Genomic DNA, 57,671 nt, shown 5'->3' with positions numbered 1-57,671 from the left:
CGGCGCAGAGGCCTGCACGGCGTTGGCACTGGCGCTGGGCGCCTCGTTGCGGGCCAGGGTTTCCAGCTCTTCCTGCACCCGCAGCGGGTTGCGGTTGTAGAAGCCCACCTTGTTCTTCACCGTCACCACGATCTCGCCCTTGGACTGGCAGCCGGCCGGCACGGCCCCGGCAGCCAGCACCCGCACGGTCTTGCCCGCAGGCTCGATCGGCACCCAGGTGCAGGCGGTGGTGGCGAGCAGCAGGGTGGAAAGCATCAACAGGCGCATGGACAGGTACCGGAAGGGTTTGCAGGGATTGTGCCTGAACAGGCTGAACCGCAGATAGTGGCGCACGCCATGGTAGCGCCGAGCCATGCTCGGCGAGCGCAGTGGCATGCCGCCGAGCATGGTTCAGGGCGACCAGAGCATTCCGCCGAGCATGGCTCGGCGCTACCAGAGCGGGCGACAGCCGGCCCGCGCAAAAACGGAAGGGCCGCGGATTTCGCCGCGGCCCTCCGCCCTGCGCGATGCCGGTCACCCTTACTTGGTGATGTCCACGCCGCGGGTTTCCTTCAGGAACAGGCCACCCACCACCACCGTCATCAACGCGATGATGATCGGGTACCACAGCCCGTAGTAGAGGTTGCCGGTACCGGCCACCAAGGCGAACGAGATCGCCGGCAGGAAGCCACCGAACCAGCCGTTGCCGATGTGGTACGGCAGCGACATCGAGGTGTAGCGGATGCGGGTCGGGAACAGCTCGACCAGGTAGGCCGCGATCGGGCCGTACACCATGGTCACGTACAGCACCAGGATCCACAGCATGAAGATCGTGCCGGGGATGTTGATGCGTGCATTGTCCGCCTTGGCCGGGTAACCCGCCGTGGTCAGCGCGCCCTTCAGATCGGCACCAAAGGCGTCGCCCTTGGCCTTCAGGTCTTCGTTGGTCAACCCGGCAGCTTCATACGAGGCCACCTGGACATCGCCCACGCTCACCAGCGCCACGGAACCGGCGGCGGCAGGCTGCACGTCATACGGAACACCAGCCTTGGTCAGTGCCGCGGTAGCCACGTCGCAGGAACTGGTGAACTTGCGCAGGCCTACCGGATCGAACTGGAACGAACAGGTGCTCGGATCGGCGATGACCAGTGCCGGCGAATTGCTGCGCGCCTCTTCGATGGCCGGGTTGGCGAAGTGGGTCAGGCCCTTGAACACTGGGATGTAGGTCACCGCGGCCAGCAGGCAGCCGGCCAGGATGATCCCCTTGCGGCCGATACGGTCGGACAGCCAGCCGAAGAAGATGAAGAACGGCGTGCCCAAGGCCAGCGCAGCGGCAATCAGCAGGTAGGAGGTAGTGGCATCGACCTTCAACATGCTGCTCAGGAAGAACAGCGCGTAGAACTGGCCGCCGTACCACACCACGGCCTGGCCGGCCGCCGCACCCAGCAGCACCAGCAGCATCAGCTTCAGGTTGCCGTCCTTGAGGCTGTCGCGGAACGGCGTCTTGGAGCCCTTGCCTTCGGCCTTCATCTGCTGGAACAGTGGCGACTCGCTCAGCTGCAGGCGGATCCACACCGAAATGCCCAGCAGAACGATCGAGACCAGGAATGGAATACGCCAGCCCCAGGCTTCAAAGGCTTCGTTGCCCAGGAAGTAGCGGCAGGCGAGGATGATCAGCAGCGACATGAACAAGCCCAGCGTCGCGGTGCACTGGATGAAGCTGGTGTACAGGCCACGCTTGTTGACCGGCGCATGCTCGGCCACGTACGTTGCCGCGCCGCCATACTCGCCTCCCATCGCCAGGCCCTGTGCCAGGCGCAGGATGATCAGGATCACCGGAGCGGCGAAACCGATCGATGCATAGTTGGGCAACACGCCGACCAGGAAGGTCGAGATGCCCATGATCAGGATCGTGACCAGGAAGGTGTACTTGCGGCCGATGCGGTCGCCAAGGCTGCCGAAGAACGCCGCGCCGAACGGGCGCACGAAGAAGCCGGCGGCAAAGGCCAGCAGGGCGAAGATCATGCCCGTGGTTTCATTGACCCCGCTGAAGAACTGCTTGGCGATGATGGCGGCGAGCGAGCCATACAGGAAAAAGTCGTACCACTCGAAGACAGTACCCAGGCTGGACGCGAAGATGACCTTCTTGTGTCCCTGGGTAAGTTCGGCTTTTGCAGGTGCGGGTATTGTGGACATGGGACGCTTCCCCTCCGAAGCATGTATTTGGTTGCCGGGGCATGCCCGGCGATCGAAACCGCAAAGGCGACGACGGCCGCAGTGGCCGTCGCCGTCAAATCATCAGAAGCTGTACTTGGTGGTGAACTGCAGGCGGCTGATGTCGCCCTTGCGGCCATCCTCGATCTCGCGCACGCCGTACATCAGCTCGGCGCCGACATCGACCTTCGGCATCGGGGTGTAGAACACGTTGCCACGGATGCTCTGCACGCTCTTGGTGACCAGCGGGCCCAGGCTGCCGTCGTTGTCATAGTCACTGCGTGCGTAGATCAGGTTGGTACGCAGTTTCGGGGTGAAGGCGTGGCGCCAGCCCACGTATCCGGCCAGCACGCCGGTGGTCGACAGTTCGTCGCGGGCCGCATCGTAGGCAGTATCGGCAGTGATGCCCAGACCGATATAGCGGGCGATGCCCTCACCTCCGGTCAGCTGGTAATGCAGGCTGTCGTTTTCGGCCATCACCCATTTGCCGCCCAAGGTCAGGCCGCCGGCGATCTTGTCGGCGTCGGCACCGGTGGCCTGGTTGTCCACCTTCAGCTGGCGCAGCAGGCCACCGACCCCGAAGGTACCCCAGTCGCCTTTCCAGCCGTAACGCAGGGTCAGGTCAGGCAGGCTGCCGCGGTCGGAGTTGGCACTGGCATTGGTCCAGGCACCGGTGACCGGATCGCGTACGCCGCTCAGCGTGGTGGTCTCTGGATTTTCCAGCGCGACGCTGAAGCCGCCGTTGGTGTAGCGGATCTGCGCCTGGCGTACGAAGATCACGCCGTCGGTCGGGCCGACGAAGTCCACGGCCTCCGGCAGCGAGCCGGCGTCCATGAAGTTCGACCAGGTCTGACCGGCCATCCAGTTGTTCCAGTACATGTACGCATGGCGCAGGGTCACGCCGTAGGTATTGGTCGCGGTCTGGTTGCCGAGTGAATTACCGAAGAAATCCATCTCGAAGAACGCGCCGGCCTTGTCGCCGGATTCGCTCACGTTGTCGATGCCCAGGTTGAAGCGCGAGAACTTGGCATGGGCGTTGTAATCCACGTCCGAGCGCTCGCCGCTGCCGCCGGCACCGGCTACCGGAGTCTGGCCCGGCAGGTACAGCGCGCGACCGGTGGCGTCGTCGGCCAACTGGCCATCGCCGGTCTGGGTGGCCAGGAAGTCGGCCTTGATGAAGCCACCGATCTTCACCGTGGTGCCCGGCGTAGCGCCCGGGGTAAGGGTGGTGACCTGGATCGGCTGCTTGCCTGCCGGCACCGCCGGCTTCTGCTCGGCCTGCACCGTCCTCACCTCGGTGACGGCCTGCTCGGTCTGGCTGAGCTGGACCTGTTGCTGTTGCTGTGACGACAGCAACAGCTGGACCTGTCGTTCAAGCTCGACGACCCGTGCTTCCAGGGCCTTTTCTTTCGCGGTCTGCGCGAACGCCATGCCTGGCGCGACCAGCGCGATCAACATGCAGGCCGCCAAGGGCTTGCGCAGCGTCTTCAACGTACGTTGGCTCATGTTGCCCTCTCTCCCAAGTGGCAAATCGAAAGCCGCGCGTGGGGCACGGTCGAGGCCGAGCGTGCGTCGGACTGTCCGGTCCCGCTATTGGCCATTAGTCGATAGCCACCCCGGTTTCGACCATGGTCTAACTGCCGTGGTGTCGCGGCCGGGGGCGGATGGGGCAAACTGGGTGGCAACGGTCGGTCTGCATGCTGCGACCGCACATACAAGTCAACGTGCAAGTGAGGGTGCCATGGCTGATCTTTATCCCGTCGATCCGCAGTTCGCCGACAAGGCGCTGATCAACAAGACCACGTACCAGCAGCAGTACCAGGCGTCGATAGACGATCCGGATGCGTTCTGGGCCAACGCCGCGCAACGCCTGGACTGGTTCAGGCCGCCGACGAAAATCAAGAACGTCAACTTCGACCTGGCCGACTTCCATATCAAATGGTTCGAAGATGGCGAGCTCAATGCCAGCGTGAACTGCCTGGATCGGCAGTTGGCCACGCGGGGTGGAAAGACCGCGCTGCTGTTCGAGGCAGACAGCCCGGACGCGCCGGCCCAGCACGTGACCTATCGCGAGCTGTACGAACGCACCTGCCGCCTGGGCAATGCGCTGCGCAACCTGGGCGTCAAGAAGGGCGACCGGGTCACCATCTACCTGCCGATGATCGTCGACGCAGCCGTGGCCATGCTGGCCTGCGCGCGCATCGGCGCCATCCACTCGGTGGTGTTCGGTGGTTTCGCCCCGAACTCGATCGCCGACCGGGTCAGCGACTGCGCCAGCAAGCTGATCATCACCGCCGACGAAGGCCTGCGCGGTGGCAAGAAGATCCCGCTCAAGGCCAATGTCGATGCGGCGCTGAAGCTGCCCGGCACGAACACCGTGGAAACCGTGCTGGTGGTGCGCCATACCGGTGGCGCGGTGGACATGCAGGCTCCGCGTGACCGCTGGTTCCACGATGTGGTGGACAGCCAGCCGACGCAGTGCGAGCCCGAGCGCATGAATGCCGAGGACCCGTTGTTCATCCTCTATACCTCCGGTTCCACCGGCAAGCCGAAGGGCGTGCTGCATACCACCGGCGGCTACCTGCTGTACGCGGCCTATACCCATGAGGCCGTGTTCGACCTGCGCGAGGACGACATCTACTGGTGCACCGCCGACGTGGGCTGGGTCACCGGCCACAGCTACATCGTCTACGGCCCGCTGGCCAACGGCGCCACCTCGCTGATGTTCGAAGGCGTACCGAATTTCCCCAGCACCTCGCGTTTCTGGGAAGTCATCGACAAGCACAAGGTCAGCATCTTCTACACCGCACCGACCGCCATCCGCGCGCTGATGCGCGAAGGCGAGGAGCCGGTAAAGAAGACCTCGCGTGCCTCGCTGCGCCTGCTTGGCAGCGTCGGCGAGCCGATCAATCCCGAGGCCTGGCGCTGGTATTACGAAGTGGTCGGCGACAGCCGCTGCCCGATCGTGGATACCTGGTGGCAGACCGAGACCGGCGGCATCCTTATTTCACCCCTGCCTGGTGCGGTCGACCTGAAACCAGGGTCGGCCACCCTGCCCTTCTTCGGCGTGCAGCCGGCGCTGGTCAACCCGGATGGCGAAATCAAGGACGGCGCCACCGAAGGCAACCTGATCATCCGCGACTCGTGGCCGGGCCAGATGCGCACCGTCTACGGCGACCACCAACGCTTCATCGATACCTACTTCCGCACCTATCCGGGCAGCTATTTCACCGGGGACGGCTGCCGCCGTGACGAGGATGGCTATTACTGGATCACTGGCCGCGTCGACGACGTGATCAATGTGTCCGGGCATCGCATCGGCACCGCAGAAGTGGAAAGCGCGCTGGTATCCCATCCCAAGGTGGCCGAAGCCGCCGTGGTCGGATTCCCGCACGACGTGAAGGGCCAAGGCATCTATGCCTATGTCACGCTGATCGCCGGCGAAGTGTCCAGCGACGAACTGCACAAGGAGCTGGTGGCATGGGTGCGCAAGGAGATCGGGCCGATCGCCACGCCCGACCACCTGCAGTGGGCACCGGGACTGCCGAAGACCCGCTCGGGCAAGATCATGCGCCGTATCCTGCGCAAGATCGCCGAGAACGCTCCAGACCAGCTGGGCGATACGTCCACCCTGGCCGATCCTTCCGTGGTGGCTTCGCTGGTCGACGAGCGAAAGGTCAAGTGATCGGATGATGCCGACCGGGAGGAGGGCCCGGTCGGCGCACATTGACGTCATGCGGTCGGATCCTTTTCATCAGAATGGGTCCCTGGCCCCATCTTCTCCAACATCGATTCCGTAAGCTGACCCCATGCCCACCCTCCTGATTGCCGATGACCATCCTCTGTTCCGCGAAGCCCTCCGCGGTGCAGTGCAGCGGGTCATTCCCGGCGTGCAGCTGTTCGAGGCCGACAGCGTGGAAGCGCTGTACCAGCTGGCCGACCAGCACACCGACGCCGACCTGGTCCTGATGGATCTCAACATGCCCGGTGCGCAGGGTTTCAACGCGCTGGTGCACATGCGTGCGCTGCACCCGCAGCTGCCCGTGGTGGTGGTGTCCGCGCGCGAGGAACCCACGGTGATGCGCCGCGCGCTCGACCATGGCGCGTTCGGTTTCATCCCCAAGTCAGCCGATTCGGACACCATCGGCCACGCCCTGGAAACCATCCTGGACGGCGAGACCTGGGCACCACCGGAGGCACACAACGTGCCGCCGACCGGACGCGAGGAACGCGAGGTTGGACAGCGCCTGCGTGAACTCACTCCGCAGCAGTTCCGGGTATTGCAGATGCTCGGCGCCGGCCGTCTCAACAAGCAGATCGCCTACGATCTCAACGTCTCCGAAGCGACGATCAAGGCACATGTGACAGCGATCCTGCGCAAGCTGGGTGTCACCAACCGCACGCAGGCCGTGCTGATGGCCGGCAAGCTGGCCATCGACGACGAACAGATCGTGTTGCCGCCGGAAGAAGACTGACCACGGCGAGCGGGCGACCGTGGGTCCTGATGGGTGACGACCATCGGACGTCACGCTCCTCGCAGATCCGCCGGGCCTGGTCCGGCGCTACCCGCGAAGGCTATATCGCTGTTGGCGATATAGCCTTCGCTATACAAACCAGCCTTGCCTGCGCAATTGCCTGCTGACGCCCCCCACGGCGAACGCGGTGCTAAGCTTCGCGTCCCCTTGGGGAGTAGCCTGTTTCCTGCTGAAAGGAAACGCCCGTATCAACATGCTCGGCCAGTGCGCCGTGGTGCGGGCAACCATGATGGTTGGCGAGACCAGCGGTCCGCGTGCGCAACGACAGGTTGGGCGCGAACGTGGGCCGTGTGTCCGTCCTCGCCCGACCTGCACTGCCTGCAATGTCCCCTGTTTCCATACTCCTGATCGGCTTTGCCATGTCCACCGATGCCTTCGCCGCAGCGATCGGCAAAGGCGCTGCGATGCGCAAGCCCCTGTTCCGCGATGCGCTTCGCGCAGGCCTGATCTTCGGTGCCATCGAGGCGATCACGCCGATCATCGGCTGGCTGCTGGGTCGTGCCGCCCTGCAATACGTGGAAGCCTACGATCACTGGATCGCCTTCGGCCTGCTGCTTGCGCTCGGCATCCACATGATGGTCAACGGCCTGCGCACCGATGACCCGCAGGAGGACGAAGATCCCTCGCGCCACCATGGTTTCTGGCGGCTGGCCATCACCGGATTCGCCACCAGCATCGATGCGATGGCCGTTGGCATCGGCCTGGCGTTCCTGGACGTGCACATCGGCGTAGTCGCCGTGGTGATCGGCCTGTGCACGCTGACCATGGTGACGGCGGGCATCATGCTCGGTCGCGCACTGGGCAACCTGGTCGGCAAGCGCGCGGAGATCATCGGTGGCGTGATCCTGATGGCCATCGGCGCGACGATCCTGTACGAGCACCTCAGCGGCGCGGCCTGAAGAAACACTCAGCCCTTCCACCAGCGGATGGTGCCGTTGCCGGTATGGTAATTGCCGATTCCTGCCAGCCTGATGCCGGCGGCCCGGGGACGGTACAGCAGGCGCCACACGTTGCGTCCCCTGCGGCCCGCGATGCGGATGTCGATGGCACGGTAATCCAGCCACTGCAGGTCATGGCCCTTGTCGCGTCCCTGCTGCAGGTCGCTTTCGATCCGCGCTACATCCCTGGACGTCGGGCTGTCCGCACCCAGCAGCTCCAGTTGTTGGCGCAGCAGCAGGCTGCGCTCCACTTGCCGCGACGTGGCGGGCCTGGTGCGCCGCTGCGCCACCACCATGGGGACGCCATCGGCAGCCGGCGCTGCGGACGGGCGACGGCGCGTGACCGGGACCAATGGTTCGGCGGATGTCATGTAATCCGGCTGGATCTCCGGGCCGGCCGCCGGGGGAAAGGATCGCCTGCGTACCGCGGGCGCGCGGAGTGCCTTCAGCCGTCCCCACATGAAGGGTCGGCCTTGCCTGCGTATCGCGGTTCCCGGTGTCTGGCCGTCCTCCAGGTCTGCCGCGATCTCCATGCGTTGCCCCGGCGTTGCCGCTGTCAGGTAGTAGCATCCGCCAACTACGGGTCGACCGCCATCACAGGACGAGCTGCCATCGTGCGTCTCACTGGTGTCCAGGTCATCGACACGGAAGTCCCGACGCAGGATCAGCAACGGGTCGCCCTCAAGGCAGTGCTGCTGCATGAACGCCCGGATACGGTCTACTGCATTGTCCGTGCAGCGCAGGCCATGGCGGGCGCAGAAATCACGGAAATCATCTCCGACCTGGTCCATGGCCTGCAGGATGTCCAGGTACAACGACTCCACCATGTCGCAATCCTCATACGCCACCTGCATACGGCGAAGCGTGCCGATATTGTCCGGATACCGCGCAAAAAAGGCCCAGCGTTGTTCGTGGAGGATAGCCTCGCGGCGCAGTTCGGCCACCATGCGCGATGCCAACAGGCCGGCCGTGGCTCCCCATAGCGCGCCGACGTCGAGGTGCTCGTCCCATCCCATGAGGTGCATGGCCCCTGCACCGGTGAGTGCGCCTGACAGCAGCGAAGCCGGAACCGTGGATGCCTCGCAGGACGCGTTGGCGACTTGGCGCAATGCGCGACCGGCGGCACGGGAGAGCGTGCGCGCGGCCCACGCGCATGCCCCTGCAGGCACCCGCATGTCGGGGCAGCGCGTCCACCAGGCCATCGGAGAATGCGTGGCTGGAAAATTCTGCATGCGACGATATCCATGAGGTCAGGGACGCACTGGATAACCGGCGCATGTAGTTCCCGCTACCAGGAACCCTGCGTTTCACCCTGGCCCACCGGACTCATCACCCCTTCAACGTCGAATATGCCGCAAGGAACGCACGCAGCGATGCCGGCTTGATCGGCTTGGTCAGCAACCGGTAGCCACGATCGCGTGCCATCTGCTTCAGCTCGTCACGACCATCGGCAGTCAGCAATGCCCCCGGCAGGTCCTGGCCGGCGGCCTCGCGCAGGGCTACCAGCGTATCCAGCCCATCCAGGCGATCATGCAGGTGGTAATCCACCAGCATCACATGCGGACGCTCGGCCAGCTTCTCCAGCGCCTGGTCCACCGTGCTGGCGGTTATCACCTGTACCTGCCAGCGCCCCAGCAACGCGCGCATGCCATCCAGGATCTCTTCGTCATTGTCCACGCACAGCACGCGCAGCCCGTCCAGGGAATCAGTGCGCGCCGGCGTGCCCTGGGCGGCCTCCGCATAGCCGGGTGTCGCCGGGACCCGCGGCAGGATGATCGAGAACATCGAACCGCTTCCCACCCGGCTGCGTGCGCTGAGGCGATGATCAAGCAGCCGGGAGATGCGCTGGCAGATCGACAAGCCCAGGCCCAGGCCCTGCTCGCCCCAGTCGAACGGCTGCTGGTAGCGGTGGAACTCGTCGAAGATCTGCTGCATATGGTGTTCGGGGATGCCCGGGCCGGTATCCCATACCTGCAGTTCCACTTCCCCCCCGCGCAGCCGCACCGCCAGCACGATGCGTCCCTGGCGGGTGTAGCGCAGCGCATTGGCAAGGAAGTTCTGCAGCACGCGGCGCAACAGGCGGCGATCACTGCGCACCCAGGCCGGCCGCGCGAACAGGTCCAGGCGCAGGCCGCGACCGGCGGCGACCGGTGAGTACTGTGCAGCCAGTTCGCGCATCAGCGCGCTGGCATCGAATTCACCGATGACCGGGTGCAGGCCACCCGCCTCCAGCCGCGACACATCCAGCAGGCCGTCCAGCAGTTCTTCGGCCGCACGCAACGACGCATCCACGCGTTCGGCCAGGTAGCGCTGCTCTTCGTTGTTGTGCTGGCTGTCACGCAGCGCCGAGGCGAACAGGCGCGCGGCGTTCAGCGGTTGCAGCACGTCGTGGCTGATCGCCGCCAGGAACCGGGTCTTGGACTGCTGCGCCGCCTCGGCCACGTTGGAGCGCTCGGCCACCCGCTGTTCCAGCGTTTCGTTGGCCTCCAGCAGTGCATTTTCGGCGCGCTTGTAGTCGGTGATGTCGTTGTAGCTGGTCACGTAGCCGCCGCCGGGCAATGCCTGGCCGCGCATCTCGATCACCTTGCCATCACTGCGGGTACGTTCGAATACATGCGGCGAGCCAGCGCGCATGTAGCCGATGCGCCGGTTGATCTGCAGCTCGATGTCGCCCTCGCCGAGCTCCCCGCGTTCGGCGTTGTAGCGGATCAGGTCGGCCACCGGCCGACCCACGTACAGCATGCCATCGGGATAGCCGAACATGTCCTGGTAGCGTCGGTTCCACGCGGTCAACCGCATCTCGGGGTCGACCACGCTGACACCGGCGCTGATGTTCTCCAGCGTCGTGGACAGTATCTCGCGGTTGAAGCGCAGCTCCTGCCCTGCCTCGTCCAGTACCGCCACCACTTCGCCCAGGTCCATGCCCGAACCGCGCAGCAGGCTGGTCAGCAGCAGGCGGGCCGATGCCGCGCCGATCGATGCAGCCAGCAGGCGTTCGGTGAACTGCACCCATGGCCGGTCGGCCGCAGCCGAGGGCTGCAGTTCGCGGCCCAACGACTGCGCCTGTTCGAAGAACGACCGACGGGCATGCCGCTCGCCAACAACGCGCGAGGCCAGCGCCAGCAGGTCGCCCACGTGCACGTGGCCTGGCCAACCGCCGGCTACCGAAGGCCGCTGCGCATACGGATCCAGGAACGGAGCGGCGCGCAGGCGCTCGTCCACGCTGGGACGCCAGCGCGCGGAAACCAGCATCATCGCCGCCGTATTGACCAGCAACGACCAGAACGTGCCATGGGTCAGCGGGTCCCAGCCACTCATGCCGAACAGCTGCTGTGGCCGCAGCCATGCAACGCCGAAGGGACCATCGACCACCCACCCGGCGTCCAGCCATCCGGCCATGGTCAGCGCCGGCAGCAGCAGGGTATAGATCCACGTGGCGAAGCCGAGCACGATGCCGGCCTCCACGCCGCGCCGGCTGGCACCCCGCCAGTACAGGCCTCCGATCAGGCCGGGGGCGAACTGCGCCACCGCGGCGAAAGCCATCAGGCCATAGGATGCCAGCGTGCTGTCGTCGCCACTGCTGCGGTAATAACTGTAGGCCATCAAGGCCAGCAGCAGGATCGCCAGGCGGCGGATCCACAGCACCCGCGAGGCCACGTCGGCCGCTTCCTGGTGGTCGCCGCTGCGCCTCAGCAGCACTGGCATCACCAGGTCGTTGCTGACCATGGTGGCCAACGCGATGGACGACACGATGACCATGCCGGTGGCTGCCGAGAACCCACCGACATAGGCGATCAGGGCCAATGCGTTGCGGCCCTCGTGCAGCGGCAGTGCCAGCACCATGGCATCGTCGGCCACCGCACCGCCGGTGCCGAACAGGGTGACCCCGGCAGTGGCGATGGGAATCACCATCGCCGATATCACCACCAGATAACCACCGAACATCCAGCGCGCGCGGCGCACATCACGCACGTCGCCGCACTCCACCACCGCCACATGGAACTGGCGAGGCAGGCAGACGATCGCCAGGAAGCTCAGCAGCGTCTGCGAAATGAAGCCCACCGGTGGCAGCGTGGTGAACAGGGTGTGCGCCGACTGCACCACCGCATCGGTGCGGTCGCTCAACCAGGCGTAGGCGAAAACGCCCACCGCCACCATGGCGACCAGCTTGATCACCGACTCCAACGCGATGGCCAGCATCATGCCGTGGTGATGCTCGGTGGCGTCCACCTGGCGCGTACCGAACAGCGTGGCGAACAAAGCCATCAGCAAGGCGACGTACAACGCCGGATCGCTGAAATAGCCGGTTGGTCCATTGTTGCCGGTCAGCACCTGCAGGCTCATCGCCACGGCTTTGTACTGCAATGCCAGGTAGGGCACGATGCCGACCAGGGCGATGAAGGCGACCAGGGCAGCCAGTCGCCGCGAGCGACCGAAGCGCGAAGAGATGAAGTCGGCGATGGACACCACGTTCTGGCTTCGCGCGATCAGCGCCAGGCGCTCGATGATGCGCCAGCCGAACACCATCATCAGCAGCGGGCCGATATAGATCGGCAGGTAGCCCACGCCACTGCGCACGGCCGTGCCCACCGCACCGTAGAACGTCCATGACGAGCAGTACACCGCCAGCGCCAGGCTGTAGACCACCGGCCGCAGCCAGGGACGATCCGGATACATCGGCCGGCGGTCGCCCCACCAGGCCACGCCGAACAGCAGCGCGGCGTAGGCAACCGATACCAGCAGCAGGATCCAGCTTGAGACCACGAGGCCGTTTTCCTAGGGCAGGAGTGCCGACAGTGTAGAGGGTTCCATCGCCATCGATCCGCTTCCGCCGTGGCGGGCGACCACCCTCGGTCGCCACCGGCCAGGGCGGCATGGCGCCCAGGCTACTCGGCCGGAACGCCCATTTCCTCCAGCAGCGCCGGCGCCGGATACACCTTCGCCAGCAGCCAGCGCAGGTAGCGCATGTCCACGTGCACGGCACGCTTGTAGCGCGGGTCGAACCACCAGCTGGCACTGACGGACTCCCAGTTGCTGTCGAAGTTCAGGCCGATCAGTTCGCCCTTGGCGTTGAGCACTGGCGAGCCCGAGTTGCCGCCGGTGGTGTCCAGGTTGGTCAGGAAGTTGACGGTCTGGGTCTTCAACACGGGGTCGGCGGTGGTGCCGAAGTCGCCCTTGGCAATCGCTTCCAGCAGCGGCTTGGGCGCATCGAACGGATAGGCATTGGTGTTCTTCTCGACGATGCCCGCCACCGTGGTCACCGGGTCGAAGTTCACTGCATCACGCGGATGCAGTGCTTCGACCTTGCCGTAGCTGATGCGCAGGGTGCGGTTGGCATCCGGGTACACGGCACGGCCCTGCTTGGCGCGCCATGCAAACAGTGCCTGCATGTAGGCCGGGCGCAGGCGCAGCTGTTCGCCTTCACGGGCCTTGCTTTCACCTTCCATGCGCAACTGGGCGGCAACCAGCGGTCCGGCCAGTGCGATCAGCGGGTCGGCAGCCAGCGCCTTTCCAGTGCGTGCGGCGTTGAAACGGGACAGGCGTTCACTCTCATCGCCCAGCCGGGTGCCGGCGTAGAGCGTGTCCAGCGCGTTGGCCAGGGCCTGGCCGGTGCGCCCGAAGGCGGCGTCGAACTCGGGCACGCGCTGCGCATCCGGCAGCTGCTGGTATCGGGTCAGCAGCCGGGTCAGCAGTGCCTTCTCCACTTGCGGCGCGTAACGGCGCTGGACCTGCTTCAGCACGCCTTCGATCAGCTGCTGGTCGCGCTGCTGGTAGCCGGTTTCGCGCTGCGCATCCGGCTTGGCCGATTCGATGCGCAGGCGCTCCAGCAGCAGCGCCGAGCGCAGCAGCTGGCTCTGGCCGGCCAACTGGTCCAGCAGCAGGGTACGTTCGCCGACCGCTGCGCCCTGCGACAGGTTGCCCAGCAGCGCTTCGATATCAGCCTGGTACTTCGCATCGGCCTGGGCCAGCATCGCCTGTTCGTCGGCGGCACGCTGGACCTTGGCATCGCTGCGCAGCAGGCCTTCCAGTTCACCGGCGGCGCGCTTGCGGTTGTTCTTCAGCGACTGCAGCTGCGAGGCATAGCGGGTATGCGCCTGGGCATCGTTGGCCGTCGCCGCTTCGATGGTGTCGATCATCTGCTGGAACAGCTCGACACGTCGCGGCAGTACGCTGTCGATCTGGCTGGCGAACTCCGCCGCCGTACGGTGGCGGTAGGTGATGCCCGGGTAGCCGGCCAGCATGGCGTAGTCACCGGCCTTCGGTCCGTCGATCGACATGTTCAGATGGGCCGGCGGCTGGTACGGCACGTTGTCGGTGCTGTAGGGGGCCGGCTTGCCGTCCTTGCCGACGTAGGCGCGCAGCAGGGTGAAATCGCCGGTATGACGCGGCCACATGAAGTTGTCGATCTCGTCGCCGTAGTTGCCGATCGCACGCGGCGGCGCATACACCAGGCGCACGTCACTGAGTTCCAACTGTGAAATCCGGTAGAAATCGGTGCCGTAGTACATGTCGGCCACCGAGCAGCGCACGCTGCCGTCGCGCTCGCAGTCCGCGACGATCTGCTTGCTGGCCGCATCCACCGCATCGAAGTACGCGCGGCCGGTCTTGCCCTTGGCCTGCGCCAGCACCTGGTCGGTGACCTTGTCGAATCCCACGGTGACCAGCACGCGGAAATCCGGATTGGATGGACGCTCGTCGGTGCGTCCGTTGGCGATGAAGCCTTCGTTGATCAGGTTGTGCTCGGCCGTGGTGTTGTACTGGATCACACCCATCGCCACGTGGTGGTTGGTCAGCAGCAGGCCGTCGCCGGACACGAACGATGCGGTGCCACCACCGGCACGCACCACCGCACTCAGCGGCGGCGCGGTGACGTTGGCCAGGTCCGTGGGATCGCCCTTGAAGCCAGCCGCCTTGAGCGGCTTGGCCAGCTCCGGCAGCTGGGTCGGCATCCACATGCCTTCATCGGCATGCGCGCCGGCGGCCAGGGTCAGGCCAAGGGCCAGCGCGGTGGGAAGGGATTTACGGACAGGCATGGGCGGTTCCGGTGATACAGGACAGCCCGGGACCATAGCCGCTGCAGCCTGGGTGGGCAACGGCCGATGGTTGGGGTGACCGCACCGGTAGAGCCGGGCATGGCCCGGTGGCTCTACGTTGGGTTGTTCCGCCTGCTGGGGGAGGCCGCGCTTCGCGCTCGCCGGGCATGGCCCGGCCTACCGATCCCCTATTTTTCCCGGCGCCAATTCAACGAGCCGCGGTTTTCCACCGTGCTCGATTCCACTTCCACGTCGAAACCACGGCTGAGCAGGTATTTCAGCGTCAGCACCGAGCCGCTGCCGATCAGCGAAACGCCATAGCCAACGTACAGCTTGGGCGAAATGTACTTGCCCACGCCGATCACCGAACCGCCCAGCGCGCGCGATTGGCTGACCCCGGCATCATCCAGGCCCAGCTTGGCGCCCAACTGCGAAGCGATCAGGCCACTGCCAGCCGACAATGCCGCCGAGGCCGCCGTGACCTGCTGGGTCTGGTCGCTGGTAGCGCCGGTCAGGCTGCGGCCCAGCACCAGGTAGCCCAGTGCCTCGGACTGCGACATCGAAGGATCCGACCATACATCGGCGCGTGGCTGCTGCGCGCGGCCTGTCACGTCGATGCCGGCGGTGACATCGCCAATCTTGCGCTCGGCGCGGATGTTGATGCGCGGGTCGGATACCGGATTGTAGTTCCAGGTCAGCTGGCCACGGCTGATGGTCAGGTCCTGGCCGTACGCCTTGTAGCGGCCACTCACTTCCAGCCCGCCATTGGCGGTCATCTCGCGGCCAGGCTTCGCCCAGATCTGCATCTTGCCCGTGAGCGCGCCCTTCAGGCCGAAGCCGGCCATCTTGACCTTGTCGCCCAGGCTGACGGTCAGGTCCATGTCCAGTGGCGAGGTGGGTTCCTCCTCCGGATCCACCGGGTCCAGCACCACCACGTCCTCGGACACCGAGGTGCCGCGATCCAGCCGCTCCAGGTCGATATCCGCTTCCGGTACATGCACGCTGCCGCGCAGCTGCATCGCCGTGCCGGCGAGGGTGAAATCCAGGTTCGGGTTGGCAACCACGCGCAGTTCGCTGGTATTGGCCAGCAGCACGTTTTCACCGTGGATGTTCAACTGCAACGGCTGCGCGTCACCGAACCACGACAACCCCCCATCCACATACAGCGTGCCCTGCCCCGAATTCGCCTGTGCGGCGATCTTCGCCGAGCCATCGGGCTGGGCCACGAAGCTGCCCTTGCCCTGTTCGAAGTTGAGGCCAAGCGCGGGGAATTCACCCGTGAAATCGCTCAGCCTCGCCTCGCCACCCAGCGACGGCTGTCCACGTGTCCCGCGCAGGCTGACATGGCCCTCGATCAGGCCGGTGGGGCGCACGATATCCGGGGAAAACAGCTCCAGCCAATACAACCGCGCCATGTTGAGGTACAGCTCGCCGTTCAACGGTGCGTTGGCATCCCAGCCGGTCTGCACCCGGGCGTTGACGAATCCGTTGCCCTGGAAGCCCATGCCGAGGAATCCATCGATCTGGGCAGGCGTCATGTCCAGCTTGGCCGAGAACTGGTCGTAACGGAGCAGCTCTCCGCGCGCGTTGTCGCCCAGGCGGATGCCGCCCTCCGCCGAACGTACCTCGGCATGCCCTTCCCAGGCGTTGCCGCGAGGACGGACCTGCGCATCCAGCGTCAACTCTCCGCGCAGGTACATGCGCCGCCCGGAGTTTGGCGGCAGCCACGGCTGCACCAGTGCCAGCGGCAGCGCATCGCCACGCAGCGTCACCCCTTCGCGTGGCCAGTCCGCGCTGGCGCACAGGCCACCGCCGGTGGCGGCGCCCAGGCAGGTGTCGGTCAGGCTGAAGTTGGCGCCATTGATGTTGAAGGTAGACGGTGCGCGCAGGCTCCAGGGATCGCCCTTGACCGGCGCTATGCGCAAGGCTGACAGCTCGCCGCGCCACTGCTCCCCCTGTTGGCGCACGCTGCCCTGCAGGTCGACGGCACCCATCTCGTTATGCGTCTGTGCCGCCAGCCGCAGGTCGCTGATGCTGCCTTGGGCATCCACGTTCAAACGCTCCAGCAGCATGCCGACATTGACCTGGCTGCCCTGCAGCGCCAGCGTGCCATTGTCGCCGCGCCACGGCAGGCGGCCCTTGAGGCTGATCGACCCGGCACTCCAGTCATCCCAGTGCAGGGTGCTGCCGCTGAGGTCGGCGCTGATGTCCGGCGCATCGCGCGTGCCCTTCACCTGTACCTGTCCGCGCAGGCCGCCTTCGGCTCCCGGCAACAGGTCACTCAGTTGCAGCGGCTCAAACCGTGCATCGATGTCCAGGCGGTCGCCGACCTTGCCAGAGGCCGTGACCCGGCTGGCACCCAGGGCCAGTTCCAGCTGCCCTTCGCCCTGCTCGCCCTGCAACGCGAACCGGCCCTGCGCGGAAAGCACGCGCTGGCGCAGCGTGCCCTTCAGCGACGGCAGGTCCAGGGTGGCTTCGAGGGGACCGCTGCTTCCTGCCGGCGCACTGGCCGGCGCGTCCAGTTGGCGGCCGGCCGAAGCGAAATTGCCGGTCAGCTTGCCATCCCAGCCCGGCACGAAGTAACCCGGATCGAAGCCAGCCAATGTCGCCTTCGCGTCCCATTGCAACTGCGGCGCCCAGGCAACCTGCCCTTCGACGCCCAGCGTGCCGCCCGGCGTACGTGCCTGCAGCTGGCGGATCTGCGCGGCGTTTTCATTGCCGCGGACGTCGAACTGCAGCGCGGCCTGCTGGCCTTCGCGCTCGATGTCCGCACGGCCGATCGCGGCCCACGCCTGCAGCGTACCGGCCAGGCCCATCCGCGCTTCCTTCAGGGTAACCGGCACCGGCGCGCTGCCGGCCGTGCCCGGGTCTTCGGCCGGCGTCCAGGCCAGGTCTTGGGCGAAGATGGAGAAATTGAGCTTCTGGTTGTCCTGTTCGCGGAAATCGGCAGTGCCGGTCAACCGCGCTTCACCGCCGAAGGCCTTGACCACCAGCGGGGAAACCGTGAGCACCTGGTCTTCCAGCTTCACCTTGGAAGGCGCCAGTTCCACCACCTGTTCGCCCGTCTGCAGGTGGCCCTGCAGGTCGGCGCTGCCGCCCTTGCCGCGCGCGGTGAAGTCCAGGGTCAGGGGCTCGATCGTGGAATCGGCAAGCGCCGGGCCCAGCAGCGCCAGTTCCAGCGCATCGCTGCGCACGCTGGCATTCCAGGTGGGATCAGTGCGGCCATCGAACACCAGCGTGGCGCGCAATGGCTTGGGCGCGCGGCCCGCTACCGCCACTTCCATATGGCCCAGGTCGCCACGAGCCACCAGTCCCAGGCTGGCAGGGGTGCGCCCGCGCGGGGCCGGCAGGATCGCGGTGAGCGTCACATCGGTCGTGTAATCATTGGCCGGCACGTACTGGCCATCGACATGGAAATTACCCATGTCGCTGTTCACCGCCAGTTGATGGGCCTTGAACTCGCCATTGGCGATCTCGACGCCACCACGGATGCGTGCGATGTCGATCATCGGTTCGCCGCCGCTGGTGATGCGCAGGCCATCGACCGTGATGGTATCGGCCTGGATGGCCAGCGGCATTTCAATCTGTGGCAGCGAGTCGGGCCATGACGGCAACTCGAACGGTTCATCGCTCTTGGCCAGGTTCAGGCTGGCATTGCTCAGCTCCAGCGCATCCAGCCGCAGCTTGCGTCCCAGCAGCGGACGCAGGTCCGGGTCCAGGTAGGCGCGTTCGGCGGTGAAGTGAATATCGTCGTATCGGAAATCGACGTTGCGCAGGGTCAGCGGGCCGGCCAGCGGGCCGTCAACTTCGCTCCAGGTCAGGCTGGCACCCACCGGCAGCCGGGCCACCACCTGGGCCAGCAATACGTCGCGTCCGGCCACCGTCTGCAGCAGCCAGTACACCAGCAACAGGCCCAGCAACACCAGGCCCAGCATGCCCGCGCCGGACCAGGCCCAGAAGCGGCGCCGGCGATAGAAGCGCACGCGCGGTGGCGGATTGTTCGGCGGCGGCGTCGGCGTACTCACAGGTCGGCTCCGATGTTCAGGTAGATCTCGAACTGCGAGTCGGGATCATTGAGGCCATGCGCGATGTCGATCCGCACCGGGCCGACCGGCGACTTCCAGCGCACGCCAAAGCCGACGCCGGTATGCAGGTCGATGGTGTTGTCGAACGCACTGCCGGTGTCGACGAATACCGCAGCGCCCCACGGACCGCCGCCAAAATAATGCTCGTACTCGGCCGAGCCGACCACGAGATTCTTCGCGCCAAGCGCGAACTTGTCCGGCGCCGGCGTGCGCGGTCCCACTTCGCGATAGGCATAACCACGGATGCTGCGATCACCACCAGCGAAATAGCGCAGGCTGGGCGGCATCGCCACCAGGTCGCTGGTCCACGTCGTGCCCCCTTCGCCACGCAGGATCAGGCGGTTGCTTTCGCCGACGGGCACATACCAGCGCAGCGCCAGATTGGCCTGCACGAAGCTGGTATCCGAGCCGGCGCCCTCGATGCCGCCGCGCAGCGTCGCGCTGCCACTGACACCGCTGCGCGGGAACAGCCGATCATCCACGTTCACGTAGTCGCCGACGATCTGCGGATAGACCAGCGTGGAATACTGGTACACCGCATTGGTGAACTCGTTTCCGGACGCATAGCCCCAGCGCTCGCGCAAGGCGTTGATCGAGGCGATGGCGGTCCAGTGCTCGTTGATCTGGCCACTGCGGCTGGCGATCAGCTTCAGGTTGCGCAGATCGATGTAGTCGGTCTGCTCGTCATAGGCGCTTGCCGCGAACGTATACCAGCCATCAAGCCAACGGAAGGCGGGAATACGGTAACTGGTGATAAGGCTTTTTCGCTTCTGGGCGTAGTCCAGCTGCGTGTTCATCTTGTGGCCGCGGTTGTTGAGCCAGCGCCGCTCCAGGCCACCGCGTACACCGGCACCGCTCTCACTGCCGTAACTCAAGCCGTAGGTATAGATGCTGCGCTTGGACCGCGTCAGGTTCACCTCGACCGGCACGTCACCGTTGTCGTCAGCCTGGTCGGGCCGGGGCTGGATGTCGATGACGCTGAAATAGTCCAGCTTGGTCAACGATTCCCGCAACCGGTCCAACTTGCCTTCGTGGTAGTAGCTGCCTTCGTCCCAATACACCAAGGGATCGAACAGCTTGTCGACGAAGTAGTCCTGGTTGAAGGTGATCGGCCCCATGTTGTAGCGGCGGCCGCTATCCCAGGTGAGGTCGATGTCGGCGGCATTCTCCGCGCGGGTCACCTGCACCTGGTGCTGGGTGTAGTCGGCATCGAAGTAGCCGCGCTCGGACAGGCGCCGGGTCACCCTGATCTTGCTGGCTTCGTAGGTGGTGTGGTCGAACGGCTGGCCCGTGCCCGGCCTGAACGCTTTCAGGTCTTCCTGCAGGTAGCGGTCATATATCGCCGGACCGGTGATGTCGACGTGCTCCTTGCGGACACGAACCGGCTCTCCTTTCACGACATTGATGACCACGCGCAGGGTTTCGCCTTCGCGTGGGGCCTCCACGTCGATGGTGGGGTTGTAGAACCCGAATGGTTCCAGTGCCTCGCGGGCCTGCCGTTCCGCCTGCGACAGCAGGTACTCCAGGCGCGACTCGCCCTGGACCTTCCCGATCGCGTCATACAAGGTCAGCGAGGACTCGATGTTCTCGATGATTTCGGCGTCATCGTCCTTGTCGAGCCCTTTGATATCAACCTTTTCGATGGTGCCACGCGCATGTGCGGCGAAGCTCGCGAGCAGGGTCAGGCCCAGCAGGGCGATGGCGGAAGTCTTTGGCAGCATGCGCGCAGCATAGCCGGACTGGTTCTGATGCGGAATGAAGAAGCGCGCCGTGCATGCCATCGAACATGCACAAACCATCGCCGGATACACCGCTGGAGGCCATGCCAACCTTCCGGTCAGGGATCCATCGTCAGCGGCGGGATGCCATTGGTTTCCTCGTCACCGAAGAAGATCATCTCCTTGAACAACTGCTGCGCCCAGGCCGACGCGGGAGTGAGGACGACGTCCTCCTCCTCGCCGTCCCCGGTTTCCGGCACCCATCCGGCGGACTGCATCCGCTCCTGCAGGCTGACCCGCCCATCCGGGCGCTCAGGTATGGGGGCTGGCTTCAGGGCCATGGCGCCAGTGATGCTGTTCATGGGTTCTCCTTGGTTCGCTGGAGACCGGCCACCTGTGCGGCACGGTCGAAGTCACGCTGGAATTGCTCGCGGTAGGTGTCGGCCAGCCTGCTGATGGTCCGTTGCAGGCGGTTCATTTCTTCCGTCAATGTGGCCTGCAGGCCATCACCCAGCGCGCTGGAAACGTCCAGCTCGAAGGCCAGGTCGCCCACTTCCAGCAACAGGTGCTGGCGGTCGGCTTGTCGGATGTCCAGCCCTTGAAGGCCAGCCTGCGCCTGCAGCGCCTGCAGCAACGCGTGCCCGGTGCGCGGCACGTGCAGCACGACCGACTCGCCCCCCTGCAGGCGCTCCGCGCAGGCGGCCTGCACCTGCGGGACAGCCACCGACGGCAAGTTGCCCATGGCGGACAGCGCCTGTTCCATGCGCGCGGCAAGGGTCTGGCGCAAGCCGGCCTGTTCCCCGACGATGGCGGTGAAGAGCGGCAACAGCGAGGCCAGCGCCTGCCGCATGCCATCGCAATAGCCATCGGCGGCAGCCGCCGCGCGCAGCGCGTTCGACTCCTGTCGGGCCCACTCACGCTCGGCCTGGCCCTGTTTGCGGGCGAAGGACACCACCCGCTCCGCATCACAGGCGCGGGACAGGCAGGAGGCCTGGACGATGCCGCCGACGGCGAAATCAAGCAGCGTTTCGGGATAGCTGTGCAGCATGGTGCCAGGCACTCCAGAAGCAGGTCAGGTCGAATGTGGCGGCGGGTTGCGAGGGGGCCGCGTGGCCGGGAAGGCCATCGAACCACAGGGCCGCGCGCACTGCCATCCAGTCCGGTACGCGGCCCTGCAGGCCGCCGCACAGGTAGCTGCCGCCCCAGGCCAGCAGGTCCTCATGCCGGGAGATATCGATGCCATCGCGACTTTCGGCGAAGCCCAGGCGAAGGAAGCCGTGCACCTGCGGCGCTTGCGCCAGGAACAGCCGCGAGCCCATCAGGCGCCGCCGCTGCTTGGCACAGGCCAGCAGGTAGGCGACCCGCGGCAGGCGCGACCAGTCAGCGAGCAAGCGTTCCACCATGCCGTGTTGTGGGGGCGTGGGGGCCGTGTAGGCAGGCAGGCCATGGCGCTCCGCCAGCCATCGGTTCAATGCCCCGCGCTGCGTCGGTGCGAGGCGATCCACCCTCCCCTGCCATGGCCGATAGTAGGCCACCGGATCGTGCAGCACACGCAGCACGTCAATCCGTGGTGGCATGGCGATCACCGTGCGAAGCGCGTCGGAAGCGGTGGCCGATGAAGGCTCTCGCGGCACCGGCCCGGCGGAGGAGCGCCCAGCCCAGTCCTCCCAGCAGGACCAGCAGGAGCACCGGTCCCAACCAGCGCCGCCCCGTTGCGCCGGCGGTGCCGGCATCGGTAACGGACAGTGAGCGCGCCGCTGCGGCGGGCGTCAGCACCACCGAGACATTGTCGTAGGACACGTCCACGAATGCGTTGCGGAGCAGGCGCTTCACCCGCTGCAGCAGCACTTCCTCATCAACACCCTGGCCATGTGCCAGCACCGCGGCCACATGCATGGCCGGCGGTCGTCGTTGTTGCAGGCTGCCGGCGACCGGGCCGGCATCGTAGCTGACGTGGACGCGCGCGGACTGCACGCCGTCCAGCGTGGCCAGGGTTTCTTCCAGACGCTGTTCGATGGCCGACAGCAGGCGCGCGCGTTCACCCAGGGGCGTACTGACCATCGCATCGGACGGGAACTGCGTTGAGATCTGCGTACGTGGCTGCGATGGCAGCTGTTGCTGGGCGATCAGATCGATGGCATCGGCCAGGTCATCCGACGCTACGCGGACAACGAAGCCGTCCTTGCCCTGCAGCCGTTTCTGCGCGTCGATGTTATGCCGCAACAGCACGGATACCACTTCGTTGGCCTGGCGCTCGTCCAGCGCCTGCAGCAGTTCGGTGCGGGTACAGCCGGCCAGCACCAGCAGGGCCAGCAGCCCCAATGCCCTTGTCGATCGATCGAATGCACGCATCACTCAGCTCTTCACCAGTGTTTCGATGCCCTTGGTGGCATGGCTGACCAGGGCGGAGCTGAGCGCGATCTGCTTGGTGTACGCCTCCTGGCGTTGCTGCAGCTCGAACAGGCGCTGCGGATCGGCAGCGACGCCAGGATCATTGGCGGTGGCGAGGATGTCGTCACGCTCGCGGCCGGCCCAGAGATAACCTTCGGCCAAGGCCGCATTGAAGCGGTCCGACATGGAAACCAGGCCGTCGCTGCCGACGACAGCCTGCGTCATTGAAGACGTAATGGATGTGATGTTGTTCACTGCAGGGCTCCAGATGGGGAAAGTGCCCCTGCATTGCAGGGGCGGACAACTGGACTCATGCCAGGTTGCGGATGACCGTCTTGCTCTGGTCAGCAAGGCTCTTGGTGGAGTTGGACTGCAACATCCGGTACATGTTGTATTCGGACAGCGCGCTCTGGTAATGACCCAGCTTTTCCGGGTCGCTCGGATTCTGCCGCAACGCTTCGAAGGCATCGGCCATCTTCTGCTTGAGGTCGTTCACGCCCTGGTCGAAACCTCGGCTGTGTTCGGACATCCAGCCTTTCCATGACCCGGCACTACCACCTGCGCCAGGGTCGCCCCAGCCAGGCCCCGGACCGGGGAGGGGGATAGGTAGAATCGTGGCTTGTGTCATGTGGATTTCCTCTATGTGTCGGGGAGGCATCGCCTCAGGGGGAGGCGCCGGCGTCGGTTCCCGCAGCGCGCGAGTATTGCCAGCGCCCATTGCCCACCGAGAGCAGTTGTCCCGGCGAGTATTGATAGGACCTGCCCTGCAGCAGGTCGTCCCACAGCTGCAGCTGGATGCTGATGCGGTGCCGGCCCCAGTGCCGGTGGAATTCACTGGCCGTGCGTGCCATCGCGTTCAAACCGGCATCGTCGAGGAATACATCGTTGACGATGCTCACGCGCTGGCCGCGTGGCTCGGCGCGGCTGCTGATACCCAGCCGGCGCAACTGTGCCTGTGCCAGGGCCGTCAGGGCCTGGTCGCTGATGGCCGATATTTCCAGCTGCGGCGCGTAAGGGGTCTGGCCGGACAGTATCTGTTGCACCCGTTTGCGGCGTTCGCTGGTTGCGACCCCGGCCAGCACGATCTGCGGCTGGCGCGGCGGCTGCAGGCGCACCACGACCACGTTCTGGCCGGCATCGATGAGCAGGCGTTCCAGCCGCGTGGCTTCGACATAGCGCACCAGATAGATATCGTCACCCCGCTGCAGGCGCCGGCTGGCCCGTTCGCCCCACGCCTTGCCGGCCGCATCGTCGACAAAGACATACAGACGATTGTCTTCACCAGCCACTACCTGGTACTCGCCAGGTGCGTCGCGCAACACGGCGGCCAGTCCACGCACACGGGCATCGGGCTGGAAGTTCCAATACATCCACCCCGCCGCCAACGCGATGCAGGCCAGTACCGCCAGGCCCAGCAGAAGGCGGGGGCGCTGCACGGGCAGGCCGGGCACTGCCGCCACGCGGATGGGACCGGACGTCTCTCCATGTTCCGGCGAGGCAGGTGGCAGGATGAAGCTGACCACCTCGGCACTCCACGCATCATCGCGCTGGCGCACGGCAAAATGCACCCCGGCGGACTGCATCACCTGCTGCAGCTCCAGCGCACGGTAATGCCACGCCGTGTCCGCACCAGTGCGTTCACCGAGACGCAGTCCTGCCGTGGTGGCATCGGCGTCCACCCTCACCAGGAAGGCGGCCGGTGGCAGCTCTTCGGGCAGGTAGTAGACGTTCTCGGTAGCGCCGAATACCTGCGACGCAACGCCGTCGATCAGCTCGCGGTGCGGACCGACATGGAAGACGGTATCGCCATCGCCCAGCGCGTATTCAACGCCCGCCAGGGTTCCGGAAAGAATTTTCAGCAGATACGACATGGAAAGAGATCAGGCGACCGGAGGGACCGGCAACATTGCCGCTGCCAAGGATGATGTAGTCACTCCACTCAACCGCCCATAAGCAAAATTGCAATGTCACTGTCGGATTTCATCTGCGACCGCAATAAGCCGCTCAGCGCCCGTACCCCTGGCGCACGCGCGCCACGTAGTCCTGCGTCTCCGGGTAAGGTGGAATGCGGTTGCCGTGCCGCCGCACCGCACCTTCCCCCGCGTTGTAGGCGGCCAGGACCAGGTCAAGATCGTTGTTGAAGCTATGCATCAGCCAGGCGATATAGGCGGCGCCGGCACGCAGGTTCTGCAACGGATCACGACGGTCACGTACACCGAAGCGGCGGGCGGTGGCCGGCATCAGCTGCATCAGCCCTACCGCGCCGGCAGATGAGATCGCCGTCGGATCGTAGCCGGATTCCTGCTGGATGATGGCGTCCAGCAGCGCCATTTCGATACCGGATTCGGAACTGACCTGCCGTACCAGGTGCCGGAGCTCCATGGCCCGCGACACGTTGCCGGCGTTCCGCTGTGGAGGGGCTGCTGCAGGTAGCGCGCGGAGGGGATCGAAGGGGGCAGAACCAGCCAGCGCATGCTCGGCCACGACCAGTCTCCCTTCGCTGGACAGGGCTGCATGGAAGCGGGCATGGGCGGGCGGACACAGCAACAGCGCCGCCAACAACAGCGGCGGCTTGGCAAGGTTGAACATGGTCAGGAAACCTCTGTGGCCAGGAAGCCACTAGCAAATGGTCGCCGGCGATCGCCGATGGTCCGCGTTGGCCACCGGCATGCAGGTCAGCGATATTGCAGGTTCAGCGATCGCCGGCAGCGACCGGCGGAATGTCAGGGAGGACGCGGCCAGGCTGGCACTGCGTCACCGCCGCCTCCAGCTCGGCGACCGTCTGCACCGTCGCCAGCTCAGCGGCATCCAGGGTCACGCCGTGGCTGTCTTCGATATCGATCAGCAGTTCCGCCATTTCCATCGAATCCAGGTGCAGGTCCTCGCGCAGACGACTCTGCGCGAGGACATCATCGATGAAGCGGTCACAACGGATGGCGATCAACCAGCGCAGGGGCAGTGCAACAGGGGACTTCGGCGTACTCATGAAGGCACGAGGGCATGGTCGATCATGCGCCTGCCCTGCTGCTGCCCGTAAACGTCCCGGCGTTGCGCAACGAACGCATCTTCGCCACCTTGACAGCCTCTTGGGCGAGCACCCCCAGTAGGGCGATGGGGTCCAGGGCTGGCGTGGACGACGACGATGCACCCGGGCCGACATCGTCATCGCGCGACGGATCATTACTGGACGATCGCCGTAGCGTGGTCGAGAGGACTGGCGACGAGAGCTGGCCCGGCGTGACGCGCGGATGGCTCAGATCAGGGGGCGGCGGTACGCTGGACACCAGCGGATCCCTGGCGCCATTCCACGTACCATTCGACGCCCGGATTTCCGGCCTGGCAGCGCCGCTCCTTGGGGCCTGGAGCGTCTGCCGGCCACCTGCCATGAGCGTTGTCAGGGGCGAGGGCATGCGCCGCATGGGCGACGATGACGAGGTCGCCGATCTGATCAGTGTCTGCCCGGGGGCATAGGGCAACCCACGATGATTCAGATTCCTGATCGATGTCAGCTGGGGCCCAACGCGCACGAAAGGCGCGTGCTGGGGGTTATATCCTTCGCGCAGCGTGCCTGCGACGATCTGGATACGGCTGTCGTTGATCACGTCGGCGCCGTGCGCGATCCGCACGTCCTGACGCGGCACGCCTTGCTCGCTGCTCCCGTTTATCGTGAAACGATCACGACTCCCCGGTCGCAGCACCGTCATCATGCCGGCGTTCGGCGGGATGTTGACCGCGTGCCTGAAATGTCGGGTCGTCCGCACCGTGCCATTCGACGATTCTTCGGTGTTGACATGATCGCGCTGCTGCGTCCTGTCCTGACGCAGAGCAAGGTCAGGGGTGGACATCCGACTCTCGGAGTTGCTGTCGCTAATCATGGTCGCCCTTAAGTTTCCCTGCAATGCGTCCGGTTCCATGGGATCAGTGCCAATCTCGCCAGTCTCGCGCCTATGGGTGCCAACACTCCTGTCGCGCACGTCATCCTGGCCGCTACGCGTCTCGAAGACCTGCGTGCTCTGGTCCACCGTCGTTCGGGCCCTGGCCACCGATGGCGTCCCCGTTTCCGCAGCAGTGCTGATGACCGGACTGACGGTGTTGACCGGACTGAAGGTGTTGGTCGGACTGAAGACCAGCGGAGGGTAAGGCGATCCCGTGAAGACAGGGAACGGCGGCAGCGCCGAAGTGCCCTTCGGCGTATCGGCCGACGGGGTACTCGCTGCCGGTTCGTCCAGCAGGTAGGGAAGCTTCTCCGCCTCGCGCAACAGAGCCGCCAAGCCATTGCCGTAACGACGCATGTTGCCCTGCTGGATCGCGAACGCCTCCGGGTTCAGGCAGCGGGTCAACTTCGGCAACAGGGTAGTGGCGCACTCGCCCGGGTACTTGCGCGACAGCACTTCAAGCAGCCCCGGGGCCAGGTCGGCCTGCAACTGGCGAGTCAGTTCCTGCGGGCCGATTTTCGCCAGCAGGGCTTCCAGTGCCCGTTCCAGCTTCTGCAGCAGCCTGAACGCAGCGCTGTCCCAGTTCGGGCAGGTGCCCTCGAAAGTGTCCTTCGCTGCATCGAGGTAATCCGTCAGTCGCTGCCGCAGCGTGGCGACTTCATCGGGATGGTCCTGCGCACCCGGCAGGGCCAGGGCCCGGCAGCTATCCATCACCGCCTGCCCATCCCGGCCACGTTCGTGGCGCAGGACCGCGGCGACCGCGTCTTGCCTGCCCAGCTCGCCCAGCTTGAGCTGCGTGGAATGCGCACGGGCATGCAGGGACGCGTCAATCTCGTTCCTGCTGAAGATATCGGTCGGCACAAGCGGTCGACCATTGGATCCGCGGGCCACGGCCTGCGCCTGGATGCCGTCCTGACGCTGCAGGATGGGCGCCAGCAGCGGATCGGTGGGATCAGCCTGCCAGTGCACTGCGGTGGGTGAGCCTTGGGTGGCAGCTGGCGACCCGCTGCCGTCCCCACCGGGCGGCCAGGCAACGGCGCCAGGCCATTGTCCATTGGTCAGGCCTTTCAGTCCGTCGGCGAACGGGGTCGCCATGAACGGAAAGGCCGGTGGACTGAACTGCATGAAAGAAGAGGGAACGGGTTGGGTGGTGCCTATGGTCATCATTGCCTCATGGAGTGTCGGGGTGGCGGTCTGCGCACGGCGCTCAGGTCATGTTCTGCACGATCTGGCGATCGGCCTGGCTGAGCTCATCGATGGTGGCGCTGAGCGCCTTCAGCACGGTGTTCCACCACTGGATCTGGTGCTGGTGCTTGTCGGGAAGCACGCGATTGAGGTGGTTGAAACGCTCCATCAGGCTGTCCTTGGCGGCGATGATCGCGTTGTACCTGGCGGGGTTCATCTTGATGTCTGCTTCTACCCACTCAAAATACGGTGGATCCGGGATTGGACGAAGAATTGGTGCCCCCGCAGGAAACACGTCAACGAGATCGCGGATCAGTTGTGGATCAAGAGCGAGCTCCCATTTGCCGTTGCCGTCCTGCTTGACCAGCAGGCCATCGACGCCCAGCTCCTTCAGGAACTCCTTTGCCTCTTCTTCGCTGTCGAACGCCCCGCCCAGGCCTGGCCCGGTCGCTATCTCGTCGGCGAGCTCACGTAGCGCCTTGCGCAACTCGAAGAAGTTGACGGTCAGGTTGCCGTCCTTGTCGTGCCCTTTGATGGCGTCTTTCAGCTTGGTCATGACCTCAGTGAGTTTGTCGAAGACGCTCACATAATTGGACAGCACTTCGTTGAAGCGCTGCAGCCAGACGCTGTTGAGCCGGGCCAGCAAGGCCAGCACCTCCTCGAAGAACTCATGATGGCTGTCCCAGTCCGACGGGGCCTGTGCTGCATCGCGCTGCTCCTCCAGCGCGCCGGTCGCGACCTGGCCAAGCAGCGGGCCCTCCAGCAGATCCTCGCAGGCATCTGCTTCAGGTCCTCCAGCAGCGGCACCCTGTGCAAGCGCCCGGTGCAGCGAAGCCAGGGCCCCGGCACGATGCGGCGGAGTGTCCGAGGCGGCAGCGCCCCGCAACCCGGACAGCGCGACGTCCAGGGCCTTCCTGCGTCCGAAGGCCTCGTCGGCCAGCAACAGTTGCAGTTCGCTGCCCGCCCCGCTTTTGACGGGGATGGCTGGATCACGCTGCAGGCGCTGGCGGATATGCCGGATGGCCTCGCTTTCGCGTTCGTATGTGATCGCGGGACCTGCCAGTGAAACGTGACGCGGCTCGTCGGCGGTATCGCTCGACATGGGCCTGCCAGGTGCAAAGGAAGCGGCAGGCAACAGCTGGACACTGGAGCGTTCGATGATGGTCATATGAGTTCCCGGTTGCTGTGCATGGATCAGATCTTTCGGATCATCTCGGCCAGGGTGTCGACGTTCTCCTGCACCATCGCTTCGAACTTGCGCAGCGAATCCTTGCGCACTTCATCGTCGGCCACCTGCTGTTCGTTGTTCGCGCGCGAGGTCGACTTGAAGGTGTCGGAATTGTTGCGTTCGATCTCCTGCTGGCGGGTCTGGTCGGCTGCCTTGACGTCGTACTCGGCATTGGCAATCTGTGCCGTGCTCTGCGACATCTGGCTGATGGCATAGCCGCCCTGCTGCATGACACCGTTCTGGGTCATGTTGATCGTGTGCTCGGTATGGGCCTTCATCGCCTGGTTGTGAAGGCTGCTGTCGCCAGCGGCAGCCCGCTGTGCGTCCGTAGCCGACCGACCTGCAGGCGCAGCCGCCGCATCCCGTGCGTTCGCCACCCGCACCTGCTCTGCCTGGCTTTGCGCCGCGTTCGCGGTTTTTTCGTTGGTGCGGATGCTCTTCACGTTCTTGGCGGCGGCGTACGCGCCCAGGCCCACGCCTGCGGCCCCCACCGTTGCCGCCACGGCCAGGCCGACGATGGCGCCGGTGCGCCGCTCTTCGGCAGCACCGATCATGCGCTGGCCCATCTCCTGGACGGACTTGTCGGCGAAGGTGACCATGGCCGCGCCCTGCTCGCGCTGGCTGGCAGCAAGCTTCAGCAACATGGTGACCATCAACAGGATGTAGGCGAAGCGCGGATCGGACTTGAAGCCCTGCAGCAACGCTGCATCGCTCATCTTCGACATGCCGTCCACTTCGTTCTCCAGCGCCGGTGCCTGCCGAAGCAGCCCCTTGGCCGCCAGGAGCTCATCGCGGGTCGGCAGCGCAAGACGTTCACCGCCGGGCAGCGTGGCCGACAGAGCGTGCTCGCCGTCCCAGCCCTGCAAGGAAGGATGGTGGCTGGCCGCATAGGCCTGTGCACGAAGATCGGCCAGGGCACGTACCTCGGCACCATCGGGATTGTCGTGCTGCATCTGGTGGATGGCCGGCAGCAGCGGCATCACCACGGCAGACAGCGCACCCGCTGCCGGGGCGGCCAGATCAGGGCGCGCCTTTGCACCGGTTGCGGTTCGGCGCCCGCCGTCTTCGCGCACCAGATGGTCGGCAGCGCGGGCGGCCTGTGCGGCATCCTGGCGTTCGAGCGAGCCGCCCGCCAGGGCGGGTAGTTCCTTGCGGAGGTATTGAATGTTGGCTTGCGAGGTGGTGTTGATCTGCAGCATGGGGAATTCCTTTTAACGGTTCGTGGAAGGGGTCAGGCGATATCTCAGGCGGTGCGCATGTGCGAAATCACCTGGCGCGTGGTGGCAGCGTCTTCGGCGAGCACCTGGCCCATCTGCTTCATCAGGTCCAGCGCGCCCCTGTCCAGGCTGGCCACTGCTTCACGCAGCTTGTCCAGCATCTCGCGCAGCACCTCGCTGCCGAATACGCTTTCCTCGATGGCGGCCAGGAGTTTCTGCATGTCGATCTGGATGTTCGCCACGATCAACTGGCCAACGCCCAAGGTGACCATCCCGGCCATGCCCGCGACCTGGGCGGCAACCTGCATGACCTCGCTGGCCTGCCTGGCCAGCAGGGCGACGCTACCCAGGCCGTTCGTCGCAGCGGAGATATTGCCGGCAGCGATCGAGGCAGCAATGATCGCTACCATGATCACGATGGTGGCGGCGATGTTGCCGATCATGCGCGCCGTCGACTCGTCCACGCCGAACGCCACCAGGGCCTTGGAGATCAGGCCACCGATCACTTCGGTCAGCTTGCCCATTACCGAGAAGCCAGTGGCCAGCTGCACCATGTAATCGACGCTGAGGGCAAGCCCCAGCACACCGCCGGCGATGAGTATCGGATTGACCGTGAGTACGCCTATCGCCAGCACCACCGCGCTGGCGACGGTGGCCACCGCGGCCTTGATCCAGCCGAGTATCTTGCCGGCGCAGCCGGTCTTTTTTTCGGCATCGCGTGCCCGCTGCTGCTCTTCCTCGAACTTGCGTGCACGTTCCAGGTTGTCGGCCTGGCGCGCGCGCAGCTGCTCCATCAGTGCTTCGCTTTCGTTCTTCAGCTTGTCCAGCGAGAAGTCCGACATGATCCTGCTGAGCACGGCAATCAGGGTCTGCAACCGGGCGCTGGCGCTGATGTCCTCACGCGTGTCCACACGCAGTTGCGGCTGACTGCCGTTGAAGACATCCGCCTCGCGGCGCTGCTGGTCCACGCGTTGCAGCGCTGCATCCAGCTGATGGGCAGCATCGACCAGCTTGGCAGCCGCCTGTTCAAGCCGGCCTTCGGCCGCCCTGACCTGCTGGCGGGCCGCAGCCAGTTCGACCAGCTTGGCTGCCCGCGCCGGGTCGTCCGGGTCCATGGCGTCCAGTTCCGCCTGCACACGGGCCGCTTCATCGCGCGCCGCCTCGGCCGACGCCTGCGCGCTTTCCGCTTCACCGGTGGCGCCGCGCAAGGCCGCTTCGGCGGCGTCCGCATCGGCCAGGGCCGCCTGCAGGGCCGCCGCCAGGCGCTCGCCCTGGCTGGCGCGCATGGCCTGCTGGGCACGGAAGCCGGCCAGCCGCTGCAGCATTTTTTCCAACCCCCCTTCACTGGCCGTCCGCATCAGTTGACCGGCCGAGATGATCAACATCGCTTCAGGCGTCAACTGGCGCGCGGAACCCTCCAGGCCCGGCCTCAAGGCAGCCGGATCGGGCTGGCGAAGCGCAACCCGTTCTCCACCACGTTGGGCTTCGGCAGTGCTACCAGGCGCTGCGGCATGGGAAGCCAGCGCCGCGGCGACCTTGGCCTCCAGTCTGGCAATCGCGTCCATCGACAGAACCTGGCCAAAGCCGGCCGCCTGATGGACGGTGGACTCGCGGCCGTTGCTTCTCAGGGCCAGGGGAATGGAGGCGGACGGAATACTGACACTGGGCATGGCTGAACTTCCTAGCTGGAACGTGGGTTGATGCGATGGCCGCAGTATCCCCATGCACCCCCTGGCCGGCTTTCAGTTTCAGGGCAAGCCGCCACCGTCCTGTCGCGGACCGCAATCGTCCGCCACGCCAGCGCCTGTATCGCTGCGTTGGTCGGCAGCCAACGCCTGCAGGTACGCCTCGGCACGATCACCCAGTTCGCTTCCTGCGGCGCGCGCGGCCACGCCTTCGAAGCATTCGCGGGCCTGCCGCAGCTTGCCCAGCGCCAGATGGCACTGCCCGACATGGAACATCGGCCGGTCGTCCTGCAGGTCCAGCGTCTGCGCCACTGCATACATGCTGATCGCCTTGTCATAGTCCCGCTTGATATGCAGCACCGCGCCCAGTCCCAGCGCATATTCGGCGTTGTAGAAGTCGTACAGGCACAGGAAGCGGAAGAAGGTTTCCGCATCGTCGAGCTGGCCGTTCTGGTAGAAGCGATGGGCCAGTGCATAGACGCTTTCCAGCATCTCGCTGCTGACGCCCTTCAGGTCCTTCAGCGTGGCGCCGGCCTGCAGGCCTTCAAGGATCAGGCGAGTAGCCTGTGCCTCGTCGCCGTCATCCGATGGCAGGGTCGAATCGTGTTCGTTCATGCGGTATTTCCTCGTGGGGGGAACGGTGGGTCAGTGCGCTGCGGGAGGCGAACCGGCGACGTCGCTGGATGGAGGCGGCTGGGCCGCGCGTTCAACGTCGCGCAGCCAGCGCACCACATGCATCACGCCATCGATGTCATGGCCGTGCACGAACTGATACCGGCGGGTGCTGGCATGGATCGCCCGGGCCAGGCGGATATCGCGCACCACGGGAATGCCTGCGCCTTCGGCCAGCGCGATGACCTTGCGCGCGCGGCGACCTTTTTCGTGGACGGAAACGAAGGGCAGCGGCACCTCGTCATCCGGCAGGAAGATGCCGATGGCGATATGGGTCGGGTTGGCCAGGATCAGGCTGGAACCCAGGGTGTCTGCCTGCACCTGCGCGGACAGCTCTTCGGCGATCTCGGCGCGCCGCTTCTTCAGTTCCGGTGGGCTCTCGTTTTCCTTGTGCTCGCGTTTGACTTCGCGCTTTTCCATTTTCATCTCGCGGATGAAGAGGCGATGGTCCAGCCAGCCGGACAACAGGTAGACCGGGGCCAGCGCCAACAACAGGCCGGCTCCGACATAGCCTCCAAGGCGTAGCCAGATGGCCACGAGCTGTCCGTCCGGTGCGTGTACCTGCCGGAACACCAGGTGCGCCCACGCATTCCACGCCCCCCATGCGAAGAGCGCCGCCGCCAGCACGTAGAGCACGCTGCGCGCCAGGTCCTTGACCACTTTCAGCGAGAACAGGTTCTTGAACCCGGTGACCGGGTTGAGGCGGTTGAAATCCAGCTTCACCGCTTCGTTGGCCATGATCGCCCTGCTCATCGCCAGGCTGACCAGCGCGACGCAGGCGATGCTCGCCAGCAGCACCGGTGCGATCGCCCACAGCAGCGCTTTCAACGCCAGCCAGGCAGCGGTCTCCGGTGGCATGAGGAAGCCTCCGCGTACCGTATCGACGTAGAGGTCCATGACCGGCTGCAGGCGGGTGCTGGACACCAGCATCAACATCCCGATCCACAACACGGCAGCGGCCAGCAGGTCGCGGCTGCTGAAGCTCTTGCCCTTGCGTGCCTCCTTGCGCAACCGCTGCGGCGTCGGCTTCTCGGTTTTTTCCGCGCTGCTCATGCCGCGTCCCCACCAAGCAGGCCGCGCAACGGCGGGTACATCTGCCACAACGCCGGAACCTGGCTGGTCAGCGCCAGTGGCAGGTACAGCAGCAGGGCAAGGAAGGCCAGGAAGGACTTGATCGCCAACGAAACCGAGAACGCGTTGAGCTGCTGGGCAAAGCGCGACAATACGCCCAACAGCACTTCCATCAGGAACAGCAGCAACAGAACCGGCGCGGCCATCCGCAGTGCCGCCGACAGCACCACGCCAACGAACGCATGGATACCGGGAAGGTCAGGTACGAACGGCGCGCCCATCGGCACCAGCGCATAGCTGCCCTGTACCGCCTCCATCAGCGGCACCAGCCCACCAGCGACCAGGAACACCACGGCGGCGAACATCTGCATCAGGTTGGCCAGCTCGGTCGCTTCCACGCCGGTGAGCGGGTCCAGCATTGCACCGACGCCGGCGCCGCGTTGGCTGTCGACGAACGCGCCGACGGCATGGAACACGTGGTATGGCAACGCCAGCATGAGGCCCAGCACGGTGCCGACCATGGCCTCGACCAACGCCGCCAATGCCAGTCCCATCAGCCCTTGCGGGCGCTGCAGGCCTTCGGTGACCGGCCACAGGCCGGTCACCACCACCAGCGCCAGAATCACCCGCAGCATGCGCGACGGCAGCGCACCGGCAGACAGGTAAGGCAGCCAGGCAAAGCAGGCCAGCAGCCGGGCGATGCCGAGCGTCGCCGGCACCGCGTGCGCGCCCAGCGCATCGATGATCTGGTTGTCCAACGGAGCCAGGTGCATGACAGGCTCAGACCGACAGCGCGCGGCCCATCGCCAGGCTGCCGAAGTCCATCAGCATCCGCGCGATCCAGCCCATCAGTACGACCAGGATAACGACCACCGCGAGCATCTTCGCGCCGAAGGGCAGCGTCTGTTCCTGCAACTGGGTGACGGTCTGGAACAGGCCGATGACCAGCCCGACCAGGGTGGCGACCGCCACCGGGGCAGCAGACAGCAGCAGCACCAGCATCAGGGTGCGGTGCCCCATGTTGATCAGTTCTTCCACGAGAAAGCTCCAGCAGCGACAGGATGATGGATGGCAGCGCGGCTCAACCGGAGGGAACCTGCATGTATTGCTGCACCAGGCCCTGGGAAAGCAGGCTCCAACCATCCAGCACCACGAACAGGATCAGTTTGATCGGTGCCGACAGGGTGACCGGACTCATCATCATCATGCCCAGCGCCAGCAGGATGCTGGAGACGATCAGGTCCACCACCACGAACGGCAGGTACAGGTAGAAGCCCATCAGGAACGCATCCTTGAGTTCGCTCAGCGCATATGCCGGCAACAACGCGAACAACGAGCGGTCTTCGGCAGCCACATCCGCAGCGGGAATGCCACCCGCGTCGGCTACCTGCGCACGCTCGAAGAAGCGCAGCAGGTCCGCGTCTGCATGGCGGGCGAGGTAAGCACGGTAGGCACCCAGGCTGTCATCAAGGAACGCGACGACTTCGGCTACCGTGGCCGGTGGGGTCTCCAGCTGGCTGTACGCTGCCTGCAGCCCACTGACGATGGGATGCATGACGTAGAACGCCAGGATCAACGACAGCGCGTTGATCACCATGTTGGAGGGCACCTGCTGCAACCCCAGTGCGTTGCGGATCAGGGTGAAGACCACGCTGAACTTGATGTAGCAGGTGCCCACGGCGACCAGGAACGGCAGCACCGATGCCACCGCCAGCATGGCGATGAGCGAGACATCGTTGTTGATGCCGGCGATGCTCATGCCAGCCTCGGCGTCCGGGTCAGCTGCACGCCCAGCACGTGGCCCACCTGGACCAGTTCGCCGGCGGCGACGCAGCGGCCGTTGTGCATCACCTGCACGTTGCGATGGGCCTGTTCGGGCAGGGGCAGCGTGCTGCCTGCCTGCAGGTTCGCCAGTTCGGCAAGGGTGATGTCGAGCCTGCACAACGTCATGTCCAGGCTGAGCGGAAGCTGGGCAAGGTCGTGGACCAGTTCGATGTCGGTTGCGTATGCGCCTTCGTCGATGGCAGGGGGATGGGCGGAAGAAGAATGCAGTGCAGTCACGGTGAGGTGCTCCGGATCAAGGACGAAATCGAATAGATGGCGTGGGCCGCAACAACCTTGCAGCCGGGGCGAAGGCAGCAGCAGGATGTCCCGTGGACGCAGCCGGCGAAGCCCTCGTACGGAAAGATGCACCGTGCCCAGTCGCAGCTGTATCGGCAAGGCAAACGTTGGCGAAGCGCGGACAGGACACGTCAGGGAAGCCGGATCCAGCATCCAGTCGAGTCGCTCTATCCATACATCGCCTTCCTCACTGGCGATGACCGGATGCGGGTGGCCCACCTCGCCCGTGTGCAGCGACAGGAAGCGCGCCGTCCGGTAATCCATGCCGTGCGGAAGCAACTGCAGGGGATGCTCGATGGCGGTCAGCGCCGCCAGCTGGCCGGCATCCACATGCAGCCAGTCCAGGCCGCTGATGCCTGGCAGATGATGGGCTGCCCAGGCGTCAGCAGCGACCCGGCCGACCAGATCACCCTCGTCGCGCGACAGCACGAAACGGAAACTGATGGTGGCAGGGGGAAGCGCCATGCGCGCGTCGGTGCCTTGCAGGCGCAGCCGTTCATGGATCTTCTGCAACTGCAGGCGTGCTGGCTCATGTTGCTGCAGGAGCGTGAACGTCGGCGTCATTCATCATCCTCCCGGTCACCGCCCTGGCCGTTGTGCTGCTGCGACCCGTTGTCCGTCTCCCGGGTCGCCTCGATCTGCCAGTGCCCGCCTTGCGGGGTGAGTCCCGCTGCAATGGCCATGCCTACCGCGCGGTGGCCCATCTCGCTGCTGCTGCGGATCAGCAATGGCTGCGATGCCATGCCCGGGAAGGCCGCCGGCGTCCAGATCGCCGTTACCTGATGACCCGGGCCATACGCGGTGAATGGGACGGTGATCGTGGTGGACTTGCTGATTGTCGCCACCGGGGCGCGCTGGACCATCGCCGCGCCGGGTGCCACAGGCGGCTTCGACGGTGACGCGGATGACGGCCCGCCAGGGGCAGCAGGGGAACGGGCGACTCCCGGCAGGCCCGATGCCTGGGGAGGAACATCCGTGGCGCCAGGAGGGTGGAGTGCCGTGGGCAACCGGCCTGGCACGACGTCCGGCTGTCCACCCTGCCCGGCGTTCCCTGCCGCATCGGCGGTTGCCAACGGTGGCAACGGCTGCGACTGCGACTGCGGCGACGGCGACGGCGACGGCAGGTTCGCATCACCCTTCATTGCAGGCGTCGCCACCTGTATCCCACCGGTCACCCGAATGGCGGGCGTGGGCCCGCGTAGGCGGGATTCGAGCGCAGCAGCCACTACCCGCGTTCCCTCCGCCTGCACGACATGCAGTCCGGCCAAAGGCGGTTGCAATGCCGCCGAAACCCACCCTGCCTGCGCGCGGACGATAGCGGAGAGACCTGCCGCAGGAGGGTTCTCCAACCGGAAAAAACCGACGCCCGGTGGCATGGCCTGCCCCGTTCCGTCTGCGGCGGCTGCCTCTTCCAGCGTCTCGCCATCCTCATGCAACGGCGGCTGCAGCTTGTCGAGCAGCACGTCCACGCGCTCACGCAGCCCCTGCGCTGGTTGCTGCGGCAAGGGCGTCGACGAGGACACCGGCAATGGATTCAGCGTGGAAACCGACGACATGGAAAATCCTCCTGTTGTTGCAACTCTTGACGACGCAGGCGGCAACGCGACTGCAGGCGACCGCGGACCTGCTGCCAATGTTCGAACCTTGCCTGTTTGCGCTGGTGCTTCGCCGCAACGGCCCGCAGCGCCTGCTCATGCGCATCACAGGCGACCGCCTCGGCTTCCAGTTCAGCAGCAGCCAGGCCGACTTCGACGGCATGCGCCCTGGCAACTGCCAGCGAACGCAGGCGGGTGTACAACGCGGCCAGGGTCAGGCCCTGCTCCGGCTGCGGCAACGCAAGCTGCACGGTCTGCACGGCCTGCAGGCGGAGCTGGTTGGCTTCGTCGCGCTTGCCGTCTGCATCACGGCGCTGGGCCTGGGCCTGCACGCGTGCCATCTGTTGCTGCACCTGCTTGAGTTTGATCAGGCGCCTGCCATTGGCTTCATTCGGCGATGGCATGCAGCCTCCGCAGCGTCTCGCCGAGGTCGGCCGGCTCTTCCCTGGACTGGCGCAGGAACGCCATCAACTTCGGCTCACTGCGCACGGCTGCGTCGTAATGCGGGCTGATGCCCGGCTTGTACTCACCCAGGTCGCGCATCAGCTGCAGATCGTCCAGCGTGCCCAGTAACGTGCGGACATGTTCGGCCACCTGCCGCTGCCCGTTATCGGCCAGCTGGGTGAACAGGCGGCTGCCGCTTTTCAGGATATCCAGGGCGGGGTAGTGACCGCGTCCTGCCAGCTTGCTGCTGAGATGGAGGTGCCCGTCGAGCAGGGACTTGACCTCCTCGCCGATCGGATCGGCATCCTGTTCGTCTTCCAGCAGTACGGTGTAGAACGCGGTGATGCTCCCTGCCCCACTGCGTCCGCTACGCTCCAGGAGCCGGGGCAGGGCCTCGAACACCGAGGCAGGATATCCGCGACGGGCAGGTGGTTCCCCGGCACCCAGCGCCAGCTCACGCAACGCGCGCGCGTAGCGGGTGACAGAATCCATGATGAGCAGCACACGCTTGCCGGCATCGCGGAAGTGCTCGGCAATGGTGGTCGCCAGCAGGGCCGCCTGGCTGCGCAGCGCCGGCGCCTTGTCCGAGGTGGCCTGCACGATGACGGTGCGCCCCCCCTGTGCCGAGCCACGCATGCGTTCGACCAGCGTAGCCACTTCACGGCCCCGCTCGCCAATCAATGCAACCACGCAGACATCGACATCCGCATTGTCCAGCAACATCTCCGAGAGCGTGGTCTTGCCTGCCCCTGCCCCGGCGAAGATGCCGACCCGCTGGCCTTCGCCACAGGTCAACAAGCCATCGATGGCACGCAGGCCGGTGCACAGGCGCGAGGTGATCGCTTCGCGCTGGCGATAATCGGAATCCTCGCCAGTAAGCGGGCGCACGCTCGCTGCGCCCGGTCGACCGGGGAACAGACGTTCGACTTCGCGACCCTCTGCATCCAGCACGCTTCCAAGCAGCATCGAGGACGTTGCGATCGTTGGTGGATGGCCGGTCGGGAACACCAGGCAACGCAGCGACAGCCCTGCGTTCTCGCGCAACAGGCCGATGGACGCAACCCCCTGCTCCACCGCCACCACGGTGCCCCGACCAACGACCGCGTCGTCGGCTGGGCTCGCCTGGATCAGGCACAGCTCGCCCATGCTGACCTGGGGCAGTGGCGCGCGCAGGATCGAGCCGATGATCGCCGTCGGGTGGGCGGATGCCTGCCAGAGTGATGGCCGTGCGCTCATCGGATGGCCTGCAGCCTTCCCAGGCATTCATGGAAATCCTGCAGTGCCGATGCCAGCAGCGTCGGCTCGATCTGGCAATCCGGATGCAACAACCCACCCACGCGTCCGTCCTGGCGCAGGATCATCGCGCCTGCATCCCAATGGGCGACTGGCCGGATCACCTCGGCCAGCAGGGGCGCCGCCAACGCATCGCGGACATGCTCTTCCATCTCGTCCAGGATGCCCCACATCCATACCCGGTCGCCCTGCGGATCCAGGTAGATGTCACCGACATCGTCGAATGACATGACGATGGTCGAGTGGTCGTCGAACTGGAATGCATCTGGGTCGGCGCCAAGCGTACTGAGTGCCTGGCAAAGGGCTTCCTTCAAAGTCATAGTGATCTCACCACGTCGATGTTGACGGTGTCGGATATTTCGGAAAACGAGAGGACGGCGAGGTTGGGCAGCCGGTTCTCGATGAAGCGCTTGACGAAGCGTCGGATGTCAGGCGCAACCAGCAACAGCACGTCCGGACGCGTTGCCAGCAAGGGGTCGAACGTCAGGGTGATCCGGTCAAGCAGTTGATCCGCTGTAGCCGGATCCAGGTTGAGGAACGCCGCGCCCTGGCTCTGGCGGATGCCGGTGCGGATGGTGTCCTCTGTATCCGGTGCGAACAGCACTGCCGCGATGCGGTCCCCACGCGCATGCTGCGAAGAGATGTAGCGCGCCAGTCCACCACGGACGTGCTCGACCAGCAGGATCACATCCTTCTCGCGCTGTCCCCATTGCGCCAGCACTTCCAGGATGATCTTCATGTTGCGGATGGATACGCCTTCGCGTTGCAGGCGCTGCAGTACCTCCGCGACGCGCTGCACGGGAACATGGCGATGGACCTCCTTCAGCAGTTCCGGATAGCGCTTCTCCGTCTCGTCCAGCAGGTGCTTGGTTTCCTGCACGCCGAACAGTTCGCCGATGTTGCGCATCAGCGCGTCATGCACCAGTACGTTCAGTTCCTGCCGGTCCGAGCGCATGGGCAGGCCCATGGCTTCCAGTTGCGGGCGGGTGCTGGCCGGCAGCCAGCGCTGGCCGCCCTGGCCGGATCGACCCTCAAGGACAATGCCTTGTCCCAGCATCGTCAGTTCATCGCTGTCGGCAAGCACACGCACGTGGTCGAGGACGACCTCGCCGGTCACCGCCGGAATTTCATTGATCAGCACGCTCACGCGATGATCGCCCGTCTCATGGGCACGGACGACCATGTATGGCAGGCGCATGCCGACGCGCAGGTGCAGGTCATCACGCAGCTGTTCCTGCACGCCGGCAGCGGTCCATTGCTGCAGGTGTGCCGGTGGCAGCAGCAGCAGCAACGGTACGGTTTCATTGACCTGCGCCCCCTCGTGCCCCAGCGCCCTGGTATCGGTGTCGCCAGGTGCGGCCTGGGACGACCGGCCATTCGCCCCGTCCTGGCCAGTGTCTGATGCCCCGCTGCGGGAACGCCATGCGGCCAGCATCAGCACCGCCGTGCCAAGGCTGAAGAACACCAGCATCGGAAAGCCCGGCAGCAGGCCCATCATCAGCACCAGGATGCCCGCGATCACCAGCACCTTCTGGCTGGTGAACAGCTCATCGATGATGCTGGCCCCCAGGTTGCCCTCTTCGCCACCTACACGGGTGACCACGAAACCGGCGCTGATGCAGATGAGCAGTGCGGGAATCTGCGCGACAAGGCCATCGCCGATGGTCAGCAGGGTGAACACCTTCAGGGCATCGGAGAACGCCATGCCATGCTGCAGCATGCCCACTGCGATGCCGCCGAACAGGTTGACGAAGACAATGACGATGCCGGCGATCGCGTCGCCTTTGACGAACTTCATGGCACCGTCGTAGGAGCCATACAGCTGGCTTTCCTTCTCGACCTCACGGCGGCGCTTCTGCGCGCCTTCCGCGTTGATCGATTCGGCACGCAGGTCGGCATCGATACCCATCTGCTTGCCGGGCATGCCGTCCAGAGAGAAGCGTGCGACGACTTCACCGATCCGCTCCGAGCCCTTGGTGATGACGATGAACTGCACCACGGTGACGATGGCGAAGATCACGAAGCCCACCACCAGGTTGTCGGCGACCACGAACTCACCGAAGGCGGATACGATATGCCCCGCATCGGCATCGACGAGGATCAGCCGGCTGGTGCTGACCGACAGTGCCAACCGCATGATGGTGGTGAACAGGAGCACGGAGGGGAACGTGGAGAAGTTGAGGATGCGTTCCACATAGAAGGAACTGAGGAAGATCAGGATGGCGATCAACAGGTTCAGGCCGATCAGCAGGTCGACCAGGAACGTGGGCAGCGGCACGATCAGCATGCCGATGACCACCGCCATCAGGACCACCAGGGCAAGTTCCGGACGCAGCAGCGTTCGCGCCAGCTGCCCGATGGCATTCTGTTGTGCGGCGATGCTGTTCATCATGCCTCCACGCGGTGACCGCGACGACGGGATGCATGCTCGACACGCACGGCCTGGTCCAGCAGCGTGTCCACCTCGCCAACGACATGGGCCTGCAGGCCGATGTCCGCCCACAGCCCATGCGGCAGGGCGGTGAGGAACCGCCGGATGCCCTGCGCGAACAGGGCCTTCTCCGTGCTGTCCATGACGTGGCGTGCCGCAGCGAAAACACCCCCGAAGAAATGCTGCAGGCTGCCCTGGTGACGGACCATGTCCAGCAGGGCCGTGCACAGCACGCGCTGGTCGACACCCATGCGGGACATGACCTGCGGGCGCCAGCAGTACCGATGCAGGAGGTGGTCAGCCGAGCGGAGGCTGCACAATTGCCGTACCCGCTGCAGCAGGTGGCCGAACTCGAGCCGGGAACAGCTGGGGTCCAGCGCGTACATGTCGGCAGCCAGCGCCTGTTCGATGAAATCCACGATCCGCCCGCGGCGCTCGAATCCGTACAGTTCGATCCATCGCTCATAGGCATCCAGCGGATCATCGCCGGCAAGGAAGTCCTGGTAGCTCCGCCGCAGTTGCTGTGGCGTTGCGCGCAGGGTGGGAGCCTGCAGGCGTGCCTTGAGCGCGACATTGACGCCACCACGCGTGCGTCGCCCCGCGCTTCCTGTCGCCAGTTCCTCCGACAGTGCTGCAAGCTCTTCGCGCAGCGCCGCCAGTTCATCGTCCGCCATGAAAGCACGCAGCACGGCCAGCGCATCGCTGGGATCCGGGAATGCCTGGGCCAGCAGCGAACGCAACGCAGCCAGGTCCGGGGTTCCCAGGTGGCATAGCTGCTGCTTCAGCTGCTGCAGCTTTTCCGGTCCTTGCGGGTCCAGCACGTGGTCCAGCCACGCCTGGCCGCGTACATCACCACCGCCATCCTCGCGCGTGCGGTTGCGGCGCATGCTCGATACCAGGCCGGACAAGTCGTCGCTCATGTCCAGTGCGGTCATCAACACCGACTTCCTGGGCTGGCCGAGCGGCGCGGTATCGTCGCCGCTGTCGTTACTTGCCATCTCGACGGCTTTTGAAGCGGAAGGACGCACCAGTGGCATGCTGGTACGTGCTGCCGAAACATCAATCTGCGCCATGCAGGGCCTCCCTCACGTCATCGCGCACCTGCTGGTACTGCGCTGGCAGTGGTATTCCCACGTGCTCGCCGTCGATGAAGCTTCCATTCACGGAGGGGTCAATGGGATCCAGTACACGTGGCTGTATCAGGAACACGCGGACCAGTTCCCGGTCGTGTTCATTGCGATGGCGAAAGGCGCGGCCCAGCAGCGGAATCCTGCGCAATCCCGGTACATCAGCCTGATCGCTCCGATTCTCCCGGCGGGTATAGCCACCGACCAGCAGGCTCAACGACTGCGGCACGCGCGCGACGGTGTCGATCGACGTACGGGTAATCACCGGCAGGCCTTCGACCTGTTGTCCGCTGGCCGCGCCATCCTCGATCTTCAGCTGCATTTCCACTTCATCCTGGTGGGAGACGCGCGGCAGGACGCTGACGAGGGTGCCGTAGGTCACCGATTCCAGAGAAGCCGCGCGCTCTGCTTCCAGCCGCGTGTAGAAGGTGCTGTTGCTGTCGAAGTGCGCCAGTACGTTTTCCTGCGTCAGCAGCACGGGGCGCGACACGATGCTGGCGTGCCCGCGCTCGGAGAGTGCGGACACCGCCGCCAGGAAGCGCTGTCCGTCCAGGGTCGTGCTGGCACCGTTGAAGCTCACGCCGAGCCGTCCGGCGATGCCGACCTCGCCGTTCCACTTCACTCCCAGCATGTCGACCTGGCTTTTCTGTACATCGATGATCCACAGCGACAGCTCCACCTGCTTGCGCGGCAGGTCCAGCTCGGCGACCAGCTGCTTCACCTTCTGGATGCCACCCAGCGTGCCGCGGATGATCAGGCTGTTGGTTTCCGGGTAGGCGATGACGATGGTCGGCGGCAGCATGGCCGATGTCCGTGCCACGTCCTTCGGCAGCGGTCGTATGCCGGCTGCTCCCTGGCGTGGGCGGGCAGCGACGACCGGCTCCTCCGCTGGAGCGTCCGCGGCCGCTTCGTCGCCGTCGGGACGGCGCACCACGATGTCACTGACGCCGGAATCGGTCAGCACGCGCGCGAGTGTCTCGGCCATCCCCGGCAGCGTGGTCTCCCAGCCGCGCTGGCCATAGCGGCGTCCCTGGGCGAAGCTGTTGCGAAGCGGGATGACCTCAACGTGCTCGGCACGTGCATCGGCACCCCGGTACAGCGCATCCAGGTAACGCGCGGCGTTGAGTACGATGTCGACGTAAACCGGCGGTCCGGACACATAGAAGGTGCCGTCGCCACTTCCCCCGCGCACGGCGTATCGGGCGTCGGCCAGCCGGGTACGGTGCAGGAAGTCATCGAGCACCGCGACCGAAGCATGCTCCAGGTGGCCTACCGCGTTGCGCGTCTCCGAGGCGTCGTAGACGTACAAGGTCTGGCCATCGCTGTACCACACCAGGCCAAGATCTCGGCCAAGCGTCTGCAGCACATCGCGGGGCTCGCGAAGATTGAAACTGCCCTGCACGCGCTTCTTCTGCGCCTTGCTGCTGACGATGACCGGCAGGCGCATCCGAGCGGCAACGGATTGCAGCAGGAGGCTTACGCCGTCGCCAACGGAGACGAACGTGGGGTCGGACGACAGCGCATCACGGCGGGTGATCGCCGTGTGCTCAAGCGGCGGGGCACTGGCAGCCGGCTCCTGTGCATGGCCGGGCACGGACCAGACGCACGAGACGAGCATCCCGATGACGAGGAAGGTGGGTATCGAGCGTTTCAAGGTGAATTGACGTAATGGAAGATGGAGCTCGGTGATCTGCCGAGCAGGGATTTGATCTCACTGCAGAAATGGGATGGCGAAGAGAAGCCGAAGTCGGAGGAGAGCCGGGTAAAGGTGTGCCCTGTGTCGGCATAGCGATGCAGGACCCGCCGCGCACGCAACAGGCGCAGCTGCTCTTTCAACGAACGACCAAATGCCTTGCGGCCGATGCGGCGGAACTGCGCGACGGACAGGCCGTAGCGATCAGCAAGCTGCTGGACGCCGTCGTCGGGATTTTCGAGTACGAAGCGCACCAGCTGGTACGCTTCGCGCCGCGCCCAGCGCGCGGCGACATCGTGGAAGACCGGCCTGCCTTCCAGCAGCTGCCCCATTACCCAGCGCTGCGCGGCCTCGGGTTCCTTCAGGTCGCCGTCGATGGCGAGCAGCGCCGGCTGGCGCTTGTCGCCCACCAGGCTGCGCTGCAGATCCATGGCGTGATCGTGGAAGGCAAGCAGGCGGATGAGGAAGCCTGGCAGGGGCAGCGCCTGGAACCCGGTGCCGTGGAGCCTGAGGGCGCGTTCACCGGTGGCGAGCAGATGCGCCTTGCCGGGCTCGATCCACAACGGCTGGCGCGCGGCCGCAGGGCCGGTGGCGCCCCCGAGGTGGATCTCGGCGCCACCTGCGTCGGCAACCAGCAGGATCGAATCAGCACGCGGGACCACGCACGGAGCGGCGTCTGGTCGTGCGGGCGGAGGCAGCGGATGGCGGGTAGGGGAAACGTACGACATGACGCAGATGTTGTTGCGTCATGGCGTGGCCGGCTATGGGCCAAGTTGCGTTTTCGTGCGCCGTTGCACGAAGGCAGGATCGACGTGCAGCGCCGGGGGATCCGGCGCGCGCGTTGACGGGTTACAGCTGGGCCAGCGATGCCACGGCGTCGAAACGGTCGGCCAGGCGCTTGAGCAGCGCAAGCCGGTTGCCACGTACCGCCAGATCGTCGGCGTTGACCATCACCTGGTCGAAGAACGCATCGACCTGCGGACGCACGCGTGCCAGGCGTTCCAGTACGCTGACGTAATCCTTCTGCTGCAGGCTGGCACCGGTATCGTCGATGGCCGCCGCGACCGCTTCGGCCAGTGCGCGCTCTGCGTCTTCCTGCAGCAGCGCTGGATCCACCTGCCCCGGGATGTCGATGTCGGCCTTGCGCAGGATGTTGCCGATGCGCTTGTTCGCCGCCGCCAGCGCCGGTGCTTCCGGAAGCGAGGCAAACGTGCCGATTGCGTCGGCGCGGCGATCGAAATCGTACAGCGATGCAGGCTTCAGCTCAGCCACCGCATTGAAGTGCGATGCCGGAACGCCCTTGTCGGCGTAATAGCCACGCAGGCGCTCGAGGATGAAGTCATACAGCTCCGCCACCTCGGCCTGCACGCCGCGGGCTGCAAGCGCCGTGTTGGCCTGTGCCAGCAGCGCGCGCAGGTCCAGCTCGAAACCACTCTCGATGATCGTGCGCGCCAGTCCCAATGCGTTGCGACGCAGGGCGAACGGATCCTTGTTGCCGGTCGGCTTCAGCCCGGCGGCAAAACCACCCGCCAAGGTGTCCAGGCGCTCGGCAATGGCCAGCACCTTGCCCAGTGGCGACAGCGCGATGTCATCGCCGCCAAACCGCGGCTGGTAAGCCTCGTCGATGGCCAGCGCCACTTCAGGTGACTCGCCGCCGGTCAGGGCGTAGTGGCGGCCGGCGATGCCCTGCAGTTCGGGGAACTCGTTGACCATGCGCGACTGCAGGTCGTTCTTTGCCAGCAGCGCGGCGCGGCGCGCCAGCGCCGGATCGGCCCCCACTTGGGGCGCGATCACCTCGGCCAGCGCCACCACGCGTGCGACCTTGTCGGCCACGCTGCCGAGCTTTGCCTGGTAGGTAACCGTCCTGAGGCCTTCACCCATCGACTCCAGCCCCTGCTTCAGGTCTTCGTCGAAGAAGAACTTGGCGTCGGCGAAGCGCGGGCGGATCACCCGCTCATAGCCCTTGGCCACTTCGGCCACGTCCCTGGATTCGATGTTGGCGATGCCGATGAACTTTTCGGTCAGCTTGCCGGCGGAGTCCAGCACCGGGAAGAATTTCTGGTTGATTTCCATCGTCTCGATCAGCGCTTCCTGCGGTACCGCCAGGAACGCGCGTTCGAAACTGCACAACACCGCCGACGGCCATTCGACCAGGTTCACCACCTGCTCGAGATTGTCGTCGGTGATCCGCGCCTGGCCACCGGCCTGCGCGGCAGCAGCCTGTACTTCGGCGACGATGCGCTCGCGACGCAGCCGTGGGTCCACCAGCACGAAGGCCGAACGCAGTGATTCCACGTAATCCTGCGGCTGGGTCAGCCACACGGTCTTGTCGTGCAGGAAGCGGTGGCCACGGCTCATGCGATCAGCCTTGAGTCCGAACAGTTCGGCATCCACCACCTCGCTGCCGTGCAGCAGCACCAGCCAATGTACCGGCCGTGCGAAGCCCCACGGATGGTCACCCCAGCGCATCGGCTTGGGGATCGGCATCGCGGCGATGGCTTCGCGCAGCACGTCCGGCAGCAGCTCGGCGGTACGTGCACCCGGCTTCACCGCGCGGTGGACGAAGCGCTCACCCTTGCCGTCGCTGGTCTTCTCCAGCGCGGTCCAGTCGATCCCGGCCTTGGCGGCAAAGCCCTGCAGCGCCCTGGTCGGCTGGCCATCGGCATCCAGCGCGATGTTCAGGTACGGGCCGAGCACTTCACTGCGCTGCTCCGGCTGCTGCATCCCCACCCCTGGCAACAGCACCGCCAGGCGGCGCGGGGTGGACAGCGGGCGGGCGTCGCCCAGCTCCAGTTCGACGCCACGCTTGCGCAGGCCATCGACGATGCCATCGAAGAACGCCTGGGCCAGGCCCGGCAGTGCCTTGACCGGCAGCTCTTCGGTGCCCAGTTCGATCAGCAGGGGAGACAGTTGGCTCATCGGTTCAATCCTGTGGTGGGACGCAGCGCGCGACGCGGCCGGCGCCCGGTGTTCGGGGAAGGGTGCGGCTCAGCCCTGCGCAGTGGCTTTCGCGCCCGGGAAACCAAGCTTTTCGCGCTGCTCGTAATACGCCTGTGCCACGCCCTGGGCCAGCGCACGCACGCGCAGGATGTAGCGCTGGCGTTCGGTCACGCTGATCGCACGGCGCGCATCGAGCAGGTTGAAGGCATGGCTGGCCTTGGTCACCTGCTCATAGGCCGGCAGCGGCAGGCCCAGCTCGACCAGCTTCTTCGCTTCGCGTTCGCAGGCGTCGAAACGATGGAACATTTCGGCGACGTCGGCATGTTCGAAGTTGTAGGTGCTCTGCTCCACTTCATTCTGGTGGTAGACATCGCCATAGGTCACCGGCGTGCCATCAGGACCATAGGTCCACACCAGGTCATAGACGTTGTCGCAGTTCTGCAGGTACATGCACAGGCGCTCGAGACCGTAGGTGATCTCGCCCAGCACCGGCCGGCACTCCAACCCACCGGCCTGCTGGAAGTAAGTGAACTGGGTCACTTCCATGCCGTTTAGCCACACTTCCCAGCCCAGGCCCCAGGCGCCCAGCGTCGGCGATTCCCAGTTGTCCTCGACGAAGCGCAGGTCGTGCACGAGCGGGTCGATGCCCACCGCCTTGAGCGAATCCAGGTACAACTGCTGGATGTTGTCCGGCGCCGGCTTCATCGCCACCTGGTACTGGTAGTAGCGCTGCAGGCGGTTCGGGTTGTCGCCGTAGCGGCCGTCCGTCGGCCGCCGCGAGGGCTGCACGTAGGCAGCGTTCCACGTCTCCGGACCGATCGCGCGCAGGAACGTGGCCGGGTGGAAGGTGCCCGCCCCTACTTCCAGGTCGAGTGGCTGGATCAGCACGCAGCCCTGCTGCGCCCAGTACTGGTTCAGGGTCTGGATCAGGCCCTGGAAGGTGATCGGAACGGTCGGGGTCGCGGACATGCGGACGTTTCTTGGCCTGCGAAAGGGGTGCGCTAGTATAACGAGCGACCAGCGCCGGGCGCGGGCAGCGACCCGGACCATCGGCGCAGGCGCTTTTCCCCTGCGGCATGCGTGATCGAGGAACCTGGCGGATGGAGCAGCACCCGAAGATGTCGTCTCCTGCCAACCGCCTGCCCCTGCCCGCCGGGAGGCTGCTGTTCGACCAGGTCGCCGAGGCCCTGGTGGCCGACGGCCTGGTAGCCACGCACGACACCCAACGGATGCGGTTTTCCGCCCAGGGCGCACGCAATGCCAGCGACGTCCATCCCCTGGTACTGCTGGCCAACCTGAAGCTGGCCGCCAACGCGGGCGGCGAGCTCGGACTGGAGCGGTTGACCGAGTGGCTGGCGCAGCGCACCGGCACGCGCTACCTGCGCATCGATCCGACCCGGGTGGACGTGGCCAGCGTCACGTCGCTGGTGTCGCATGCCTACGCACGGCGCCATCGCTTCCTGCCCCTGGCCGTGGACAGCGAACGGGTGCTGGTGGCGACCAGCGAACCGCTGGCACGGGAATGGAGCCTGGACCTGCAGCACCTGACCCGCCGCCGGTTGGAACTGGCGATGGTCAATCCGCTGGACCTGCACCGTTACACGATGGAGTTCTACGGCGTCACCCGTTCGGTCCGTGGTGCCCGGGGCGATGCCCGCGCCGAAGGCACCAGCACCCTGCCCAGTTTCGAGCAGCTGGTGGAGCTGGGGCGTGCCGGCGATGTCAACGCGGACGACCAGCACATCGTGCATATCGTCGACTGGCTGCTGCAGTACGCCTATGAGCAGCGCGCGTCGGACATCCACCTGGAGCCGCGCCGCGACATGGGGCGCATGCGCTTCCGCATCGACGGCGTCCTGCACAAGGTCTTCGAGGTGCCACCTGCGGTGATGACCGCCGTGGTCAGCCGGATCAAGGTACTGGGCCGGATGGACCTGGGCGAACGCAGGCGCCCGCAGGACGGCCGCATCAAGACCCGCTCGCCCGGTGGACGGGAAGTGGAGATGCGCATCTCCACCATGCCCACTGCCTTCGGCGAAAAATGCGTGATGCGCATCTTCGACCCGGACTCGGCATTCAAGAGCATCGACCAGCTGGGCTTCAGCGCGCAGGAAGCAGCGGGCTGGAACGCCCTGGTCGAGCGTCCACACGGCATCGTGCTGGTCACCGGGCCGACCGGATCCGGCAAGACCACCACCTTGTATTCCACGCTCAAGCGGTTGGCCACGCCGGACGTGAACGTGTGCACGGTGGAGGACCCGATCGAGATGATCGCGCCCGAGTTCAACCAGATGCAGGTGCAGGCCAACATCGAGCTGGATTTCGCCAGCGGCGTACGCACCCTGCTGCGACAGGACCCGGACATCATCATGATCGGCGAGATCCGCGACCTGGAAACCGCCCAGATGGCGGTGCAGGCTTCGCTGACCGGCCATCTGGTGCTGTCGACGCTGCATACCAACGATGCGCCCTCGGCGATCACCCGCCTGCTTGACCTGGGCGTACCGCATTACCTGCTGTCATCCACCCTCAACGGCATCCTCGCCCAGCGCCTGGTGCGCACGCTGTGCCCGCACTGCAAGCTGCCGCACGTCCTGGAAACGGCGGATTGGGCGGTGTTGGCTGATGGCCAGATGGCATATCCAGATGCCGCCACGCCGTACCGGCCAGTGGGTTGCCTGGAGTGCCGGCGGACCGGTTTTCTCGGCCGGATCGGGCTGTATGAGCTGCTGCCATTGGGCTCGCGGCTGCGCGGGCAGATCCGCGCGGACATGGACCTGGCCGGTTTTGCGCGTGCCGCCAGGGGCGAGGGCCTACGCACATTGCGCCAGGCAGGCCTTGAAAAGGTAGCCCTTGGGCTGACTACAATCGAGGAAGTCCTGTCAGTCGTGCCCCCCGCGGATGAACCCACTGCCTTTCCTGATCGTTGAAACCGGCCGCCCGTTGGCATCGCTGCGCCGCTATGGGCGTTTTCCACACTGGATCCGCGTGGCTGCCGGGCTGGAGCTGCACGAGACGGTGGTGGTGGATGCCGAGCATGGCGAACACCTGCCGGACGTCAGCGATTACGCAGGCGTGCTGGTCAGCGGTTCGGCTGCCTATGTGACCGACCGCGCCGACTGGAGCGAGCGCAGCGCGGCCTGGCTGCGCGAGGCGGTGCACGGAGGCACACCGGTCTTTGGCATCTGTTACGGCCACCAACTGCTGGCGCATGCCCTAGGTGGGCAGGTCGACTACAACCCGGCCGGGCGCGAATCGGGCACGATCGAACTGTCGCTGGACCCGGCCGCAGGCGATGACCCGCTGTTCCACGGGTTGCCCGCCCGTTTTCCGGCCCACGCCACGCATATGCAGACGGTGCTGCGCGCACCGGATGGCGCGGCGGTGCTGGCCCGCTCGAAGCTGGACGGCTGCCATGCGTTCCGCTGGGGCGACCGCGCCTGGGGCGTGCAGTTCCATCCGGAGTTTGCCACCCACCACATGCGCGGCTACGTGCGTGCGCGGGCGCAGTGCATCACCCAGCACGGTGGCTGCGCGCGCAGCATCGAACGTGCGGTCACGGCCGCGCCGCTGGCCAGGCAGCTGCTACGCCGCTTCGTGCGCCAGGCCCGCGGCGCTTCAGGTCGCGCGCTCGCAAAACAGGGATAATCAGCGGACGCAGGGCAAGCGCCCTGTGCTCCCCCCTGTACTTCGGAATCGTATGAGCGAGATTCGCAAGCTTCCGGCATCGGCCGGTGCGGAATGGCTGGTTTCCGGTTTCACCCTGCTGCGCAAAGCGCCGATCGGGCTGGGCAGCCTGGGTGTGATCTGGGCACTGATCGCGCTGCTGGTCACCTCATTGGCGACCCTGGCACCCGTGCTGGCGCTGCCGGCGCAGTTGCTCATGGCACTGGCCGGCCCACTGATCTTCGGCGGGCTGGTATGGGCCGTGCGCGAAGTCGACCAAGGGCGTCCTGCGCTGCCGGCGCACCTGCTGCAAGGCACGCACGATGGGCGTGCGCCGCATCTGCTGGTCGCGTTGCTGCCGCAGCTGGTGGCAGGGCTGGTGCTGGGCATCCTGCTGCTGCTGTTGATCGGCAGCTCCGGCCTGGGCCAGCTCAGCGAAGTGATGTCCAAGCTCAACGAGATCAGCCAATCCGGCGCCCAGCCCAGCCCGGCAGAGATGGAAGCGCTGGCCGCCAGCCTGCCGGCCGGCCGCATCCTGCTGTGGCTGCTGTGCGTGCTGGTGGTGTTCATCGCGGTGGCACTGGCCTTGTTCACCTTGTCGCCGCAGGTGATGTTCGAACAGCGCAACGGCCTGCAGGCGCTGCGCCTGAGCCTGCGCGCATGTGCGCACAACCTGCTGCCGATGGCGGTGTTCTTCCTGCTCGCCTTCGTGGCGGTGTTCGCCGTCTATTTCCTGGTGATGATCGTGGCGATGCTGGCCCAGCTGGTAGGCGGTGCGATGCTGGCGCTGTTCGTGGCGCAGCTGGCGCTGATGGGCGTGGTGATGCCGTTGTTCGCCGGTGCGGTCTACACCGCCTGGAAGCAGATGTTCGGCCAGGGAGACGTGCCGCCGGCATTGCCGGAGAGCGGCCCCCCCAGCGTGTTCCACGCCTGACAAAAAGGGGACGGAGGGGATTAAGTCGTAATCGGCTGTGGCCGATTACGACTTAATCCCCTCCGTCCCCTTTTTCGGATCAGGAGTCGGTCTGCCGTGCGGTGGACGGAACCAGCCACTTCGAGGCATGGATCCCGAGCTCGTAGAGCAGGCACATCGGCAGCGCCAGCATCAGCTGCGAGACCACGTCCGGCGGGGTGAGCACGGCGGCCAGCACGAAGATGCCGACGATCGCGTAGCCACGACCTTCCTTGAACTGTTGCGGGGTCACCCAGCCCAGCAGCACCAGGATGACCATCGCCACCGGCAGCTCGAAGCTGCCGCCGAAGGCGAAGAAGATGGCCAGCACGAAGTCCAGGTAAGCGTTGGCATCGGGCGTGATGGCGATGACTTCCGGCCGGAACGTGGTGAGGAAGTGGAATACCGCCGGCAGCACCAGGTAGTAGGCGAAGGCACACCCCAGGTAGAACAGGGCTACCGAAGAGGCCAACAGCGGCATGGCCAGGCGCTTTTCGCGTGCGTACAGGCCCGGCGCGACGAAAGCCCACAGCTGGTAGAGCAGCCATGGCATCGACACGAACAGGGCGATGAAGAAGGTCAGCTTGAGCGGCGCGAAAAACGCGCCCGCCGGATTGATGGCGATCATCGACTGCCCATTGGGCAGCTGCGAGATCAGCGGTTCGGCCACATAGGTGTACAGCGTGCGGGTAAAGGGCAACAAGCCCAGCAGCACGATGCCCAGCCCCAGCAGCCCGCGCACCAGGCGCGCGCGCAGTTCCACCAGATGTTCCACCAGCGAGCTTTCGCCGAACTCGGGCGCGCTCATGGCCTGGACTCCGGTTCCACCGGCTGCGTCGCGGCATCGGCATCGGCGGATTCGGCCGTTGCCTTCACTTCGTCCACCAGCGAACGTCCCTGGTCGTCCACATCCTGCACCTGGCGCCGTGCGGCTTCGCCACTGGCACGCAGTTCATTCTCGGTGTCCTGCATCGACTGGCGTACGTCCTGCATCTGCCGCTTGATGTCCTCGGCCTGCAGCTCGCGTTCCAGTTCCTGTTTCACCGAATCCCACTGGTTGCGCGCACGCCGCACCCACAGCCCGGCAAAACGCGCTGCCTTGGGCAGCCGCTCAGGGCCGAGCACGACCAATGCCACGATCGCGATGACCAGTAGCTCGCTGAAGCCGATATCAAACACCGCAGGCCCTCCGGATCAACGCGGATCGCGGTCGCGCTCTTCCTGCGCACTGCGCGCGGCATCCTGGCTGCGTGACTCGTCCCCGAGCTGTGCGCCAGGCTTGTCGTCGTCACGCATGCCTTTCTTGAATTCCTTGACCGCCGAACCGAGGTCTTTCGCGCCGCTGGTAAGGCGCTTGGTGCCGAACACCAACAGGACCACGGCCAGCACGATCAACCAATGCCAGATGCTGAAACTGCCCATGAGTCACTCGCAATTATTTTCAATGATCAGGACCCCGAGCATAGCGCACCGACCGGGGGCCGGCGCGCATGCTGGAAGTCAGTTTCCGTCCAGAGACTCGGTACGGATCTCGCCGTCGGTAACGGGCTGGAAGCCCTGCTGCGGCGGCGTCGTCGTGCCAGGCACGTTCTGCAGGGGGGCGGTGGTGGCTTCGGCGGTCGGCGGCGGCGTCACCTCGGGAGCCGGGCCCGCTGCCGTCGCGCGTGGCGCCGGAGCGACGCCACCATTGGAGCCCCGGTTGTTGCGCGCGGCGTACGTGGCCTCCTCCAGGCGGTCGCGGAAGGCCACCACGTCCATCGACGGCGCGCCCACGGCGCGCCCCTCGAAGATCATCCGCGGGGTCGTGCCGCTGCCATAGGCGTCCAGATTGGCCGCGTCATCGATCTGCAGCACCGCGCCATCCAGCGCCACGCCAGCGAACAGGCCGCGGGCGCGCGACCACGACCAGATCTCCGCCTTCAGCTGGCCGTCGGTGGCCGCGGCCGCATTGCGACCGACCGGACCGGCCGCCACGCCAGCGTCTGCGCCCAGGGTGAACTTGCCGTTGACCAGGTTATCCAGGCTGCGGTCGTTGCGGAACACCAGCACCACGTCGGAGGACTGCACGCCCGCCTGGAAGCCGATACTGCCGCCCGTCAGCTTCATGAACACGGGATTGGACCAACTGCCGTCGGGCAGCTTGACCGACATCAGACCATGCCCGCGGCGCCCGCCGATGACCAGGCCGGCCTTGATGGTGTCAGGAATGACGATGACCGCACGGCCCTCGTCAAGCAGTTTGTCCGGGATGCCCTGTTCGGGGATGTCCTGGATTTCAGCCAGTACACGGACCGCGTTGCGGGCGCGCTGGTCTTCCTGGGGACCAGCCAGCGCGGCCTGGCTGGTCAGCAACAGACCAGCGGTGATCAGCAGGGAAAGGCGAAGGCGACGCATGACAGACTCCGTATCGGTTCACGAAGAAGATATAGCAACTTACTGAAAGTAGGGCTATTCAAATGAATCGGCAGTGAGCAGCCCCGTCACCTGTTCACAGGACCGATGAGACCGATCCAACCGTCTCATCACCCTACCGGACGGGATCGGCGACAATACGCCATGCTCGACGCACCCGATTCCGCCGTGCTGGCGGTGAACCTAGGCACGCCCGAAACGCCCACTGCCCCTGCGGTCCGGCGTTATCTGGCTGAATTCCTGTCCGACCCGCGTGTGGTGGCCCTTCCTGCGCTGCTGTGGAAGCCATTGCTGCATGGGCTGATCCTGCCGCTGCGCAGCGGCCGCTCCGCGGAAAAATATGCCTTGGTCTGGCTGCCGGAAGGCTCGCCGCTGATGGTGCATACCCAGCGGCTGGCGCAGGCGATGCAGGCCGAATTGCCCGGTATCGCCGTGCGCGCCGCGATGCGCTACGGGCAGCCGGCACTATGCAGGGAACTGGATGCACTGGTGGCCGCCGGTACGCGGCGCATCGTGGTGCTGCCGCTGTACCCGCAGTACTCCACCACCACCACCGCGTCGGTGGAGGACCTGGTCGCCCGCTGGCAGCTCCGGAATCCCCAGGTAGAAGTGACCATGGTCGGCGAGTATTCCATCGATCCGCAATGGATCTGCGCGGTGGCGGACTCGATTCGGCGATGGTGGGCGCAGCACGGCCGGGGCGAGAAGCTGATGTTTTCGTTCCATGGCATCCCGCAACGCCTGGTCGATGCCGGCGACCCCTATGCCCGGCAGTGCGAAGCCAGTGCGGCAGCCATTGCCTCGGCGCTGGGCCTGTCACCGGATGAATGGCAATTGGGCTATCAATCGCGCTTCGGACGCGAGAAATGGTTGCAGCCTTATGCCGAGCCAAGCCTGTGGGCGCTGGCCGAACGCGGGGTGAAGACAATCGACGTGGTGTGCCCGGGTTTCGCTACCGATTGCCTGGAGACGCTGGAGGAGGTCGCGATGGGCTTCGCCCACACGCTCGCCGAGCGCGGCGCCCGGATGCGCTATATCCCCTGCCTGAATGACGATCCCGGGCATGCGGCGGCGCTGGCGCGACTGGCGAAGGGGGCGTTCAGGTGATGCCGCATCCGTTTTCGATGATGGTAGCGGGGCAGGCAGTCAGTGGCTTGCGCCGCGGCGGCAACGGCCCACGCGTACTGGCGCTGCATGGCTGGCTGGACAATGCAGCCAGCTTCGTGCCACTTGCCGGGCACCTGCCCGATCTCGACCTGGTGCTGCTGGACCTGCCCGGCCATGGCCACAGTGCGCACCTGCCCACCGGTGCCAGTTATTCCACGCCCGCCGCGATCTGCCATGTCCTCGATGTCGCCGACGCGCTGGGCTGGGATCGCTTCACCCTGTTGGGGCATTCGATGGGGGCCGGCATCGCCAGCCTGACCGCGGCCGTTTCCGATCGCGTGGACCGCGTGATCGCCATCGAGGCGCTGGGTGGCCTGCGCGGACCCGATGACGAGGCCGCACAGCGCCTGCGCGACCACGTGGAAGCGATGCGGGGAATGGCAACCAAGCGCCTGCGGGTGTTCCCGGACCTGGCCGCGCCGGTCCGCGCACGGATGATGGTCAACCAGCTCAGCGCGGAAAGCGCGCGATTGCTGGTGGAGCGTGGCGTGCGCGAGGTCCCCGGTGGTTTCAGCTGGTGCAGCGACCCGCGCTTGATGGCACCCACCGCGATCCGGATGAGCGAAGGGCAGATCGACAACCTGTTGCAGGCCATCGCCTGTCCGGTCCAGGTCATCTACGCTACGCCTGCACAGGCGTATTATCCGGAGCCCTTGCGGACGGACCGGCTGCGCCACCTGCGCGACGGACGCCTGGCGGTACTGCCGGGCACGCATCATGTGCATATGGAGTCGCCGGCCGCCGTGGCGGAAGTCATATCGAGGTTTCTTGAGTCGGTAGCCACCGCGCGTTGCGGATGAGCTGGAAGTGGAAGCGGCCGCGCGTTGATCCTGGCATCTGATGGGTGAGCCGCAAGACAGCGGCCTACCTGGAGGACGCCATGCGAACATCGCCTTCCCGCTTCCCCGACCCGCCCAGCGTGCTCGAGATCCGCCGGATCACACGTACGGACGATGTCCCTGGACGGCCACATTCCACGCCGCGGGGGATTCCCCGCGATATCCGCAATCTGCCGGGAAACACGACGTGTACCCGTACCGGGCCGGCATCGGCATCGGCACCGGCAGCTACATCCCCATCGTCTACGCTGCTGGCAACAGGCCCCCTTCCCCCCAACCGGCCGGACCCCGGGAGCCGTTCGTCCAGCACGGTGCAGCATCTGTCCCTGCAGTCGGTGATCGAACGTGTGGTCGACCACTGCCTGTCTCCGGCACGGACAGCAGAGCCGTCCTCCTATGCACAGCTGACCGTTGCCGAGCACCACGCCATGAACCGGGCCGCCGGCGAACTTCGCCAGTCATGGACGAGGTTCACCCGGCACCTTGCTGCCGAGGTACTACAGGGACTTCCTGGCACCTGTCCGGCCGACCCGGCCGAATTCCAGGCGCAGCGTTTGCAGCTGGCATTGGACCAGGCGACCACGCTGTCCCCGACCGGGCTTGCAGCATCGCCAATGTTCCGTGCAGCGTTGGCACGGGATGACGCGCTCGCCCCGCTGCGCGGCGCGGTGATGGCATGGTTCAACGTGCATGTGGAAGCAGTCGAACGCATGGGGGCACGCGGCCCTGTTGATGCCGAAGGATCGGGAGAAGCAACGCGCTATCTGGCCCGCATTGCCGCGTTGCTGCAAACCGACCTTGCCACGGCACTGCAGGAACCCACCCTGAAAAAGCTGCTCGATGCCTTGCACGAAGATGCCCTGCGGCATGCACCATCAGCCCCGTCTGCATCGAAATGAAACCTCGAGCATGGTTCGGCGTAAGGGTATTGTTTCAACGCATGAAAAAAACCCCGCTGCGTGAGCAGCGGGGTTTTTGGGTATAAACCCTGGCGATGACCTACTCTCGCATGGCTTGAGCCACACTACCATCGGCGCAGCTGCGTTTCACTTCCGAGTTCGGGATGGGATCGGGTGGTTCCACAGCGCTAATTTCACCAGGGAG

General features: G+C 65.7%; 50 protein-coding genes and 1 rRNA gene (1 of these 51 running past the window's edge). 9 read left to right on the top strand and 42 right to left on the bottom strand.

Annotated features, from left to right (window positions below; all coding sequences use genetic code 11):
* From H4O11_RS09745 to H4O11_RS09735, 3 genes are all read right to left on the bottom strand, one after another.
* Positions 1 to 267: the 5' portion of a DUF4156 domain-containing protein gene (locus H4O11_RS09745; protein ID WP_182339228.1), read on the bottom strand. It extends 51 nt beyond the left edge of the window; the window shows 267 of its 318 coding nt (coding positions 1-267); the start codon lies at positions 265 to 267; its stop codon lies beyond the left edge, outside the window.
* Between the two features lie 252 nt (positions 268 to 519).
* Positions 520 to 2,175 carry an MFS transporter gene (locus H4O11_RS09740; RefSeq protein ID WP_182339227.1) on the bottom strand — a complete coding sequence of 552 codons (1,656 nt, stop codon included), beginning with the start codon at positions 2,173 to 2,175 and terminating at the stop codon, positions 520 to 522.
* 102 nt (positions 2,176 to 2,277) lie between these two features.
* Positions 2,278 to 3,699, bottom strand: a complete 1,422-nt coding sequence (locus H4O11_RS09735; protein WP_182339226.1) for a DcaP family trimeric outer membrane transporter — start codon at positions 3,697 to 3,699, stop codon at positions 2,278 to 2,280.
* Between the two features lie 235 nt (positions 3,700 to 3,934).
* Between H4O11_RS09735 and acs the strand changes: the two genes are divergently transcribed.
* The 3 genes from acs to mntP all read left to right on the top strand — a co-directional run bounded on the left by acs (position 3,935) and on the right by mntP (position 7,627).
* Entirely contained in the window at positions 3,935 to 5,878 is a 1,944-nt protein-coding gene (gene acs / locus H4O11_RS09730) for an acetate--CoA ligase (protein WP_182339225.1), read from the top strand.
* A gap of 124 nt (positions 5,879 to 6,002) precedes the next feature.
* A complete protein-coding gene (locus H4O11_RS09725) occupies positions 6,003 to 6,668 on the top strand; it encodes a response regulator transcription factor (protein WP_182339224.1) in 666 nt (221 codons plus the stop codon).
* 383 nt (positions 6,669 to 7,051) lie between these two features.
* The gene (gene mntP, locus H4O11_RS09720) at positions 7,052 to 7,627 is read left to right on the top strand and encodes a manganese efflux pump MntP (RefSeq protein WP_182339223.1); all 576 of its coding nucleotides are present in this window, start codon (positions 7,052 to 7,054) and stop codon (positions 7,625 to 7,627) included.
* An 8-nt stretch (positions 7,628 to 7,635) separates the two neighbouring features.
* Here the strand turns inward: mntP and H4O11_RS09715 are convergent, their stop codons facing one another.
* The 34 genes from H4O11_RS09715 to glyQ form a co-directional block, all read right to left on the bottom strand.
* Positions 7,636 to 8,691, bottom strand: coding sequence for a hypothetical protein (locus H4O11_RS09715; RefSeq protein WP_182339222.1), 1,056 nt, complete (start codon positions 8,689 to 8,691; stop codon positions 7,636 to 7,638).
* A gap of 304 nt (positions 8,692 to 8,995) precedes the next feature.
* Positions 8,996 to 12,430, bottom strand: a complete 3,435-nt coding sequence (locus H4O11_RS09710) for a NahK/ErcS family hybrid sensor histidine kinase/response regulator (protein ID WP_182339221.1) — start codon at positions 12,428 to 12,430, stop codon at positions 8,996 to 8,998.
* A gap of 122 nt (positions 12,431 to 12,552) precedes the next feature.
* Positions 12,553 to 14,700 (bottom strand): S46 family peptidase, encoded by a 2,148-nt coding sequence (locus H4O11_RS09705; RefSeq protein ID WP_182339220.1) that lies wholly within the window; start codon positions 14,698 to 14,700, stop codon positions 12,553 to 12,555.
* Positions 14,701 to 14,888: 188 nt separating this feature from the next.
* Positions 14,889 to 18,725: a translocation/assembly module TamB domain-containing protein gene (locus H4O11_RS09700; protein WP_182339219.1), complete on the bottom strand. Its 3,837-nt coding sequence runs from the start codon at positions 18,723 to 18,725 to the stop codon at positions 14,889 to 14,891.
* Positions 18,722 to 20,506, bottom strand: coding sequence for an autotransporter assembly complex protein TamA (locus H4O11_RS09695; RefSeq protein WP_182339218.1), 1,785 nt, complete (start codon positions 20,504 to 20,506; stop codon positions 18,722 to 18,724). The genes H4O11_RS09700 and H4O11_RS09695 overlap by 4 nt, the downstream gene beginning before the upstream one ends.
* A gap of 116 nt (positions 20,507 to 20,622) precedes the next feature.
* Positions 20,623 to 20,865 (bottom strand): hypothetical protein, encoded by a 243-nt coding sequence (locus tag H4O11_RS09690; RefSeq protein ID WP_182339217.1) that lies wholly within the window; start codon positions 20,863 to 20,865, stop codon positions 20,623 to 20,625.
* Complete coding sequence (locus H4O11_RS09685; protein WP_182339216.1) at positions 20,862 to 21,551, bottom strand: hypothetical protein; 690 nt, start codon at positions 21,549 to 21,551, stop codon at positions 20,862 to 20,864. Before H4O11_RS09685 ends, H4O11_RS09690 begins: the two co-directional genes overlap by 4 nt.
* The gene (locus H4O11_RS09680; RefSeq protein WP_182339215.1) at positions 21,520 to 22,080 is read right to left on the bottom strand and encodes a hypothetical protein; all 561 of its coding nucleotides are present in this window, start codon (positions 22,078 to 22,080) and stop codon (positions 21,520 to 21,522) included. The genes H4O11_RS09685 and H4O11_RS09680 overlap by 32 nt, the downstream gene beginning before the upstream one ends.
* Positions 22,064 to 22,855, bottom strand: coding sequence for a type III secretion system inner membrane ring lipoprotein SctJ (gene sctJ, locus H4O11_RS09675; RefSeq protein WP_182339214.1), 792 nt, complete (start codon positions 22,853 to 22,855; stop codon positions 22,064 to 22,066). Before sctJ ends, H4O11_RS09680 begins: the two co-directional genes overlap by 17 nt.
* Positions 22,856 to 22,858: 3 nt before the next feature.
* Positions 22,859 to 23,149 (bottom strand): type III secretion system inner rod subunit SctI, encoded by a 291-nt coding sequence (gene sctI, locus H4O11_RS09670; protein WP_182339213.1) that lies wholly within the window; start codon positions 23,147 to 23,149, stop codon positions 22,859 to 22,861.
* Between the two features lie 55 nt (positions 23,150 to 23,204).
* Positions 23,205 to 23,423 (bottom strand): type III secretion system needle filament subunit SctF, encoded by a 219-nt coding sequence (sctF, locus tag H4O11_RS09665; RefSeq protein WP_246333407.1) that lies wholly within the window; start codon positions 23,421 to 23,423, stop codon positions 23,205 to 23,207.
* A 133-nt stretch (positions 23,424 to 23,556) separates the two neighbouring features.
* Positions 23,557 to 24,765, bottom strand: a complete 1,209-nt coding sequence (locus H4O11_RS09660) for a PrgH/EprH family type III secretion apparatus protein (RefSeq protein WP_182339211.1) — start codon at positions 24,763 to 24,765, stop codon at positions 23,557 to 23,559.
* Positions 24,766 to 24,898: 133 nt separating this feature from the next.
* Entirely contained in the window at positions 24,899 to 25,483 is a 585-nt protein-coding gene (locus H4O11_RS19560; protein ID WP_182339210.1) for a lytic transglycosylase domain-containing protein, read from the bottom strand.
* A gap of 103 nt (positions 25,484 to 25,586) precedes the next feature.
* Positions 25,587 to 25,880: an acyl carrier protein gene (locus H4O11_RS09650; protein WP_182339209.1), complete on the bottom strand. Its 294-nt coding sequence runs from the start codon at positions 25,878 to 25,880 to the stop codon at positions 25,587 to 25,589.
* A 22-nt stretch (positions 25,881 to 25,902) separates the two neighbouring features.
* Positions 25,903 to 27,993, bottom strand: a complete 2,091-nt coding sequence (locus tag H4O11_RS09645) for a hypothetical protein (RefSeq protein WP_182339208.1) — start codon at positions 27,991 to 27,993, stop codon at positions 25,903 to 25,905.
* Positions 27,994 to 28,036: 43 nt separating this feature from the next.
* Positions 28,037 to 29,116: a hypothetical protein gene (locus H4O11_RS09640; protein ID WP_182339207.1), complete on the bottom strand. Its 1,080-nt coding sequence runs from the start codon at positions 29,114 to 29,116 to the stop codon at positions 28,037 to 28,039.
* Between the two features lie 92 nt (positions 29,117 to 29,208).
* Positions 29,209 to 30,441 (bottom strand): hypothetical protein, encoded by a 1,233-nt coding sequence (locus tag H4O11_RS09635; RefSeq protein ID WP_182339206.1) that lies wholly within the window; start codon positions 30,439 to 30,441, stop codon positions 29,209 to 29,211.
* Between the two features lie 44 nt (positions 30,442 to 30,485).
* Complete coding sequence (gene sctE / locus H4O11_RS09630; protein WP_182339205.1) at positions 30,486 to 32,129, bottom strand: type III secretion system translocon subunit SseC family protein; 1,644 nt, start codon at positions 32,127 to 32,129, stop codon at positions 30,486 to 30,488.
* Between the two features lie 78 nt (positions 32,130 to 32,207).
* The gene (locus H4O11_RS09625) at positions 32,208 to 32,759 is read right to left on the bottom strand and encodes a SycD/LcrH family type III secretion system chaperone (RefSeq protein ID WP_182339204.1); all 552 of its coding nucleotides are present in this window, start codon (positions 32,757 to 32,759) and stop codon (positions 32,208 to 32,210) included.
* 30 nt (positions 32,760 to 32,789) lie between these two features.
* Positions 32,790 to 33,869, bottom strand: a complete 1,080-nt coding sequence (locus H4O11_RS09620) for an EscU/YscU/HrcU family type III secretion system export apparatus switch protein (RefSeq protein WP_182339203.1) — start codon at positions 33,867 to 33,869, stop codon at positions 32,790 to 32,792.
* A complete protein-coding gene (gene sctT / locus H4O11_RS09615) occupies positions 33,866 to 34,660 on the bottom strand; it encodes a type III secretion system export apparatus subunit SctT (protein ID WP_182339202.1) in 795 nt (264 codons plus the stop codon). Before sctT ends, H4O11_RS09620 begins: the two co-directional genes overlap by 4 nt.
* Positions 34,661 to 34,667: 7 nt before the next feature.
* Entirely contained in the window at positions 34,668 to 34,925 is a 258-nt protein-coding gene (gene sctS / locus H4O11_RS09610; RefSeq protein WP_343042811.1) for a type III secretion system export apparatus subunit SctS, read from the bottom strand.
* 43 nt (positions 34,926 to 34,968) lie between these two features.
* The gene (locus H4O11_RS09605) at positions 34,969 to 35,646 is read right to left on the bottom strand and encodes an EscR/YscR/HrcR family type III secretion system export apparatus protein (protein ID WP_220466679.1); all 678 of its coding nucleotides are present in this window, start codon (positions 35,644 to 35,646) and stop codon (positions 34,969 to 34,971) included.
* Complete coding sequence (locus H4O11_RS09600; RefSeq protein WP_182339201.1) at positions 35,643 to 36,572, bottom strand: FliM/FliN family flagellar motor switch protein; 930 nt, start codon at positions 36,570 to 36,572, stop codon at positions 35,643 to 35,645. Before H4O11_RS09600 ends, H4O11_RS09605 begins: the two co-directional genes overlap by 4 nt.
* Positions 36,569 to 37,564 (bottom strand): hypothetical protein, encoded by a 996-nt coding sequence (locus tag H4O11_RS09595; protein WP_182339200.1) that lies wholly within the window; start codon positions 37,562 to 37,564, stop codon positions 36,569 to 36,571. Before H4O11_RS09595 ends, H4O11_RS09600 begins: the two co-directional genes overlap by 4 nt.
* A complete protein-coding gene (locus tag H4O11_RS09590; RefSeq protein ID WP_182339199.1) occupies positions 37,543 to 38,007 on the bottom strand; it encodes a hypothetical protein in 465 nt (154 codons plus the stop codon). The genes H4O11_RS09595 and H4O11_RS09590 overlap by 22 nt, the downstream gene beginning before the upstream one ends.
* On the bottom strand, positions 37,991 to 39,310 hold the full coding sequence (locus tag H4O11_RS09585) for a FliI/YscN family ATPase (protein ID WP_246333404.1): 1,320 nt from the start codon (positions 39,308 to 39,310) through the stop codon (positions 37,991 to 37,993). The genes H4O11_RS09590 and H4O11_RS09585 overlap by 17 nt, the downstream gene beginning before the upstream one ends.
* Positions 39,280 to 39,660 (bottom strand): InvB/SpaK family type III secretion system chaperone, encoded by a 381-nt coding sequence (locus tag H4O11_RS09580; protein WP_182339197.1) that lies wholly within the window; start codon positions 39,658 to 39,660, stop codon positions 39,280 to 39,282. The genes H4O11_RS09585 and H4O11_RS09580 overlap by 31 nt, the downstream gene beginning before the upstream one ends.
* Positions 39,657 to 41,729 carry an EscV/YscV/HrcV family type III secretion system export apparatus protein gene (locus H4O11_RS09575; protein ID WP_182339196.1) on the bottom strand — a complete coding sequence of 691 codons (2,073 nt, stop codon included), beginning with the start codon at positions 41,727 to 41,729 and terminating at the stop codon, positions 39,657 to 39,659. The genes H4O11_RS09580 and H4O11_RS09575 overlap by 4 nt, the downstream gene beginning before the upstream one ends.
* The gene (gene sctW, locus H4O11_RS09570) at positions 41,729 to 42,844 is read right to left on the bottom strand and encodes a type III secretion system gatekeeper subunit SctW (protein ID WP_182339195.1); all 1,116 of its coding nucleotides are present in this window, start codon (positions 42,842 to 42,844) and stop codon (positions 41,729 to 41,731) included. Before sctW ends, H4O11_RS09575 begins: the two co-directional genes overlap by 1 nt.
* A complete protein-coding gene (sctC, locus tag H4O11_RS09565; protein WP_182339194.1) occupies positions 42,831 to 44,492 on the bottom strand; it encodes a type III secretion system outer membrane ring subunit SctC in 1,662 nt (553 codons plus the stop codon). Before sctC ends, sctW begins: the two co-directional genes overlap by 14 nt.
* Positions 44,493 to 44,548: 56 nt before the next feature.
* Positions 44,549 to 45,154 carry a helix-turn-helix domain-containing protein gene (locus H4O11_RS09560; RefSeq protein WP_182339193.1) on the bottom strand — a complete coding sequence of 202 codons (606 nt, stop codon included), beginning with the start codon at positions 45,152 to 45,154 and terminating at the stop codon, positions 44,549 to 44,551.
* Between the two features lie 286 nt (positions 45,155 to 45,440).
* Positions 45,441 to 47,510: a glycine--tRNA ligase subunit beta gene (glyS, locus tag H4O11_RS09555; RefSeq protein WP_182339192.1), complete on the bottom strand. Its 2,070-nt coding sequence runs from the start codon at positions 47,508 to 47,510 to the stop codon at positions 45,441 to 45,443.
* Between the two features lie 69 nt (positions 47,511 to 47,579).
* The gene (gene glyQ / locus H4O11_RS09550) at positions 47,580 to 48,500 is read right to left on the bottom strand and encodes a glycine--tRNA ligase subunit alpha (RefSeq protein WP_182339191.1); all 921 of its coding nucleotides are present in this window, start codon (positions 48,498 to 48,500) and stop codon (positions 47,580 to 47,582) included.
* Between the two features lie 131 nt (positions 48,501 to 48,631).
* On the opposite strand from glyQ, the gene H4O11_RS09545 reads away from it, so the two are divergent.
* The 3 genes from H4O11_RS09545 to H4O11_RS09535 are packed head-to-tail and all read left to right on the top strand — an operon-like array spanning position 48,632 to position 52,131.
* Positions 48,632 to 50,461, top strand: a complete 1,830-nt coding sequence (locus H4O11_RS09545) for a GspE/PulE family protein (protein WP_182339190.1) — start codon at positions 48,632 to 48,634, stop codon at positions 50,459 to 50,461.
* Positions 50,433 to 51,179: a glutamine amidotransferase gene (locus tag H4O11_RS09540; protein ID WP_182339189.1), complete on the top strand. Its 747-nt coding sequence runs from the start codon at positions 50,433 to 50,435 to the stop codon at positions 51,177 to 51,179. Before H4O11_RS09545 ends, H4O11_RS09540 begins: the two co-directional genes overlap by 29 nt.
* 52 nt (positions 51,180 to 51,231) lie before the next feature.
* Positions 51,232 to 52,131 (top strand): BPSS1780 family membrane protein, encoded by a 900-nt coding sequence (locus tag H4O11_RS09535; protein WP_182339188.1) that lies wholly within the window; start codon positions 51,232 to 51,234, stop codon positions 52,129 to 52,131.
* A 79-nt stretch (positions 52,132 to 52,210) separates the two neighbouring features.
* Here H4O11_RS09535 and tatC read toward each other — a convergent pair whose 3' ends face one another.
* The 4 genes from tatC to H4O11_RS09515 all read right to left on the bottom strand — a co-directional run bounded on the left by tatC (position 52,211) and on the right by H4O11_RS09515 (position 54,543).
* A complete protein-coding gene (gene tatC / locus H4O11_RS09530; RefSeq protein WP_182339187.1) occupies positions 52,211 to 52,957 on the bottom strand; it encodes a twin-arginine translocase subunit TatC in 747 nt (248 codons plus the stop codon).
* Positions 52,954 to 53,328: a Sec-independent protein translocase protein TatB gene (tatB, locus tag H4O11_RS09525; protein WP_425506031.1), complete on the bottom strand. Its 375-nt coding sequence runs from the start codon at positions 53,326 to 53,328 to the stop codon at positions 52,954 to 52,956. Before tatB ends, tatC begins: the two co-directional genes overlap by 4 nt.
* A gap of 15 nt (positions 53,329 to 53,343) precedes the next feature.
* A complete protein-coding gene (gene tatA / locus H4O11_RS09520) occupies positions 53,344 to 53,571 on the bottom strand; it encodes a Sec-independent protein translocase subunit TatA (protein ID WP_182339186.1) in 228 nt (75 codons plus the stop codon).
* A gap of 78 nt (positions 53,572 to 53,649) precedes the next feature.
* Positions 53,650 to 54,543: a lipid-binding SYLF domain-containing protein gene (locus tag H4O11_RS09515; RefSeq protein ID WP_182339185.1), complete on the bottom strand. Its 894-nt coding sequence runs from the start codon at positions 54,541 to 54,543 to the stop codon at positions 53,650 to 53,652.
* 162 nt (positions 54,544 to 54,705) lie between these two features.
* Between H4O11_RS09515 and hemH the strand changes: the two genes are divergently transcribed.
* From hemH to H4O11_RS09500, 3 genes are all read left to right on the top strand, one after another.
* Positions 54,706 to 55,668 (top strand): ferrochelatase, encoded by a 963-nt coding sequence (hemH, locus tag H4O11_RS09510; RefSeq protein WP_182339184.1) that lies wholly within the window; start codon positions 54,706 to 54,708, stop codon positions 55,666 to 55,668.
* Positions 55,668 to 56,528, top strand: a complete 861-nt coding sequence (locus H4O11_RS09505) for an alpha/beta fold hydrolase (RefSeq protein WP_220466678.1) — start codon at positions 55,668 to 55,670, stop codon at positions 56,526 to 56,528. Before hemH ends, H4O11_RS09505 begins: the two co-directional genes overlap by 1 nt.
* 350 nt (positions 56,529 to 56,878) lie before the next feature.
* Positions 56,879 to 57,466 (top strand): hypothetical protein, encoded by a 588-nt coding sequence (locus tag H4O11_RS09500; protein WP_182339182.1) that lies wholly within the window; start codon positions 56,879 to 56,881, stop codon positions 57,464 to 57,466.
* An 87-nt stretch (positions 57,467 to 57,553) separates the two neighbouring features.
* Here the strand turns inward: H4O11_RS09500 and rrf are convergent.
* Positions 57,554 to 57,668, bottom strand: a 5S ribosomal RNA gene (gene rrf, locus H4O11_RS09495).
* Positions 57,669 to 57,671: the final 3 nt, after the last annotated feature.

Origin of the sequence: Stenotrophomonas tumulicola (assembly GCF_014117215.1) — a bacterium.
In the GTDB taxonomy this organism is placed as follows: Bacteria; Pseudomonadota; Gammaproteobacteria; order Xanthomonadales; family Xanthomonadaceae; genus Stenotrophomonas; species Stenotrophomonas tumulicola.
The sequence above is the reverse complement of the archived record's forward strand: the minus strand, read 5'-3'. Positions and strand labels throughout refer to the sequence as shown.

Excerpts from the sequence above, each read along its gene's own strand:
- H4O11_RS09740 (WP_182339227.1), bottom strand. The coding sequence starts at position 2,175 with ATGTCCACAATACCCGCACCTGCAAAAGCCGAACTTACCCAGGGACAC.
- H4O11_RS09735 (WP_182339226.1), bottom strand. The coding sequence starts at position 3,699 with ATGAGCCAACGTACGTTGAAGACGCTGCGCAAGCCCTTGGCGGCCTGC.
- acs (WP_182339225.1), top strand. The coding sequence starts at position 3,935 with ATGGCTGATCTTTATCCCGTCGATCCGCAGTTCGCCGACAAGGCGCTG.
- H4O11_RS09725 (WP_182339224.1), top strand. The coding sequence starts at position 6,003 with ATGCCCACCCTCCTGATTGCCGATGACCATCCTCTGTTCCGCGAAGCC.
- mntP (WP_182339223.1), top strand. The coding sequence starts at position 7,052 with ATGTCCCCTGTTTCCATACTCCTGATCGGCTTTGCCATGTCCACCGAT.
- H4O11_RS09715 (WP_182339222.1), bottom strand. The coding sequence starts at position 8,691 with ATGCACCTCATGGGATGGGACGAGCACCTCGACGTCGGCGCGCTATGG.
- H4O11_RS09705 (WP_182339220.1), bottom strand. The coding sequence starts at position 14,700 with ATGCCTGTCCGTAAATCCCTTCCCACCGCGCTGGCCCTTGGCCTGACC.
- H4O11_RS09695 (WP_182339218.1), bottom strand. The coding sequence starts at position 20,506 with ATGCTGCCAAAGACTTCCGCCATCGCCCTGCTGGGCCTGACCCTGCTC.
- H4O11_RS09690 (WP_182339217.1), bottom strand. The coding sequence starts at position 20,865 with ATGAACAGCATCACTGGCGCCATGGCCCTGAAGCCAGCCCCCATACCT.
- H4O11_RS09685 (WP_182339216.1), bottom strand. The coding sequence starts at position 21,551 with ATGCTGCACAGCTATCCCGAAACGCTGCTTGATTTCGCCGTCGGCGGC.
- H4O11_RS09680 (WP_182339215.1), bottom strand. The coding sequence starts at position 22,080 with ATGCCACCACGGATTGACGTGCTGCGTGTGCTGCACGATCCGGTGGCC.
- sctJ (WP_182339214.1), bottom strand. The coding sequence starts at position 22,855 with ATGCGTGCATTCGATCGATCGACAAGGGCATTGGGGCTGCTGGCCCTG.
- sctF (WP_246333407.1), bottom strand. The coding sequence starts at position 23,423 with ATGTCCGAACACAGCCGAGGTTTCGACCAGGGCGTGAACGACCTCAAG.
- H4O11_RS09660 (WP_182339211.1), bottom strand. The coding sequence starts at position 24,765 with ATGTCGTATCTGCTGAAAATTCTTTCCGGAACCCTGGCGGGCGTTGAA.
- H4O11_RS19560 (WP_182339210.1), bottom strand. The coding sequence starts at position 25,483 with ATGTTCAACCTTGCCAAGCCGCCGCTGTTGTTGGCGGCGCTGTTGCTG.
- H4O11_RS09650 (WP_182339209.1), bottom strand. The coding sequence starts at position 25,880 with ATGAGTACGCCGAAGTCCCCTGTTGCACTGCCCCTGCGCTGGTTGATC.
- H4O11_RS09645 (WP_182339208.1), bottom strand. The coding sequence starts at position 27,993 with ATGACCATAGGCACCACCCAACCCGTTCCCTCTTCTTTCATGCAGTTC.
- H4O11_RS09640 (WP_182339207.1), bottom strand. The coding sequence starts at position 29,116 with ATGTCGAGCGATACCGCCGACGAGCCGCGTCACGTTTCACTGGCAGGT.
- H4O11_RS09635 (WP_182339206.1), bottom strand. The coding sequence starts at position 30,441 with ATGCTGCAGATCAACACCACCTCGCAAGCCAACATTCAATACCTCCGC.
- sctE (WP_182339205.1), bottom strand. The coding sequence starts at position 32,129 with ATGCCCAGTGTCAGTATTCCGTCCGCCTCCATTCCCCTGGCCCTGAGA.
- H4O11_RS09625 (WP_182339204.1), bottom strand. The coding sequence starts at position 32,759 with ATGAACGAACACGATTCGACCCTGCCATCGGATGACGGCGACGAGGCA.
- H4O11_RS09620 (WP_182339203.1), bottom strand. The coding sequence starts at position 33,869 with ATGAGCAGCGCGGAAAAAACCGAGAAGCCGACGCCGCAGCGGTTGCGC.
- sctT (WP_182339202.1), bottom strand. The coding sequence starts at position 34,660 with ATGCACCTGGCTCCGTTGGACAACCAGATCATCGATGCGCTGGGCGCG.
- H4O11_RS09605 (WP_220466679.1), bottom strand. The coding sequence starts at position 35,646 with ATGAGCATCGCCGGCATCAACAACGATGTCTCGCTCATCGCCATGCTG.
- H4O11_RS09600 (WP_182339201.1), bottom strand. The coding sequence starts at position 36,572 with ATGACGCCGACGTTCACGCTCCTGCAGCAACATGAGCCAGCACGCCTG.
- H4O11_RS09595 (WP_182339200.1), bottom strand. The coding sequence starts at position 37,564 with ATGTCGTCGGTTTCCACGCTGAATCCATTGCCGGTGTCCTCGTCGACG.
- H4O11_RS09590 (WP_182339199.1), bottom strand. The coding sequence starts at position 38,007 with ATGCCATCGCCGAATGAAGCCAATGGCAGGCGCCTGATCAAACTCAAG.
- H4O11_RS09585 (WP_246333404.1), bottom strand. The coding sequence starts at position 39,310 with ATGCCTGGGAAGGCTGCAGGCCATCCGATGAGCGCACGGCCATCACTC.
- H4O11_RS09580 (WP_182339197.1), bottom strand. The coding sequence starts at position 39,660 with ATGACTTTGAAGGAAGCCCTTTGCCAGGCACTCAGTACGCTTGGCGCC.
- H4O11_RS09575 (WP_182339196.1), bottom strand. The coding sequence starts at position 41,729 with ATGAACAGCATCGCCGCACAACAGAATGCCATCGGGCAGCTGGCGCGA.
- sctW (WP_182339195.1), bottom strand. The coding sequence starts at position 42,844 with ATGGCGCAGATTGATGTTTCGGCAGCACGTACCAGCATGCCACTGGTG.
- glyS (WP_182339192.1), bottom strand. The coding sequence starts at position 47,510 with ATGAGCCAACTGTCTCCCCTGCTGATCGAACTGGGCACCGAAGAGCTG.
- glyQ (WP_182339191.1), bottom strand. The coding sequence starts at position 48,500 with ATGTCCGCGACCCCGACCGTTCCGATCACCTTCCAGGGCCTGATCCAG.
- H4O11_RS09545 (WP_182339190.1), top strand. The coding sequence starts at position 48,632 with ATGGAGCAGCACCCGAAGATGTCGTCTCCTGCCAACCGCCTGCCCCTG.
- H4O11_RS09540 (WP_182339189.1), top strand. The coding sequence starts at position 50,433 with ATGAACCCACTGCCTTTCCTGATCGTTGAAACCGGCCGCCCGTTGGCA.
- H4O11_RS09535 (WP_182339188.1), top strand. The coding sequence starts at position 51,232 with ATGAGCGAGATTCGCAAGCTTCCGGCATCGGCCGGTGCGGAATGGCTG.
- tatC (WP_182339187.1), bottom strand. The coding sequence starts at position 52,957 with ATGAGCGCGCCCGAGTTCGGCGAAAGCTCGCTGGTGGAACATCTGGTG.
- tatA (WP_182339186.1), bottom strand. The coding sequence starts at position 53,571 with ATGGGCAGTTTCAGCATCTGGCATTGGTTGATCGTGCTGGCCGTGGTC.
- H4O11_RS09515 (WP_182339185.1), bottom strand. The coding sequence starts at position 54,543 with ATGCGTCGCCTTCGCCTTTCCCTGCTGATCACCGCTGGTCTGTTGCTG.
- hemH (WP_182339184.1), top strand. The coding sequence starts at position 54,706 with ATGCTCGACGCACCCGATTCCGCCGTGCTGGCGGTGAACCTAGGCACG.
- H4O11_RS09505 (WP_220466678.1), top strand. The coding sequence starts at position 55,668 with ATGCCGCATCCGTTTTCGATGATGGTAGCGGGGCAGGCAGTCAGTGGC.